Genomic DNA, 57,671 nt, shown 5'->3' on the forward strand with positions numbered 1-57,671 from the left:
GGTTCGGCATGCTCCGGCGCCTCTGCCGGTTCGGCATGCTCCGGCGCCTCCGGTGCCTCTGCCGGTTCGGCAATCACTGGTACGTCCGGTGCGTGTGCCAACTCCGGTGCGGTTGAAGATGACGCCGGCGCCGGCGGGACCTCAGCCGAAGATACGGGCGCGCTGGACGGAGTGGGCGTCGATGCGGGAACAACCGACGATGTGGCCGTGGAGGAAGCCGACGGATCAGCGGCGGGGGCGGCCGGCGACACAGTGGACGTCGCATCGGTCGGCGCAACGGTGGCGGTGGCGGCCACTGCTGCACCGGTGCCACCAGCGGCAACGACGGATGCTACAACAACGGCTTTTCCTGTGGTGCCCAGCGCACCCAGCCAGGGGATGATTCCTGCCATGACAGGGGAGTCCTTTCAATACAGAACATGAGACCGGCTGACCTCATGGACAGCCGAGCGCAACGGTACTTGACAGATGGGGGATCCTGCTCGCCAGTTCCTGGAAACTACGTCAATCCTTGGCGTTTCCTGCGCCGTCCACGCGGAGACAAAAACTCGCTAAGGCATGCCGGCACAATGCCATTGGTGCCAGGCCTGGCTGTGCCGTGGCCGGCACTTGGTCAGTTTCCTTCGGGTGTGAAGAGTCTGCCGAGTTCTTCGTTGACTTTGACCGGGTCGAAGTGTGCGGGATCGAAAGTTTCCTCTCCGCCGGATCGTTGCGCGGTTCCTTGGGCCCATTCGTGCAGGCCCTGGAGGTGCTCGCGGTCTGATTCATCGACGGCATCAGGGTTGGCCAGAGTGGCGATGAGGTCTTCATAGCCGCCGATTCCACCGGAGTCCTCCAGGGGGCAGCGTCGTTTACCGCGGATCACCCGGGCATGGGCGTCGTCACCGGTTTTCCTGACGGTTTCGATCCAGTCGATGCGGTGGAGCCAGCTATCGCCGAAGTCGTATGCGTAGAACAGCGGGGTTGAGCCTTCGTTGAGGACTTTCCCGAGCTGGACGGTCTCTTCAGGCAGGTACCAGCCCTCCTCGTCTTCTGCCCTGACGTAGGCAGGCGCCCAAGACCTGGCCTGTGTCCGTCCGCGGCCCGGGGTGTTCGGGTTGCGGTCGGTAAAGGAATGCAGGTGGGAGTTTTCCCAGCCAATGATCACCTGCAGAACGTCGTGGAATTCGTCCAGGTAAAGGCTGGAATCGACTTCGAATAGCCGCCAGATCTTTGGTTTACTCCCGACGAGGTGGACTCTGGCGCGCAGAAGCTTGCCTTTGGTTCTTGGCGTGGATCTCTCATTCGTGGCCATAGGGGGTCCTTTCCATCACAGAGCAGCGGCCTGGGCCAAGCGGTTGTCACCGGGGGTACGGTGTTCGGGTTCGGCAGAGATCTGGCCCAGGTTCAGGTGGGTGTTCATGTCCAGGGTGAAGCGTCCGTAGGGGTTGATATGGGTCCAGAACAACGGTGTGAGGCCCCTGCGGTCTTCCGGTTCGAGCAGTCCGGTGAACTCCTTGACCTCGAGCACGGTTTGCAGCAGCAGGGTGTTGACCAGGACCAGGGAGGATTGGAGCAGGTGCAGGGCGAGCATGGACACTTCGGTCGTTTCACGGTCAGGGCCCGTGAGGTCACGGTTTTTACCGTAGAAGACGACGTCGTTTCCGCTGTTCCAGTTCTCCACTACCTGCAAACCGGAATTGATTTCGCGTCGCAGGTCTTCGCTGGCGAGGTAGTCGGCGGCGAAGATCGTCCGCACGGCCCGGCCCAGTTCCTCCAGGGCCTGGTACGTGGGGTGTTTGGGCCCGCCCCGGGTGAAACGGCGCAGGATCGTCTCCGACTCTGCCGTGCCGAGTTTGAGGGCCGTGGCGTATTTGACCATCTGATCGTATTGCTGGGCGATGATCTCCCAATTGATCGGCCTGGACAACACGTCATTGATCTCGGCGTAGGCTTCTTCATTGCTGGCCCGGTAGAGGCGGATCGAGCCGATGTTCTTCAACCTCGGCAACAGCTTGAACCCCAGGAGTTCGGTGAACGCGAACCCCACGATCGAGGCCCCGTGGGTATCGACGTAGTTTGCTTCGATCTCGGCGTCGGTGTCGTGGCGCAGAACGCCTTCGATCATCGCCGCGACCTCGGAGGAGGAACAGTTCTTCAGCTGGGAATAGATGCAGGTCGATTTCTTTTCCACGTGCCAGTAGATCATCACGCCGGGACCACCGTAGCGGTTGTGCCATTCGGTCATCAGGTTTGATTCCCAGGAGCCGAACTTTTTCGAATCCGACGCACAGGCGTTCCCTTCACCCCACCAGTGAGGGTTCCTGGCCTCGAACGTGGCGTTGACGACCTTCACGATCGCCTGGCGCAGATTGTCCTTCGTGATGAATGTCCGGCGTACGTGGCGTAGCTCCCGCTCGCTCTCTCCGTGACCGCCGGCATCAGTGACCGCTTTGATGCCCATGTTCGTCCCAAGCCCGAACAGGCACAACAGCAAACGCCTGCGCAGGGTCTCACGGTCAAGGACCTCACGGGAGGCCACGGAAACAAACTCCCCGGTAAACCCGGTCAGGAAGTCCGCTTCCTTGAGGACTTCTAGCAAGTCCAGGGTGCCCCACCGGGCCAGGACCTCGGCCTTGAGTTTGCCCAGATTCACCGGCTCGTCGAGTTTTTCCAGCTTGGGGACCTTTATCCACGGCGCCCCACGGCGTCTGGTGATCTTCACTCCACCGGTGGTATCGGCCGGCAGCCCCTTATCCAGGTGCTCCAGTGACCTCCTCATTCTGGACTGAAGATCAAGAATGAACCTGGCCGGGTCCAACGGTTTCTGCAGGGCCTCGTAGTGGAGCTCACGGGAAGCGTCGAAGTCCTGGGGAAGGTCCTCTTCCGGGTCCCGCCATTTCCCCGCCCCGTCAACGAAAACCTCGCGGCGGCGCAAAGCGTCCCGTAAGGACACGAGCAGGCACAGCTCGTACGGGATCCGCTCGATCCTGCCCTTCTCGTCCCGGACAGCGCCCTCCCAGGACCTGGGCACCACACCCGCAACCGGGACTACCTCTCCGGGCGCGAAGAACTGGCTCTTACTTCCAGCATCCGCGTACCGTTCCAGCAACGCGATGGCATCCATGATGGGCCGGAACGCCGTGTTATGGCACCGGAACCGCAGCACGGACAGCAGCGCCGGTAACATCCGCCGGTAATGATTCGAGTACGAACCCCGCAACACGGTCCTCACCTTGCCCTGGAACACGCTCTCGTTGGCTTTTGCCTCCTGGACCAGTTGCCGCAGGGTTTTCTCACTCACCACCGGGAACACGGCCTCCCGGACCGTCTCATCCGGGCAGGCGACTGCCCTCTCGGCCAGTTTGAACAGCAAAGCCGTCTTGCCGCGCACCCTTTGCAGATCCTCGGTCAGTTCCTTCTCGACCTTCCTCACCGCGCCGGTATTGATCTTCAACACCAGCACGAGCAGCAAATCGACCAGGCTGTCAGCTATCTCTGCCGTCCGTTGATGACACAACGCCGCCAACAGCGTCAACCGCACCGGCGCCGGCGCGTCCTGGAAATCCGATGGATACATCCGTGCCGCCCGCGCCCGCCAGGCACTCACGACCTTCTCCGACACCCCGGCAAACAAGCCAGCCGGTAAATCAAGAGCCTGGGCTGCTGAAAGCTTCTCCACCTCCGCCAGCAACGACTCCAAACCAGCCGGGCCCGGATCAGCCTTCAACACCGACAACAGGGAACCGGCTGCACCATCAGCGACCAAGGCCTTCAGCCCAGCCGCACCGTCCGGGCCTAGAACCTTGCCCACATGAGCACACAGGCGCTGCTCAAACAACGCCCGGCCAGCACCAACAATCCTGCCCGCACGTCCCGGCGGCTCAATCCGCTCCTGACGACACCGGGACAGCGAAGCCTCCACAAGCGCAGACTCTCGAACCTCAGACGGGCACACCCTCTCCGCCAACCACCCAGCCAGCCGGGCCTCATCAGCGGTCGTGAACTCACGGAAACCAAAATGGGACCGGATCTCGGCCCGGTGGTACTTGATTGAGCGCCCGCCCCAGTAGGGAGCCAGCGCATCGGGAGGAACAGAAATCTGCGCCGCAATATAGTCCACCGCTCCCAGTGGAAGGTCAGAAGGCCCACCCGGGAACCTGGCATGTTGCTGAAAAAACTTCAGCAACACAGCAAACCCTGCCCGAGTCGCTCCTGACTTCCGCGCCATCAACGCCACATCTTCATCAACCAGCGTCCACGAATCAAGAAGCTCGCTCGTCAGCTCAAGGCCCATACCAGAACTCAACCCATCAACGCCACATCTTCATCAACCAGCGTCCACGAATCAAGAAGCTCGCTCGTCAGCTCAAGGCCCATACCAGAACTCAACCACACCTAGATTGCCCCTGAAGACACCTTCAGGACTACCGGGCCTGCGTGGCACGTGAGCGGCCCAAAGCCCAATACGCGCCTTCACTCAGCCACTGGTGCACCAAAGCCCGGTTAATCCGGGCAGGATCAGCCGAGAATTCAAAGCTCAAAGTCATGCACCCAATCCAATCACAGCGCCGGTGACCATCAACGAAGCGGGTGGCGGCTCAGAAGACCCGGCCACCCGCCGTCGTACTCCAATTTCTACTTCCGCTTCCGGAAATGCCCCTCGATACGCTGACCGTCGCGCAGGTGCGGACGAACCCAGGTCTGCCCCGGCTGGCTGTCCGGCGTTGTAGAGGCTCGATCAGGCCGATTCTTGTTCGTCGCGCGAAGTCCATCCATCTTTTGACGGGCAGGTCCTTCAAAAGCGTTCGCCATAAAGTCCAGCGCGTCCGCTTCCACGCCAGCTTTGAGTCCTGCATCACGCCAACCATCCAGAGCCTTGTCGATGCGTCGAAGGCGCGCTACCGCTGCATCCTGAGTAAGTCTGAATTGGGAAGCAGCGTCTAGAAGATTGCGGACGTCTCTATCGTCTGCGAAGTCTTCCTGCGTTAGGGGCGTATCTGATCGCCCCCGTGGCTCCGGGTTCACGTCGAACGATGGCGATAGCCGCCAACCGTTGCCTGTGTGCAAAAGCCCAAAGTTGCGCATGTGGTCATCAATATTGTTTGCCATGGCATTGAACGCCGCTCGCGAAAAAAGTTCGGGCAGGTCCTCCGACGGACTGCTGGATATCTTGCCCAGGCGCCGAGCCAGCGAAGCGTAATCTGGATGCTCCAACTCGGCGAGCCTGAATGCAGTCCGGAAGCTCATGTATGGAATGCGGGTCTGATCAAGACGGCGGTCAAAGCGTTCAGTAATAAACACAGAGCGGCCAGGGCCGAGCCCGATTCTTTGCGACGGGGCCACGTCAATTCCGGCAGCTTTCTGAAGCTCAATAGCGGCGAGCTCCCACGCGGAGGCATCTGTCACGTCCGCCACCCTCGGAAATTTGGCCAACAGTAAATGGCCATCCTCGGCCCGAACCCAGGCTTTAGGATGGGCGCCACCGGGGGAGGAGCCAACACCGATTAGTTCAGAAACTCCCGCGTCGATGACCCCGGTTTCCTCAAACCGTTGCGCGGCAGCAACAAGGTCCGGAAGGTCCTGAATGCCGGCATTCTTCTCAGACGCTGCTACGAATTCGCCGTCGAGCTGGAAACGAATGGCGCCTTGGCGCGTGTCATCGCTAACAGCCAAAACAAGGTCTGCTTCGCTCAGAGGAGCGGGCCGGCGCTTTTCTTGTATGGCGTCGCGGCGGAACTTTGCCTCGATCAGTTTTCGGCCCCAGCGATCAGGCGCGGCATCGTCAAAAGCCAGGAATGTGGACCGATGCGGTGCTGGGGTTTGTGGGCCACGGACAAGCGGCAAGTCAGGGGAGATGGCAAAGCTCTTTGTATCTGCTAGCCAAGCGTCGCTGTACGTGAAGGTCATGGAAGGCTGCTGAAAGCCCGGCCGTTTCTCCATAACAATTAATCCCACGGGGCTTTGGTCAATCCATACAAGCAGGCTCACTGAGTCACCTTCTTCACGCGCTGACGGGTGGTATTCGCCGCTCGCATCCGGCCCAGATCTGTTTCCAGGGGGTCAAACATTCGCGTCAACTTCTCATCGAGGCCCAGAACATTCACGATCGATAGGAAGCTACCGAACCGAACGCCTAACTCACCGTGTTCGATGCGAACCAAGACTTGAACGGAGACGTCTGCGCGCTCGGCAACTAGTTCCTGACTGAGGCCAAGAACCATACGCCACTGCCGAATCCGTTCGCCGATCAAGGCTGCGGAATCTTCAACTTCTGGGTCACGTGCCATGGGTATAACTTTACTCTTACAACGGATTACGGGCAATAACCAGTTATATGAGTGAAGTTATGAATCTTGCAGGTCTCAGAAACGGGTGACCGGATCACCAGACCCGGCCACCCGCCATCGCGCTCTAGCCCCACCCAACTGCCAGTCAGATTGCCTTACCGGGGTTCAGCGTGAGGCGCGGATCGATGGCTCGCTTAATCGCGTGCTGCAGCTCGTGGCTACGGGCGGAAAGTTCCAAAGCCGCCCAGTCGCGCTTAATGGTTCCCACGCCACGCTCACCGCTGACCGTCCCGCCCAAGGACAGTGCCACCTTCACCAGTTCAGTGGCAACTTCCACGAGTTCCGGCGGCGGGTGAGTGTCGTCGTCGTTCACTACATCCGCGGTAATCAACGGGTGCAGCGTGCCATCACCGGCGTGCGCAATGGCGCAAATGTTCACCCCAAACCGGGCCTCTAACGCCGGAAACGCCGCATAGATCTGCGGGATTGCGGACTTGGGAACCGCAATATCCTCGTCGATATACCACTTGCCCTCAGGCAGTCCGCGGCCGGATCGGTGCAGCTGCCAAAAGAACGCGTCATCGGCTTCCGACTCCGCAGTGACCCGCCCACCAACCTCTGTCAACGCCTGTGTGAGGTCCTCGGTTTGCTCGCTAATCCCGTACCCGTCAAGCTCAATCAGAATCAGCGAAGCACCACGGTCGCGGAGATTCGAACCCGAGAACGCATCGATATTCTCGAGGCTCGGAGTGTCAAAAAACTCAATAGCCGCGGGCCGAACGGGGGAGAGCGTAATCGCTGCGAGCCCCTGCGCGCCGGCCGCCGTGCTATCAAAAAAGGCTGTCACAGTCGTCCGCGCCACCGGGATGGGATGGACCCGCACCGTCGCGGCGACCACAATCCCCAAAATCCCCTCCGAACCCACAAACAAACTCGTCAGATCCAGGCCGGTCACCCCTTTAATGGAGCGGTGCCCCACGCTGATGAGACTGCCGTCCGGAAGTACGACGTCGAGCGCCAAGACAGATTGCCGGGTCACCCCATACTTTGCGCACCTCACTCCGCTCGCGTTAGTGGCGATGTTCCCGCCGATTGCGGAGATCCGCGAACTTGCCGGGTCCGGTGCGTAAAACAGGCCGTACGGTTCCAGATGCTCGTTGAGCTCAGTGTTGATCACGCCGGGTTCAACCACCGCAATCTCATCCAGCTCAGAGACCTCGATGATCCGGTTCAACTTTTCAGTGGAGATCACCACTTGTGTTGCTTCGGCGTTGGCTCCACCGGACAGCCCGCTTCCGGCGCCGCGCGGCACCACCGTCAGGCCAAGCTCGGCCGCGAGCCCCACGGAAAGCTGCACCTGCGCAGCAGTGGCGGGGAAAACTACGGTGGGTCCAGCGGCACCCTCGCCCGCGGCAATATGGGGAGTGCCGGCGTCGTACCCGTAGTGAACCGTGGCCGCGCCAGACTCAAGGATTTCCAGCTCCGGCTCAGCCCGGCGCAATTGCTGGGCGAACTGGGCGGCTAGAGTGGCGGCTTCGCTGGTTTTTTGTGGTGGCAAACTGATCTCTCCCGGCCTGGACATAGTCTTCAAAAACTAGCCGGGTTACGTCTCCACCCGCCATCAAAAAGACGCATGAATCAACATAGCGACGCCTGCGTTCACAATCCGACACGCGGCTTCACTTTCACCCCGCTGCTGCCGGCCCTCCTGCTGCTTCCCCCACCCAACTGACTGGCAGTTGTGGTTGTTAGACGCGCCCGAAAACAACCACAAATGACAGTCAGTTGGGTAAGTTTGGGGGAGGAAACTTAGAAGGAGATCCCATGGCGCACGTCATCGATTTTGTGAATGTATCCACCGCAGGCCTCGAGTCCTCCCCGGTGGTTGACGCCCTCGCAGGGCTGCGCGCCAACGAGGCCCGCTACTACTCCAACAAGTACAAACACGTCTTCACCACCAGCACGGCAGAGGAACTCCCCGAAGTTGCCGAGCGGGTAGCCCACATTTTGAAGGCCGAGCGGGACCTGGTTATCGGCTCGAAGCCGCTTGAAGTGAGCGAATTCGAGGTAGACGGGCTGCGGATGTCTTACGTTTTCTACGAATCCGGCCTGTCCATCAACGTCATGTACAGCGTTGATCCGGCCGGCAAACGCGCCGTCGGCTTCAAGCTCTCTGACGGCATGGAGATTCCTGAGGAACTCGAGCCCAAGTTCAAGTTCGCTCGCCAGAAGTCCAAGCTGGCCGGGACTATTCGCGGTTCCTACTTTGTGATCAAGGGCGAGTACTAGGCGTCGTGTTGCCGGGAGAGCCGCGGGGATTCGCCGGAGTTTCGTCAGGGTCGGCCGTGAGAGGGCCTGCAAAGTAATATTTCGTCACTTTAAGGCGTAACTTTGGCAGAAAGGTTCGTAACATAAGAGCAAGCAAGGGTTATACCTTGACATTTGCTCGCAAAGGACTTTCTGTGCAACTGCAGTCACTTCCAGTTTTGGACTTCTCCCGGCTCAACGCCGGCGAACAAGAAGCAGCAGCGTTCCGCGAAGAACTCCGTGAAGTTCTCCACGAAGTCGGCTTCCTCTACCTCACCGGCCACGGTATCGAGCAAGAACTCACAGAGTCCATTTTGGATCTGTCTCGCCGATTCTTTGAGCTCAGCGAGGACCAGAAGCTTGCCATCGAGAACGTCAACAGTCCGCAATTCCGTGGTTACACACGGATGGGCGGGGAACTAACCGACGGCAAAACTGACTTCCGCGAACAAATCGACATCGGTGTTGAGCGTTCCGCAGTCCCGGCCGACCCGGACACCGCTAACTATTGGCGGCTCGAAGGTCCCAACCTGTGGGTCCAGGAACTTCCCGAGATGCAAGCAGTGGTGGGCGAGTGGACGCAGCGTCTGAGCGAGATTTCCATGACGCTTTTGCGGGCCATCGCCGAATCACTCGGCGCCGAGCCTGACGCCTTTGACGCAGCCTTCGGCGAGAAAGCTTTCCCGTTGCTGAAGATCGTCCGCTACCCGGGCGAATCAAATCCGGAACCGAAGCAGGGTGTAGGCCAGCACCGCGACGGCGGAGTCATCACGCTGCTGTTGGTGGAACCTGAAAAGGGCGGCCTGCAAGTTGAATACAAAGGCCAGTGGATTGACGCCCCGCAAGTACCTGGCGCATTTGTAGTCAACATTGGCGAGATGCTTGAGCTCGCCACCAACGGCTACCTCAAGGCAACGCTGCACCGGGTTATTTCACCGCTCAAGGGCACTGACCGGATCTCGCTGCCGTTCTTCTACAACCCCGCGCTGGATTCAACGATGCCGCAATTAGCCGTGGCACCAGAGTTTCAGGAGAAGGCCCGCGGACTCAGCGTTGACCCGCTCAACAATCCCATTTTGGAAACCTACGGGGACAACGCCCTGCGCTACCGGCTGCGGGCACACCCCAACGTAGTTGAGGCCCAGCATCCGGACTTGCTGGCTGGCTAGCTTTATTCGAAGTGTTCTATTCAAACGGTGAGGGGTCACCCATACCGCGGCGAACCACCTCGGGGGAGCCGGAAGAGAAATCGATGACAGTGGTGGGCTCGGCGCCACAATCGCCGGCGTCCACCACGCCGTCGAGCACGTGATCCAAAACTTCCTTGATTTCCCAGCCCTGAATCATCGGCTCTGGCTCGTCCGGCAACAGCAAGGTGCTGGACAGCAGCGGTTCGCCGAGCTCGGCCAATAAGGCCTGCACCACGGCGTTGTCTGGGATGCGCACACCAACGGTTTTCTTTTTGGCATGCATCATCCGGCGCGGCACCTCTTTGGTGGCCGGCAGAATAAAGGTGTAACCGCCGGGCGTGACTGCTTTGATGGCGCGGAAAACGTCATTGCCCATCATCACAAACTGACCCAACTGGGCGAAGTCTTTACACACCAGTGTGAAGTGGTGCTTGTCGTCCAGTTGGCGGATGGTTTTGATCCGGTCCAAGGCGTCCTTGTTCCCCAACTGGGCACCGAGCGCGTAGCAAGAGTCCGTGGGGTACGCCACCAGCCCGCCGTCGCGCAGAATATCTCCGACTTGCGAGATCAATCGCGGCTGCGGGTCATCGGGGTGAACATCGAAGTATCTGGCCATAAATAGAGCCTACGCCCGCAAAAGCGCATTGTGTCGCTGAACTGGGCCAATGCCTGCCTGCACCACAACAGCGCCGTGCGGAACGCGACAATCGGTTGAGTGCAGCTCCACAGCCTTGTACCCTTATTGAGGCTCCGGGACGGCGCCGTTGCCTAGCACCAGAGTTAACAGTGCAAGGCGATGATGGAAAACACTTGGTGAACTATGATTTGCTGGGGCGTCTCGAGTTTGGGGACGGCATTACCAAACACTTTTCCTGCAGATTGGGCACCGGGTGGACATCACCGTCATGGTCGGAATGGTCATTATTTTGGCCCTCTTTTTCGACTTCACCAACGGCTTTCATGACACGGCCAACGCCATGGCCACACCCATCGCCACAGGCGCGATCAAGCCGAAACCGCCGTCGCACTGGCCGCAAGCCTGAACCTGGTTGGCGCGTTCCTCTCCACGGAAGTTGCCAAAACCATTTCCGGCGGACTGATCCGCGAAGGCTCCGAAGGCATTCACATCACCCCGGAGATCATTTTTGCGGGTCTTTTGGGCGCAATCTTGTGGAACATGTTTACTTGGCTCAAGGGACTGCCCTCCAGCTCTTCGCATGCCTTGTTCGGTGGTTTGATCGGTGCCGCCCTTGCCGGTATTGGCTTGCACTCCGTCAACTTTGACACCGTAATGCTGAAGGTCATTCTCCCAGCAGTATTCGCTCCGATCGTGGCCGGTAGTGTTGCCTATCTTTGCACCCGCGTAGCCTACGCAATCACGTCCCGTCACGATCCCGAAACAGGGGACAAGCTGACCCAAAAGCGCGGCGGATTCCGCACCGGTCAGATCTTTACCTCGAGCCTTGTGGCCTTGGCGCACGGTACTAACGATGCACAAAAAACCATGGGTATCATCACCCTGGTTCTGATCGCAGCTGGCACACAATCCGCAGGCTCCGGTCCGCAGTTCTGGGTTATTTGTGCTTGTGCCTTGGCTATTGCCATTGGCACCTATTCCGGTGGATGGCGGATCATTCGCACCATGGGAACGGGTCTCACAGAAGTTAAGCCTGCTCAGGGCTTCGCCGCTGAAGCCAGCACCGCCTCTGCCATCTTGGCGTCTTCGCACTTGGGTTTTGCCCTCTCAACGACTCAGGTGGCCTCAGGCTCTGTGATCGGTTCAGGACTGGGCCGCAAAGGCACTTCGGTGCGGTGGGGCACTGCAGGACGGATCGCCGTCGGCTGGTTGTTTACGCTCCCGGCAGCCGGCATTGTTGGCGCCCTCGCTGCCTACCTTGTTGCGATTGGCCCGGTTGGTGTGTTGATCGCCGCTGTTGCCGGCGTTGGAGCAATTGCCTACATGTTCTGGTACTCACGCAAAGACCACGTCAACCACCAAAACACTGTAGAGGTGGAAGAAGCTGGCGAGGTAGTGCGATTCCGGAAAAAGCGCAGAAGCAAGCCCAGCTCGGCTATCACCTCAGCAAAGAAGCCAGCGGGTCCGCCCCAGACGCGAGGGACGTCCAACACTGACGCAACGTCCAACACTGACGCAACGTCCAAGGAGACCGGCAAATGAAGTGGCTAGAACTCGTTATGGTGGCCGGTGCCACGCTGGTTTCGGCGATGACTGTTGTTGTCCTCTACTCACTGGGGGTGCGCCTCACCGCGATCTCAACCGGCAGTGGGACCGTGCCCGCAGGCCGTCAGCGCCTCGCCAAATTCTTCTCGATCGTTTGCTTCGCGGTATGCGGTTTGGCAGTTCTTTTTGGCATTTACCTGATAGTTCCGTACTTCTCTAAGTAGAGTCAGCTCTATGGCTGACTTTGTGTACTACTTAGCGACGTCCCTCGACGGATTTATTGCCACCGACGATGACTCCCTGGACTGGTTGATGCAGTTCGATTCACCCGAACTGAACCAAAGCATTTCCACCTTTATGGCATCAGTGGGGTCCATCGTTATGGGCGCCAGCACCTTCCAGTGGCTTCGCGAGCACGACGACGGCACGTGGCCGTACGCTGGCACGCCCTGTTGGGTTTTCACACACCATGAGTTCTCCGCACCGCCCGGAGCGGACGTCACTTTTGTGCGGGGCCCGGTGGCCGAATTTGTTCCGGACCTCGCTGCCGAGGCCGGGGACAAAAACGTTTGGCTTATGGGCGGTGGGGACATCGTGGCCCAATTCGCCCAAGCAGGCGCCCTGAATAAAATCATCCAGACAGTAGTGCCCGTAGCCCTAGGTTCCGGACGTCGTATGCTTCCCTTGGTCACTCCGACGCCGGTCTTGGCGCTGGATTCGAGCCGCACAGTGGGCGGGGGAGCCGTAGAGATGTGCTTCAGCTTTCCGGACACCCCCGCAGAGTCTTAGCTGGTTTTTGGGTTAGGCCTTACCAAGTTGGTGATTCGGCACGTCGAGAGGCGGCGTCCCTGCTCGTCCGTCATCACAATTTCATGGGTGGTCAAAGTCCGGCCCAAGTGAACGGCCGTGCATGTGCCCGTGACAGTTCCGGCAGCAATGGAGCGGTGGTGGGTACCGTTGATTTCGATTCCTACTGCGTGGGCGTTAGGTCCAGCGTGAATGCCGGCAGCGAAGGAGCCCAGGGTTTCGGCCAGCACCATGTGGGCGCCACCATGTAGGATCCCCACAACCTGGGTGTTCCCTTCAACCGGCATGGTTGCCACCGCTCGCTCAGCCGAGAGCTCGCTAAAAACTATTCCCATCTTCGCCACCAGCGCGCCAACGCCGTGTCCGCTCAGCCAATCATGCATATGCGCCGGCACTCCGGCGGCTTCAAGCTGGTCTGAGAACTTATTGCGCGTGAAATTGTCCGTCATGGGAACTAGGCTGGCACTTGTGAGTGAAACAACCAAAACGGTCCCGTCCCCGTCCGCCCCTGAAGCCTCAGCAACCCAGGCACCAGTAGTCCCCACCGACGAGGGGCGTAAGCGGTTACTTGTGTTGGATGGACACTCCATGGCCTTCCGGGCGTTCTATGCGCTCCCGGCTGAAAACTTTGCAACCTCCACGGGGCAGCACACCAACGCCGTGCATGGATTCACCTCCATGCTCATCAACCTCATCAAAGAACAGAAACCCACACACGTAGCCGTGGCCTTTGACGTTTCTGACGACACCACGTTCCGCAAAGCCGAGTATGACGGCTACAAGGGTGGACGCAACGCTACCCCTCCCGAGTTCTACGGGCAGATCGATCTGATCGACAAAGTGATGGGTGCGTGGGGCGTAAAAACCATCAAAATGCCCGGTTATGAAGCTGACGACATTCTGGCCACCCTCGCTGCTGAAGCCGGCAACGAAGGCTGGGAAGTTCTTCTAGTCTCAGGTGACCGGGACTCCTTCCAGCTGATTACCGACAACGTTTTTGTGCTTTACCCCAAACAGGGTGTGTCCAACATTCCTCGGATGGACGCTGCAGCTATTCAGGAAAAGTACTTTGTTTCACCGCAGCAGTACTCTGACCTCGCAGCGCTGGTGGGTGAGACGGCGGACAACCTGCCTGGTGTCCCAGGCGTTGGTCCCAAAACAGCAGCTAAATGGATCAACCTTTATGGTGGGCTAGAAGGCATCCTCGAAAACATCGACAAGATCGGTGGAAAAGTCGGGGATTCCCTGCGGGCCCATGTTGACGATGTCAAGCGCAACCGGCGGCTCAACCGTTTGCTCACGGACCTTAAGCTGCCCGTAAGCCTCGATGAGCTTGAAGAGCCGCGGCCAGACCAAGACGCCGTTGAAGAACTCTTCGACACCCTCGAATTCAAAACGCTGCGCACACGCCTCTTCGCCCTGTATGGTGAGGACGCAAAAACCACGTCCGTGCCGGATTTCGAAACCCCCGAATATGTCACTCTGGACACCGCTGATGGCCTTTCCCAGTTCATCGCTGATGGTGGCTCCGAGCGTATTGCCCTTGCCGTAGCTATGGTGCCGCTGAACCTTGGGCTCGACGCTGAAGCCGTGGCTTTGCTGCACTCTCAGGGTGCAGCGTTCCTAAACCTCAGTGATTTGGATGCTTCCACTGAGTCCGTTCTTGCGGCATGGTTGGGCGACACTCAGGCGCCAAAGATTGTGCATGAATTCAAAGAGTCCCTCAAAGCTCTCCATGAGCGCGGGTTGCCGCTGGCCGGGGTAGTTGATGACACCTCAATTTCTGGCTACCTCATCCAACCCGACCGGCGTAATTATGATCTCGCCGAGCTCGCTACACACCACTTGAAGATCCAGCTCGCAACCGCGGCAGCTCCTAGCGGCCAACTTGAGCTCAACCTGGGTGAGGACCGCGGAGCTGCAGCCGCCGCGCTTGTCCAGCGTGCCGCCGTCGTACAGAAACTCAGCGCCTTTTTTGAAGGCGAACTCCGCGACCGGAAGGCGCAGGAGCTCCTCACTACGCTTGAATTGCCCGTGGCGCAGGTGCTGGCGGAGATGGAGATCGCCGGCATTGCTGTCTCGCAGGAGCGGATGAATGACCAGCTAGCTGATCTGGCTAAAGTCGTTGAGCACGCTCAGGAGCAAGCGTTTGCGGCCATTGGGCACGAGGTGAACCTGGGCTCGCCCAAGCAACTGCAAACCGTGCTCTTTGAAGAGCTCGAGTTGCCCAAAACCAAAAAGATTAAATCCGGTTACACCACCGATGCTGCTTCTTTGAAGAATCTTCTGGAAAAGACCGGGCACGAATTTTTGGTCCAATTGATGGCACACCGTGAGTCCTCCAAGCTGCGGCAAATGGTGGAGACGCTCAAGAAGTCTGTTGCTGCTGACGGAAGAATTCACACCACCTACGCGCAGAACGTTGCAGCGACGGGCCGTATCTCGTCCAACAATCCCAACCTTCAAAACATCCCGGTTCGCAGTGAAGAAGGCCGGCGTGTGCGGGGCATTTTTGTGGTCAGCGACGGCTACGAATGCTTGCTCTCCGCGGACTACTCACAAATCGAGATGCGGATTATGGCGCACCTGTCCGGGGACGCGGGACTGATTCAGGCGTACAAAGAAGGTGAAGATCTTCACCGCTACGTTGGTTCCCACATCTTCAAGGTAGAACCGGCTGAGGTCACTAGCGCTATGCGTTCAAAGGTCAAGGCGATGTCCTACGGCCTGGCATACGGGCTTACGTCCTTTGGCTTATCCAAACAACTGGAAATCTCAGTTGATGAAGCCCGGACGCTGATGAAGGAGTACTTCGACCGCTTTGGGGCGGTGCGCGATTACCTGCGTACCGTGGTGGAACAGGCTCGTATTGATGGGTACACCTCAACGATTGAGGGCCGCCGCCGCTACCTACCGGATCTGACCAGCACTGACCGTCAGTTGCGTGAAATTGCCGAACGCGTGGCTCTCAACTCGCCCATCCAAGGCTCGGCCGCGGACATCATCAAGCGCGCCATGCTCGGTGTGGCAGGGGAGCTACAGTCGCAAGGCCTCAAGTCCCGAATGTTGTTGCAGGTCCATGACGAACTTGTGCTTGAAGTGGCGCCGGGGGAGTTGGCCGCAGTGGAGAAGCTCGTGACTGAGCAGATGGGTGCCGCCGCGGATCTATCTGTGCCTCTTGAAGTGCAGATCGGGATTGGTTCAAGCTGGCACGACGCCGGACACTAACCCCTTCACCACCAACACCCGGGCACCAAAAGTTGAATCGGAGCGGCGCGTGAGCGAGCCTAAGTACGATCTCAAGAAAGCCTACCGGGAGCTGTACGCCCCCAAACCGGACAGCTTTAGTGTGGTCACCGTTCCGGAGTTCAGCTATTTGGCGGTGGAAGGGGTGGGGGACCCCAACACCTCAGCCGAGTATGCCGCTGCTGTGACGGCTCTATTTTCGGTTGCCTACATGGTGAAGTTTGCTAGCAAAGCGGCCGGACAGAATTACGTGGTGGGTCCGCTTGAGGGATTGTGGAGCGCCGAGGATCCGGGTGCCTTTGCGCGTCGAGAAAAGGACGCCTGGGTGTGGACCATGATGATCGCGCTGCCGGAGTGGATTACGCAGAGCGACGTCGAAGCCGGGGTGGAAAAGGCTGCCGCGAAGTTCGATTCTGGGACGGGGAAAGCTGAAGCGGACGTTCAAGTGGTTAGCCCGTCATTTGACGGCGTGCGCATGGTGAAGTTCGAAGAGGGCCTCGCCGTGCAGGTCCTCCATGTCGGCAGCTACGACGACGAAGGTCCCATCCTCGAGCGCCTGCATCAGGAGTACATGCCCGCGCATGGCTTCGAGTTTGCCGGCCCGCATCATGAGATCTATTTGAGCGATCCGCGCAGGGTCGCCCCGGAGAAGCTACGGACGGTTCTCCGTCAGCCGGTCCGGCGGAGCTAGACATTTGGTACCACCTGGTGTGCGAGTAGCTAGGCACTGAGACTATCTAGCCTCTCGGTCCTAGGTTTTCTCGGTCTTAGGTTCTCGCGACTTGCTGGGTGTCGCCACATGCTGGGTGTCGCCACAGCGAGACGCTGCTGGCTTCGGTACGCGAACTGGGATGTTCTGGACCCGTTACTAGTACCTCCGTGATGACTCCTTCCCATAGCGCCGACCCGGTGGTCGGAACAGGTCCGGTTGCTCGATGATCTTTCGCGCGGAACCGCCGCAACTCTTTCACCCACTGTCCAGCCGCATGAGGTGGCCATTGTGCAAATGAGTTTGGTGGCCGAGGTGGCATGCGCGCTGACGGTCAGTGAGGCTTCAGCCGGCGGGTTGCTTGAAGAAGCGCGACGCCTAACCAGTATGTTGCCGTTGACGCTGAAATCTCTTGCAACGGGGAAGATTTCGTACCAACATGCTCGAGTGGTGTGCTCAGAGGTCGAGGGGCTCGAACCGGGGGTTGCGTCCGATGTTGAGCGGCACTTTTTCGATCCCGACGCTAAGAACCCCGCCCGCGGGTGTCCCGCAGGGGAACTCGTGCCGGTCCGCTTTCGGGCCAAGGTGAGAAACTGGCGTGAACGCCACCATCCGGACAGCATCACCGCCCGGCATGCGAAGGGCGAAGCTGACCGGCACTTAGAATTCACCCCGGACCGCGACGGAATGGCCTGGCTGTCGGCGTACCTGCCCGCGGATAAGGCGTTGGCGATTTGGAACCGAGCCACCGCGGCCGCCCGAGAGTTGCAGGGGAGTACTCCTGAAAACACGAGGGAGCAAAGAACTCTTTCCCAGTTACGTGTGGATGTTGCCGCGGCCTGGTTGCTCGGAGGTGCCAGCGTCGAGGTTCCTACACCTCAAGCGCAGGTACTGGTCACCGTCCCCGTAATGGCGCTCATGGGTGTCACCGAGGAACCAGCCATCCTCGACGGTTACGGTCCGATTTCACCTGCCATGGCACGGGAACTGGTGGCCGAGGGGTGCGATTCGTTTATGCGAGTGCTTGTTGATCCACGAGACGGCGCACCGTTGGAAATCGGACGGAACAGTTACCGGGTGCCTAAAGCTATGCGGCAATGGCTTCGAATGAGAGACGGGAAATGCCCCTTCCCTGGCTGCCGAAACAATTCTTTGGATAACGAAGCCGACCACATCCATTCATGGGCCAGCGGTGGAACCACCGGCATCAGCAACCTTGGCCAGCCGTGCAAAAAGCATCACCGGCTCAAACACGGAACCACGTGGCGGCCGACGCTGGCCGGCAAGCATGAACCACCCGGCTGGATCTCACCGCACGGTAAGAAATACGAAAGTGAAACCCAAGACTGGGAACCGTCGTGGTTACCTCCATTGGCCACACTCTGAGTTCACCTTGGGTAAAACCGTAGCGGGTGCCTTGGCCCGGTCTGACTTGGCCCGGCTGTCGACAATCCTCATTCGTCAGAGTCACCACCGCTCCCGGCATCCTGCGTTGTCCGCTGCCGTCTTGTTCGCTAGGGTCTAGGAGTGGCCACTGAACAGCAGAAATACACCATCCACCGCCTGCCCACTCCAGCCAAGGACTCGCCCAAATATGGCCGTGCCAAAAACTGGTATCAAGCTGTTTCTTTCGGTTTTCACGAGTCCCGTGTCACTGAGGAGCTCGTTGATGCTTCACTAGCCACTCTTCTGGTAGACCAGATGGTGCTGACGGGTGTCTACCAGAACGGAGAACCCGCAGCTCATTCCCTGCCAGCTGACGTTCCCGTTGCCACATTCGCCACCTTCCGTAAGAGCATCAACGTTGGCTTCGGCCAACTCCAAGACGCGCTGCTCATCACTGATGTCACGGTGCGGCCAACCCACCGCCGGCGTGGATTGCTGCGCGGAATGATGCTGGCCGAGCTTGAGCGAGCCAAAGATGATGGGCTGGCAGTAGCCGCTCTGACCGCTTCAGAAGGCAGCATCTACGGTCGCTTCGGATTTGGTGTGACCAGCTATGAACGCCGCCTGAAAATTGACACTTCTGCTCGCTTTAAACTGCGTCACGAAGCCACCGGCAGCGTAGAAATTGTGGAGCCCAAGGTCCTGCTGGAACTTGCCCCCAGCATTTTTGCCCGAGTTCACCGCGCCACTCCAGGCTCAGTGGACCGTCAAGAGATCTACCGGCTTCGCATCGCCGGTGAACACGGCAGCGACGGCAAGGTTGATCACTCCATTCGAGCAGCCGTTCACTACGGCGCAGATGGTTCACCCGACGGCTACGTGTCCTACAAGTTCATGGGGTGGGAAACCGAACCCGCCACCATGGAAATTGTAGACATCGTAGCCGCAACGGACGCCGCCTACCTGGAACTCTGGCAATTCCTCGCCAGCATTGACCTGGTGGAGCGCGTTGTGTGGAATCAAGCACCTATTGATGACCCGCTCGCATGGGCCTTGACTGATCCTCGCTGCATCAAGAGTGCTGGTTATCTGGACCTTCTTTGGCTACGCATTTTGGACACACAGGCAGCACTGAGCGCCCGCCGCTATGCGGTGGATGATCGCTTGGTTATCAAGGTTGAAGATCCGCTCGAATTTGCCAGTGGACTCTACCTTCTGGACGTGAACGGCAGCGTCCCCACAGTAGAGCTGATCACTGAAGCTGACGCGGAAAACGGGGGTGTTGTGGCGGACCTTGAGCTCGACGCTTCGGCTCTAGCATCGATCTACCTTGGTGGCGTGAACCCGGTGAGCTTGCTCGCTGCAGGCCGTTTGGTAGAGCGCACCGCCGGTGCGGCCATGCGTGCGTCCTTGCTCTTCGCCGTCGAACGCCCCGTGCACTGCCTCACGCACTTCTAATCCGCACCGTGACCGCAGCGCAGGACAGCTGTGCCCACTTTGACCCAGCTTTGCTTTGGCTACTACAATGAACGGGCGTGCACTACGTGTGCGCGAACAATCCAACATTTCAGGATGACCGTTGCAGTGCCATTTCTGCCAATCAGAACTGGCTGGTCTGCCTGACCGACTTTCTATCCACATCGGAGCCCCTACTACATGACCATCACCTCTACCGAGAAGTCCGGTACCCCCGTAGTCGCAATTAACGACATCGGTACCGCTGAAGACTTCCTCGCAGCTGTCGACGCCACCATCAAGTACTTCAACGACGGAGATCTCGTTGAAGGTACCGTTGTTAAGGTTGACCGCGACGAAGTTCTGCTCGACATCGGTTACAAGACCGAAGGTGTCATCCCCTCCCGTGAGCTTTCCATCAAGCACGATGTTGATCCCGGAGACGTTGTTTCCGTTGGCGATCAGGTTGAAGCTTTGGTTCTCACCAAGGAAGACAAAGAAGGCCGTCTGATTCTCTCCAAGAAGCGTGCTCAGTACGAGCGTGCCTGGGGCGACATCGAGAAGGTCAAGGAAGAAGACGGCGTCGTTACCGGTACCGTCATCGAAGTTGTCAAGGGTGGTCTTATCCTCGACATCGGTCTGCGCGGCTTCTTGCCCGCTTCCCTCGTCGAGATGCGCCGTGTGCGCGACCTGGCTCCGTACATCGGTCAGCAGATCGAAGCCAAGATCATCGAACTGGACAAGAACCGCAACAACGTTGTTCTGTCCCGCCGTGCATGGCTCGAGCAGACTCAGTCCGAGGTTCGCTCCACGTTCCTCAACAAGCTGGAAAAGGGCCAGGTTCGTCCCGGCGTTGTTTCCTCCATCGTCAACTTCGGTGCATTCGTGGACCTTGGCGGCGTAGATGGTTTGGTTCACGTTTCCGAGCTGTCTTGGAAGCACATCGACCACCCGTCCGAGGTTGTCGAAGTTGGCCAGGAAGTTACTGTCGAGGTTCTCGAAGTGGATCTGGATCGCGAGCGCGTTTCCTTGTCCCTCAAGGCTACGCAGGAAGATCCGTGGCAGACCTTCGCCCGCACCCACGCCCTCGGCCAGGTTGTTCCGGGTAAGGTCACCAAGCTCGTTCCGTTCGGTGCGTTCGTTCGCGTTGAAGACGGAATCGAAGGCCTCGTGCATATCTCTGAGTTGGCAGTACGCCACGTTGAGTTGGCAGAGCAGGTTGTCTCCGTTGGTGACGAGCTGTTCGTCAAGGTTATCGACATCGACCTCGAGCGTCGCCGCATCTCCCTCTCCCTCAAGCAGGCTAACGAGGGTGTAGACGCTGAGAGCACCGAATTCGATCCTGCTCTGTACGGTATGGCCGCAGAGTACGACGAAGAAGGCAACTACAAGTACCCGGAGGGCTTCGACCCGGAGTCCAACGAGTGGCTTGAAGGCTACGAGACTCAGCGCGCAGCTTGGGAGCAGCAGTACGCTGACGCTCAGACTCGCTGGGAAGCTCACAAGAAGCAGGTTGCTCAGCACGCTGCCGACGACGCAGCAGCTGCAACAGCTGGTGAGTCCGACTCGGGCACCACGAGCTACTCCTCGGAGCCGGCCGCTTCGGAGGCAACCTCCGGTGGTACCTTGGCATCCGACGAGGCTCTCGCAGCACTGCGCGAGAAGCTGACCGGCAACTAATTGCCACCTAGCTTCGGCTAAGAAACGGGCTCCTGCTTCGGCAGGGGCCCGTTTTTCTTTTGTTTTCCGCAACCCATACAGAGAGGCAGCGATGATCCCGGAAAATTGGATGTCTGTAGCTTCGATGACCGAGGCTCCAGAAGCTGCGGCCTCGGCCGGCGCGGAGACGCCCTTATTGGCGTGACCGGAGGACATCGACCCACTCTGTTCCCTCGGGCTCAAGATCGGTGACGCCTGCGGTAAAGGATGCAAGGCGGGCCGTGGCGTCAGCAATGGCCCGGGGATCATCAGCGAGTGCAATCCGCAAGAGGGTCTCGGTGGCACCGTATGCGGTCTCGCCCATCACGTAGCCAGCGGAGCGCAGGTCATTCTGGAGCCTGCCAGCTGCGGCATGCGGAACAGCCATCGAACATATTCGTAGGCGCCGGCGCTGCACGAGGGGAGCGGCATCGAGCGCCGTGGAGACGGACTCGGAATACGCACGCACCAGTCCTCCCGCGCCCAACAATATTCCGCCAAAGTAACGGACGACGACGGCACAAAGGTCGCTGAGGTCGCTCACCCCGGGTTGGGTCTCGCGTTTGATCAATGCTTCAAGCATGGGAATTCCAGCGGTACCGGAGGGTTCGCCATCGTCGTTAGAGCGCTGGATGTCCCGGTCTGGTCCAATCACAAATGCGGAGCAGTGGTGGCGTGCGTCGTGAAATTCTTTGCGTAGCCCGGCCACCAAAGACCTGGCTGAATCTTCGTCGGGAACGCGGCGCAGCACGGTGATAAACCGGGATCGTTTGATTTCGATCTCGTGCCGGAAGCCTGGTCCGCTGGCCAACGTGGTGTACTCGGTGGCTCGGCTCTCTTGTTCTGGCACTGCCTCAGTCTAGTCTGGTGGAGTGCTACGAATCGGATTAACAGGCGGAATTGCCTCGGGTAAGTCAGCTGTCTCCCATCGATTAGCGGAGCTTGGCGCGGTAGTGGTTGACGCCGACGAGTTGGCTCGAATCGCCGTCGAACCGGGTAGTCAGGGGCTGGCAGAAGTGACGGCTGAGTTTGGTACTGGGGTGATAGCCCCAGATGGGTCATTGGACCGGAAGGCACTGGGCGCACTGATTTTTGCTGATGAGGAACGTCGAGAAAAACTCAACGCGATCATCCATCCAAAAGTTCGCGCCTTGGCTGGAGCTGCCATCGCCGCCGCGGCCCCCGAATCTGTGGTGGTTGAAGACATTCCTCTGCTGGTGGAGACCGGTCAGGCCTCACGTTTTGACCTGGTGATAGTGGTGGACGCTCCTGAGGAGACTCGAATTCAGCGCATGATCGAGCACCGGGGGATGAGTAGGGAAGAAGCGGAGTCCCGTATTGCCGCCCAAGCTAGTAGGGAAGAACGTCTTGCCGTTGCTGATGTTGTGGTGGAGAACTCAGGGACGCTTCAGGACCTTATCAACAACGTTGATGCGATCTGGCAGAACACCATCCAACCGAGAATCTGAGTTGCATGCTCTACGAACAGTGGCCGGGGTTACGCAACAACTGCGAAACCCCGGCCACTCTTTGTTCAACTGCTAGGTCAGTTACTTCACTGCCTTGAGGGCATCAACTACGCCGTAGCCGTAGTAACTGTTCAACTCGGTAGTGCCGTCGCAGGTGGCTCCGCTGTTGTTCTGAGCTGCTGAGCAAGGCGTTTTGGTGGCGTCGGCGCGGAGCTTAGCAACCATCTGCGCCGGGGTCAGCTCGGGGTGAGCTGATTTCATCAAGGCCAGCACACCGGCAACGTGCGGTGAAGCCATCGACGTTCCGCTCTTGAGGCCGTACTTACCGTTGAGTGTGGTGGACAGGATGCGTGATCCTGGAGCTGCAACGTCAATGTGCCCCAGACCGCGGTTGGAGAAGGAGGACAGCTGACCGGCCTGAGTAATTGAAGAAACCGTTACAACACCGGGCAACTGTGTAGGAATGTCCTTGCAGCCGGCGTTGATGGTCCGCTGGATGGGGGCCGGTGCGTCATTAGGGCTAGCTGAATCAGTGGTGTTGGTGTTGAAGTCGACGCCAGAGTTACCGGCCGCGGCAGCACTGACAACGCCCTTGCTGACGGAGTAGTTCACTGCGCGGGACACAGCATCACGGACGGCTGCCTGATCCGGCTGGTCGTCACACCAGAACTCGAATGGGTCAATGTAGTAGCTGTTGTTGGTAACGTCCATACCGCGCTGGCCAGCCCACATAAAGCCACAAATGGCGTATTCGGGGTAGATGTAACCGTCGTCGTTCACAACCTTGACGGAAGCCATACGTACGTTGGGTGCCACGCCTACAATTCCGACGCCGTTACGAACCCCAGCGATAGTCCCGGCAACGTGAGTGCCATGGTCACTTGTGGTGGGGTACCAGCCGCCGGCTGCCTGAGAGGGGCGGCCGCCCTGGGTGCAGTTGACGGAGTCGGCAACTGAGATGTTCGCTGCCAAATCAACATGGGTGGGGTCGATGCCAGAGTCCAAAACACCGACTAATACACTGCGGCTACCATCGGTGATGGCGTGAGCTTTGTCGGCATTGATCTGCGCCATGTCCCATTGCTGAGATTCTTGGGAATCTGCGGGGCCGGCCGGTACCAATGTGGTGGGTTCGTCGCCGTTGACTGGTTTGTTTTTGCCCTTGTTCCAGCCCGATGCGCCTGGGCCCCACGGCAGCTGCACGCCGGTAATTTTGTCACCCACCTCTGCTGTGCGGGTTGCGCCGACTGAGAGAATGCTTGTTTTGCCTACGGTCTTGACGTTCTCACGGAAGGCCGCACGGTCTGACTGTGCAATGACCACACCAATCGCTGGCCAGCTTTGGACCACAACACCGCCAGAGGCTGTAACGGCCAGTTCAACTTTGCGGGTCTGTCCGGGGTTCGCTTGGGCGGCGTTGACCACATAACTCATCACTGTGCCATCGGGTGGGTTGATGGGTACTGGCGTTGAACTTGGTGCTTCAGCGGCTTGGGCTGTGAAACCAGAGCCGGCCACGACTAGTCCTAGGGTGGCGGCTGCGAGTGCCATCCGACGCGCGGGGAAACGCATTTTTGTTAACCTCACGGTGAGGTCCTTTCTCAGGGGGACGTCGGCTGGCGGCCGGCGCGGGCGAGTGCCTGTTTATGTTTCTACTACCCCCTCACAGGCTTTACAAGGGGAACTGAAAGAATTGTTTCAAATATCAGATATGTGATATGGCGCACTTCCTCGAGGTAATTCGTGAGGGCTGGATGAATTCCGAAGGCAACGATGACTGACATTGGGTGTCAGTAGCTAGCTGTAGATTAGAGTCATGAGTCTCGCGCAAAAGATCGATCGTGTTGTAGCTCCTTTTGAAGTGGTCAGCGAGTACAAACCTGCCGGGGATCAACCCACCGCTATCAAGGAACTGACCGAACGCGTCACCAACGGTGAAAAAGACGTCGTCCTGATGGGGGCCACCGGTACTGGTAAAAGCGCCACCACAGCTTGGCTGATTGAGAAACTGCAGCGCCCCACCTTGGTGATGGTGCAAAACAAAACGCTCGCAGCGCAGCTCGCCAACGAATTCAGAGAACTCCTGCCCAACAACGCAGTTGAGTACTTCGTCTCCTACTACGACTATTACCAGCCGGAGGCATACGTCCCTCAAACTGACACCTTCATTGAGAAGGACTCTTCAGTCAATGAGGAAGTGGAGCGCTTGAGGCACTCTGCCACCAACGCGCTTCTGACTCGACGAGACGTTGTGGTGGTGGCAACAGTTTCCTGCATTTACGGTTTGGGAACTCCGGAAGAGTACATCGCAGGAATGGTGACGCTACGGCGCGGTGCCGAGATGAACCGCGATGACCTACTGCGCAAATTCGTCTCCATGCAATATGCGCGCAATGACATCGACTTTCACCGTGGTACGTTTCGGGTCCGCGGAGACACTGTTGAGATTATCCCTATGTATGAAGAGCTTGCTCTTCGGATTGAGTTCTTCGGTGATGAGATCGAAAACATCTACACCCTTCATCCGGTGACGGGAGAAGTGGTGCGGGAAGAAACCGAGATGTATGTTTTCCCGGCCTCCCACTATGTAGCCGGTCCCGAGCGAATGGCTCGTGCCATCAAAGCCATCGAAGACGAACTTGCCGCCCGGCTAGAGGTCCTCGAAGGGCAAAACAAACTAGTGGAGGCGCAGCGTCTACGGATGCGCACCACCTATGACCTCGAGATGATGCAGCAGATGGGTTTCTGCAACGGCATTGAAAACTACTCCCGGCACATTGATGGCCGCGCCGGTGGAACAGCTCCACACTGTTTGATCGACTACTTCCCGGACGACTTTTTGCTGGTAATCGACGAGTCCCACGTAACCGTTCCGCAGATCGGGGCTATGTATGAGGGCGATATGTCCCGCAAGCGCACCCTGGTAGACCATGGTTTCCGTTTGCCTTCAGCCATGGACAACCGTCCGCTGAAGTGGGACGAGTTCCAAGACAGGATTGGCCAGACGGTCTACCTTTCCGCAACGCCCGGCAAATTTGAACTTGGCAAGGCCGACGGCGTGGTGCAGCAAATTATCCGACCCACCGGCCTGATTGACCCAGAAGTTATTGTGAAACCCACCAAGGGTCAAATTGACGACCTCCTGGGCGAGATTCGCGAACGTGTGGAGAAAGATGAGCGTGTCCTCGTCACCACGCTGACCAAACGAATGGCCGAGGACCTCACTGAGTACCTCTTGGGTCACGGAATCAAAGTGCAGTACTTGCATTCAGACGTTGATACGTTGCGCCGGGTAGAGCTCTTGCGTGAACTGCGTATGGGTCTCTTTGATGTGTTGGTGGGCATTAACCTGCTCCGTGAAGGCCTGGACTTGCCGGAAGTATCATTGGTGAGCATCTTGGACGCGGACAAGGAAGGCTTCCTGCGTTCAGCCACCTCACTGATTCAGACCATTGGACGTGCCGCCCGTAACGTCTCGGGTGAAGTTCACATGTATGCGGACCGGATTACCGATTCCATGGCAAAAGCCATTGATGAGACCAACCGTCGCCGTGAAATTCAGGTCAAGTACAACAAAGATCACGGTGTTGACCCGCAGCCGCTGCGCAAAAAAATTGCGGACATTACGGACCAGTTGGCTCGTGAAGATGAAGATACGCGCGAACTACTCGCAGCCACGGCAAAAGGCGGCAAGAAGGGTAAGGGCAAGGGCGCAGCTACTGTTCGCAAGGACGGCTTGGCGGCTGCCCCGGCTGAAGATCTTGTGGCATTGATCGAGCAGATGACGGAACAAATGCACGCTGCCGCTGGCGAATTGCAGTTTGAACTCGCCGCCCGCATTCGTGACGAGGTGGGTGACCTCAAGCGTGAACTGCGCCAGATGCAGTCTGCCGGTCACGCTTAGGCTAAAATAGACAGCACGTAGGGGAGTATCCCAAGCGCTGTGATCGTCAGCACGCGTGGCATCGATGCCACGCCGGGCACAGCGGGTCGACCATTTCGAGTGTTCCACTTGGATTTTTGTTGATCGGAGAGACTTACACCGTTGAGCCGTACCCTGCGAAAGGTTTTTACGTGCCCGAATTACCTCTTTGGTTCGAAGTTGGCTCGTTTGTAGTCCTCGGACTTATCCTCATCATCGACTTACTCTTGGTGGTCAAGCGCCCCCACGAACCGAGCATGAAAGAAGCCGGCCTGTGGGTTGCCTTCTACATTGCCTTGGCCTTGGTCTTCGCCCTGTTAATGTTCATCTTTGCAGGACACGAATACGGCGGGCAGTTTGTTGCCGGCTGGGTCACCGAATACAGCCTCAGTATCGATAATCTGTTTGTGTTTATCATCATCATGGCTAGGTTCTCCGTACCACGGAAGTACCAACAAGAAGTCCTGATGGTGGGCATCATTATCGCTCTGATCCTGCGCGGAATCTTTATTCTTCTTGGCGCCATTGTGATCGAACAATTCAGCTGGATTTTCTTCATCTTCGGAGCGTTCTTACTGTGGACTGCCTACAAGCAGGCAGTTGACAGTGGTGGAGATGAAGAAGAGGGTAGCGAAAACCCGCTCATTGCACGCTTGCGCAAAGTTCTTCCCATGCACAGCGAGTTCGACGGCGGTAAGATCCGCACAGTGGTGGACGGCAAGAAGCTCTTCACCCCGATGCTGATTGTTTTTGTCACCATTGGCCTAACGGATCTGCTGTTCGCTGTGGATTCAATCCCGGCCATCTTTGGCCTGACCCAGAGCCCCTTTATTGTGTTCACTGCAAACCTGTTCGCACTGATGGGCCTGCGTCAGCTGTACTTCTTGCTGGGTGGTTTGATGAACCGTCTGGTTTACCTCAAGCATGCGCTTTCGGTAATCCTGGCGTTTATCGGTTTCAAACTCATTTTCCACGCAATGCATGTCAACGAGTTGCCGTTTATCAACGGTGGCAAGCACATTGAGTGGGCTCCTGAGATCCCCACCTTTGTGTCCTTGGCAGTCATTGTGGGCACCATTGTGATCGCTGTGATTGCGAGCTTGCTCAGCCCCCAGGCGCGCCAGGCAAAGCTTGACGCACGCTTGGAAGCTGACTCTCTCAAGAGTCGTAGCGACTCCGAGTAGACAGCACCGGACTACCCTCTGGCCCGCTCCCTATCCGAAGTATTCAGGTAGGGGAGTGGGCCAGAGTTGTTTTTGCTCTACGGCTGTTCCCGAGTCATGGCTAGGAGCCTACGGAAGATACCTTCGCCGTCGTCGGCAATACCATCGTGGTGGAATTCGTCGGTGACCCACGTTTGCAATCCTTGAACCGCGGACGCAGTTACTAAGGACAAGTTCTTGTCCACGTAGATGTCATCCTCGTAGACGGCTGCAGCCACTGGAACAGTGTTTTTGGCGAGCTGATCCGTGTTGTACAGCGCTGGCCAGTCGTTGACTTGGGCAATAGCCTGAGCCACGTCGGCTAGCGGCACCAGAGCAGGATCCTGTTCGAAGTACCAGGGGTACACCATTTCACCCGTGAAGAGTGGATCTGCGGCGTCCGGACGGAACTGTGGAAACTCATTGAGCACCCGCCACGCGGCCCAATTCGTGGCGCTGCCTTGGCCGTAAATAGACTCGTGCATCAGTGCGTAGAGCGGGTTCGCTGCGCGGCTGACTTGGGCTGACACCTGACTCAAGAAATTGTCAGACAGCCGCACGCCGGCAGCTGTGGCAATGAATGCATCTTCAAGGACGTAGTGGAGCGCGTCCACACGAGTATTTCCGCCCAAGAAGGAGCCAAGCATCTGGAATCGCTCCGGGGTGAGCCGCTCACCGGTAGGCAGGAACTCTTCAACGTTTTCCAAATGCCTTGCAATCTTGGTGGTAAGTTCCCGATCTTCGGGATACCAGCCGAAGTACTCTTTGTTGCGTGCTTCCACGCGAGCGAAGGTTGCCCGGTAGACGTCGTCGGCCGGTCCCGTCAGCGGGGCCAATCCACCGGTCAGTAGCGCGGCTTTAAGCCCTTCCGGTGCGAAGGAAAGGTAACTGAGCGCGCAGAAGCCACCATAGCTTTGACCGTAAATTGTCCAGGGCGCCGAGCCAAGTGTCCTACGGATTAATTCAGCGTCGGCCACGATTGAATCTGCCCGGAAGTGACGCAAGTACGCCACCTGTTCGTCCAGCGCGCCCAGTGCAGCCAACGACTTCGCTTCGATTGGCGAGGACAAACCCGTTCCGCGTTGATCGAGCATCAAAATCCTGAACGACTTTGAGGCTTCCTTAGCCCAACCGCCTAGTGAGTTCCAGCGGTTGCCACGCCCACCTGGGCCACCCTGAAGGTACAGCAGCCAAGGAAGCTCTTGGATGTGAGCCTCACTAATTTTGGCGGAACTGTATTCACGGGCAAAGACCGTAATTGATCCGGCCGCAGGATTACCATGATCGAGTGGCAGCTCAAAGTAGTGTTCGGCGCTGCGCAGGCCACGGAACTCGTGCCTAGCTTTGACGTGGTGCTTTACGTTTGTGCTGGCGCTCATGCTTGGCCACCCACGGCTTGGAGTGCTGAGCCGCTGAGGCGGAACGTGGACCAACCGTCCATCGGGTTGGCCCCAAGGCTGCGGTAGAAATTGATGGACGGTTCGTTCCAGTCCAGAACGCTCCATTCCACGCGAGCGTAGCCACGGTCTACGGCGATGCTCGCGAGGTTCTGCAAAAGCGCTTTTCCGTGACCCTCACCGCGGGCCTCGGGTTGGACGTACAAGTCTTCAAGATAGATACCGTGCACCCCCTCCCACGTGGAGTAATTCAGGAACCAGAGCGCAAATCCGCGGACCTGGCCCTCGGCGTTTTCTGCCACATGCGCAAACGCTGCTGGTGCTTTCCCAAAAAGCACCTTGTGTAATGACTCTTCGGTGTTTTTGACCGCTTCGGGTTCCTTCTCATAAAGGGCGAGGTCATGAATCATTTGCAGGATCAAGGGGACATCTGACGGCTGTGCCGGGCGGATCACACTCATGATTCCGAGCTTACTAGGCAACTCTCACTGCGACGGTCGGGTGGTGCTAGAGCCGGTTCACGTCTACAACCCGAACTACTGCCGAGCCAGCCTCGTTTGAAGCGTCGAGGTCAACCTCTGCCGAAATGCCCCAGTCGTGGTTATCCGCGGGGTCCGCGAAAATCTGCCGTACCTTCCACACCCCAGGTTCCTCGGTGATCATCAGAAGTGCCGGACCTCGTGCATCCGCGCCAGTGCTGATGTCATTGTGCTCTTCAAAGTACGCGTCAAGGACGTCTTCCCAAGCTTCAGCATCCCAACCAGAAGCACCGTCCAACTCACCCAGCGCTGCAGAGTCCTCGTCAGCAAAAAGCTCCACCCTACGGAACATCTCGTTGCGCACCATCACCCGGAACGCTCGAGTGTTGGACGTCAGTGCCGGCGGTGCTGCTGGCGGCGCATCGGAAGCGCCCGGAGCCACACCGGAAGTTAGTTCTTCCCATTCATCCAGAAGGCTTGAATCAACCTGCCGGACCAGCTCGCCCAGCCACACAATCAGATCTTCAAGATCCTCGCGCAAAGCGTCCTGCGGCACCGTCTGGTTCAGAGCCTTGTAGGCGTCGGAAAGATAGCGCAGAACAATGCCCTCTGAACGGGCCAAAGAATAGAACTGAACGAATTCACCGAAGTTCATGGCACGTTCATACATGTCGCGGACTACGGATTTTGGTGCCAACTCAAAGTCACCGATCCACGGTGCCGCGCCACGATACGTCTCAAACGCCTGACCCAATAGTTCGGCGAGCGGCATGGGGTACGTGACCTCTTCAAGCATGGCCATCCGCTGGTCATATTCGATGCCATCAGCTTTCATTGCGGCCACAGCGTCGCCACGAGCCTTTTTCTGCTGAGCTGTGAGAATCTGCCGGGGCTTCTCAAGAGTGGACTCAATCACCGAAACGACGTCTAAGGCATACGACGGCGACTCCGGATCCAAGAGTTCCAAGGCAGCTAGAGCAAAGGGGGAGAGCGGCTGGTTAAGAGCAAAGTTCGCTTGCAAATGCACAGTGAGACGAACCGTTCTGCCGTCTGCTTTTTGCTCTTCGGGTGGAATGCGTTCCACCACGCCGGCTGCCAAAAGCTCACGGTAGATCCCCAGCGCACGCTTCATCAACCGCAATTGAGACGGGCGGGACTCATGGTTCTCGCTCAATAAACGGCGAGTGGCGGCAAAAGGATCACCAGGACGCTCCAACAGGTTCAACAGCATCGAGTGTGTGACCTGAAAACTGGACTGCAAGGGTTCAGGAACTGACTCCACCATCCGGTTAAACGTAGGCTCACCCCACGTGACAAAACCCTCACGTGGTTTCTTTTTCACCACTTGGCGCAGTTTCTTTTGATCGTCGCCAAATTTGGCTGTGGCCTTTGCCATGGCACGGGTATTTTCGATCACATGATCCGGGGCTTGAACCACCACGGTCCCGGCGGTGTCATAGCCAGCCCGGCCCGCACGTCCGGCGATCTGATGGAATTCGCGAGCATTCAGAGTCCGGGTCCGTACGCCGTCGTACTTGCTCAGTGCCGTGAGCAACACCGTGCGAATTGGAACGTTAATGCCCACGCCCAGTGTGTCAGTGCCACAAATAACCTTGAGCAGTCCGGCCTGAGCCAACTGCTCTACCAAGCGCCGGTACTTAGGCAGCATCCCAGCATGGTGCACACCAATGCCATGGCGGACTAGACGATTGAGAGTTTTACCAAAGCCAGCAGCAAAGCGGAACCCCGCAATAAGCTCGGCGATTTTGTCCTTCTCTTCGCGCGAGCACATGTTGATACTCATAAGGCTCTGGGCCCGGTCAATGGCTTCAAGTTGGCTGAAGTGCACCACATAAACCGGTACCTGTTTGGTGGCCAGCAGGTCTTCGAGCGTCTCGTGAATGGGGGAGAGCTCGTAGTAGTAGTGCAAGGGGATGGGACGCTCGGCGGAGCTCACCGTCACCGTCGGCTGGCCAGTGAGTTCAGTAATGGATTCCTCAAAGCGGGACACATCCCCAAGCGTGGCGCTCATAAGTAGGAATTGAGCCTGCGGTAATTCGAGCAACGGCACCTGCCATGCCCAACCACGCTGGGGATCAGAATAGAAGTGAAACTCGTCCATAATCACCACACCCAGTGCGGCAGCAGCCCCTTCGCGCAAGGCGATGTTGGCAAGAATTTCTGCAGTGCAGCAAATGATCGCAGCGTCTTGGTTGACACCGGAATCACCGGTAACCATCCCAACGTTCTCGGCACCGAAGATCTCACACAGTGCAAAGAATTTTTCAGAGACGAGTGCCTTGATAGGAGCGGTGTAGTAACTACGTTGGCCCATAGCCATGGCCCGGAAGTGCGCGCCGATCGCCACGAGTGACTTTCCCGAACCGGTGGGGGTAGCAAGAATAACGTTTGCGCCGCCGGCCAGTTCCATCACGGCTTCGTCTTGGGCCGGATACAGCTCAATGCCACGGGATTCGGTCCACTCCACAAACGCCGTATAAACAGAATCGGAATCGGGCGCGGAGGGGAGTTGTTCGAGAAGTTTCATCCCCTCCAGCTTAGTGCCCGATAGTAGGCTTCAGGTGGGTGGAGGAAATTCCCCGCTAGCGAAGCAGAAGGTCAGGAGTTTTTCATGGTGGAAGTTACCTGGGATCCCACAAAGTACACCCAATTTGGTGACTACCGCGACAGACCTTTTTTCGATTTGGCGGGAAGGGTGATGACTGAATCCCCTGATGTAGTGGTGGACTTAGGTTGCGGACCCGGTAATCTCACCGCAAGTTTGGCACGGCGTTGGCCGAATGCTCGCGTGATTGGTTTGGACAGTTCAACCGCCATGCTGGAGCGGGCCCAAACACACGCTGCAAAGCATTCAAATCTCGAGTTTGTTCAAGGCGATATTGCCACGTGGCAGCCAGCACCGGAGGTCGACGTAGTGATCACAAATGCGGCGTTGCAGTGGGTGCCGGAGCATCAGAAGCTGCTCGTTGAGTGGTTACGGGCCCTTCGGCCGGGTGCATGGTTCGCGCTGCAGGTTCCTGGAAACTTCAACGCCCCATCACACGAGCTAATGCGGGAAGTCGCTGATTCGCCACGCTGGTCTGAACGGCTCGCTGGGGTTTTACGTCACGCAGATGTTGTGTCAGAACCGGCCCAGTACCTCACCATGATGCTAGACGCCGGCCTGCAGGCGGAAGCATGGGAGACAACGTACCAGCAGCTACTTCAGGGCCAAGACCCGGTTCTCGAATGGGTGCGAGGAACAGGCCTTCGTCCGGTGTTGTCCGCACTTGATGAGGCGGATGCCAAAGAATACGAGGCAGAGTACTCGGCTTTGCTGCGCGCTGCGTATCCATCCGGCGCGCACGGCACGATCTACCCGTTCCGCAGAACGTTTGCCGTAGGCCAGAAGACCGCCAACGTAGAACAGTGAGTAAGAATTCACTGCTTTCTCAACAGTTTCGTCACAAATGTGACAAGCGGTGGCAAGAAAGTGTGTTTAGAATGCACAGAGCGTAGCTACGGGGGTACTAGCCGTTTGGTAGCGATTGGCATTTACCTGCAGCGCTGACCAACTAGCTCAGGATAGGAGCCGCCAGGTGTTGATGCGCCTTTTGCTCCAGCGCCTGATCCAACGATGGCCAGCAGTGTCCGGAATCATCCTTCTGCAGACGGTGCAAACGCTTGGGGCGCTCATTTTGCCCACCATCAACGCCCAAATTATCGATCGAGGGATCGTGGGCGGAGACCGTGGGCTAATTCTGCAACTTGGTGCCTTGATGCTTGGCGTCTCTGTAGTCCAAGTGCTCGCGGCGCTGGCTGCAGGTTACCTTGGGGCCAACGTTGCGATGGGAGTAGGGCGTGAATTACGGGGAGAAGTATTTGCTCACGTTCAAAATCTGAGCGTGGCTGACTTCTCCAAGTTTGGCGTGGCCACCTTGATGACCCGTACCGGTCATGACGTCCAACAGATTCAAACTCTGGCCGTCATGATTTTTTCGCTGGTCCTTAGCGCGCCGATTACTGGAATCGGCGGAATCCTGTTGGCTATGCGGCAGGACATGCCGCTCTCGGCCGTCATTCTGGTGATTGTGCCAGCTCTGATCATCATTATGACTCTCGTTGTCAGACGGTTAGTGCCGCTTTACCGCGAAGGCCAAGTGCTCCTGGACGGGGTTAATGCCATGATCCGCGAACAAATTATGGGTACGAGTGTTATCCGAGCCTTTGTTCGGCAGGACTTTGAGATCCAGCGCTTTACAAAGGCCAACGTTGCCCTGACCCGCAATAGCCTCAGCTCAGCGCAATGGATTGCCTTTATGATTCCGGCAATTATGGTGGTGGTAAACCTTGGTTCGGTAGCCGTTATTTGGTTCGGTGCCCAGCGGATTGCCGACGGTCAAATGGAGCTTGGGGCCCTCACAGCGTTTATCAGCTACATCATGCAGATTCTTGTGGCGATTATGTCCGTGATGTTTGTTTTATCCTGGGCGCCACGGGCAGCTGCAAGCGCCGAACGCATCAGCCAAGTACTCAACACCCAACCCAGTATCCTTGACCCGCAGCAGCCCCAATTATTCTCGTCTCGTGGTCCCCAAGACCTAGAGTTTGTCTCCGTTGGCGTCCGCTTCGAAGGAGCCCAAGACCAGGTCCTCAGCAATATCAGTTTCACCGCAAAACCGGGCACCACTACGGCGATCCTAGGCGCCACGGGCAGCGGAAAATCTCTTCTTCTTCAGCTCATTCCTCGGCTACTAGACCCAAGCTCCGGGTGCGTGAAACTGGGAGGACTGCCGCTCCCACAAGTGACCCTAGCCGAGCTTCGAGATCGGATTGCTTATATACCCCAAGCCGCCGTTCTGTTTAACGGGACAATTGCGGAGAACGTTCGGGCTGGAAACACCTCGCTCAGTGATGAGCACGTCTGGGAGGCTCTGTACGCCGCTCAAGCAGCTGAATTTGTTGCCGCCATGCCAGAGCAGCTCGAAGTACGAATAAGCCAGGATGGTGCGAATCTCTCGGGTGGGCAGCGCCAACGAATTGCCTTAGCCCGAGCGTTCGCACATAGGCCCCAAGTGATCCTTTTCGACGACTCATTCTCAGCCTTAGACTCTGCTACCGAAGCCCGCATCCAAGGTTCCATGCGAAGGTATACCGCCAGCGCCGTCGTCGTAAGGGTTGCCCAAAAGGTGAGTAGCGTCCAAAACGCCGAACAGATCTTAGTGCTCGACGACGGTGCCATAGTTGCGCGAGGAACGCACCAAGAGTTGTTACTCAGCAGCGCAGATTATCGCGAGATAGCAGATTCGCAGAACGACGATCTTAGTCTTGCACCAGAGCCTGCCCAGTGACCACGCAATTGCCTCTACGTGCAGCAGCCAGAAAACTATTGCGGCGCCTGCGCCCTCATCGCCGCCTTCTACTGGGCGGAATTGGGGCAACAGTGGTGTTTGTGGTGCTCAACGTTTTGGCTCCCAAATTGCTCGGCGACGCCACTGACCTGCTGATTCCTGCAATCAGTGGGGCGCGCCTAGATGTTCCGCCCTTAGCCCGGCTATTGGCCTTAGTTACCGTTATGTACATAGCGGCCTCCGGCGCCAGCTGGCTACAAGGGTCACTGACTGCTCGCGCAGTTCAAAGGCTGATGTTTCGGCTCCGCCAAGATGTTGAAGCAAAGCTTCATCGCCTGCCGGTGAGCTATTTTCATGGTGAAAGCCGTGGCACGGTGCTGAGCAAAGCCAGCGATGACATGGACAATTTGGCTCAGACCCTCAATCAGACGCTGACTCAGATCATTCAAGCTGTGATCATGCTGGTCACTGTGCTGGCTGTAATGTTGCTCGTCTCACCCGTGCTGGCGCTGGTCACAGTGCTTTCAGTGCCACTGTCTCTAGTGGTTGCTTGGCTTTTGACCCGCCGTTCACAGAAGTACTTTGCCCAGCAATGGAGCCTCACTGCCGAGCTCAACGCACAAGTTGAGGAGGACTATTCAGCGCTGGCAGTATTGCAAAGTCACGGCATGAATAATGACAAGCTCGCAAAATTCAACCAGGCAAACAGCAACTTGGAGCGGGCCTCCGCCCAAGCCCAATTTGTGAGTGGCGCGTTGGCTCCTCTGATGCTTGTGGTGAACAACTTGGCATACATCGCCGTTGTAGTGGTGGGTGCGCTGCAGGCCTCCGTGGGGGGAATCAGCATTGGCGGCATTCAAGCCTTTATCCAGTTCGCAAGACTGTTTAATCAACCCATGGGGCAGATGAGTTCAGTGGCTGGGGTGATCCAGTCCGGGTTGACGTCTGCCAGCCGTATTTTCGAAGTTCTTGAGGCCCAGGAAATCCACCACCACAACACGCTTGAGGCCACGCCCGCACCCGTGCGTGGCCGAGTGCAATTCCACGATGTCAGCTTCGCCTTCCAGCATGATTCGCCATTGATTGAACACGTGAACTTCACAGCTGAGCCCGGTTGGACAGTGGCCATTGTTGGACCCACTGGCGCCGGCAAAACAACGCTTGTGAACCTACTGATGGGCTTTTATGAGCCGGTGAGAGGGCGAATCACGGTGGACGGCATAGACATTGCACGGATGGACCAAGATGACCTGCGTTCACACTTTGGAATGGTCCTTCAAGATGCGTGGCTGTTCGCCGGCAGTATCCGGGACAACGTGCAGTACGGCCGTCTGGACGCGAGCGAAGAAGACATGATTGAGGCCGCGCGCTCAGCTCACGTGGATCACTTCGTTCGGGCCCTGCCGGACGGATATAGCACCCTGCTGGGAGATGGCGGAGAGGGGATCAGCCGTGGGCAGCAGCAGTTGGTCACCATTGCCCGGGCTCACTTGGTGAATCCGGCGGTTCTTATTTTGGATGAGGCCACGAGTTCAGTGGACACCCGTACCGAGGTACAGATCAGGCAGGCAGCGGGTGAGTTGCAACGGCACCGAACCAGCTTCGTTATTGCCCACCGGCTAGCAACAGTTCGCGACGCAAACCTCATTCTGGTCTTGGATCATGGCAAGATCGTGGAGCAGGGAACTCACGCACAGTTGCTGGAAAATTCGCAACTATATGCCTCGCTTTACCAATCGCAGTTTTCCGGGCAGGACAGTCCCAATACCGTCAACAACGTGGAGGAACCTCGTGAGTAACGCAGCAGCTGGTATTCCCGATTTCCCCGGGTTGTGGCGTCCCAATACTCAAAGCAGTGTTCCGCTTTTTGACCAGTTGCGAAGTCACATCCTCGAATTATCCGACGCCGGCTCCTTACCACCTGGCACACGGCTTCCGGCGGTGCGCGCCCTCGCCGCTGAGATTGGCGTAGCGCCACATACTGTTGCGCGGGCGTATAAGGAACTTGAGGAGGCGGGTGTAGTGGAGACCCGCGGCAGACACGGTACAGTGCTGCGGGCAAGGGACGATCGGACAGAACGACTCCGTGCAGGGGCAACACAATTTGCGCTGCTGGCGAAGTCCAACGGCTTGAACTTTGCCGAAGCCGTGCAAATACTAGGAGGCGTATACGGTGACTAGACCGGGCGTGGAAATTCGAACAGGTTTTCGATTAGCATTAGGGCGTGCCTAATGTCTCTTCGGATAAAGCAGCCCAGTCCTTGACCGCCACAGAACTCGCCGCCGACCTGCCGCACCCTGCGGGAAAGCCGGATCTCTCACGGTTGGTTGTCAAGGGGGCGCGGGAACATAACCTGCGCAACGTTGACCTAGATTTGCCCCGTGACGCCATGATTGTCTTCACCGGCTTGTCCGGATCAGGTAAATCCTCCCTCGCGTTCGACACCATCTTCGCTGAGGGGCAGCGACGCTACGTCGAATCGCTTTCGGCCTATGCCCGCCAGTTTTTGGGCCAAGTAGACAAACCGGACGTGGACTTCATTGAAGGTCTTTCACCGGCCGTTTCTATTGACCAGAAATCCACGAGCAAAAACCCTCGTTCCACGGTGGGAACCATTACCGAAATTTATGACTACATGCGGCTTCTCTGGGCGCGTGTAGGTCGCCCACACTGCCCAGTCTGTGGCGAACCGGTTATCAAGCAAACTCCGCAACAGATTGTGGATCAGCTCCTTGAGCTTAAAGAAGGGACACGGTTCCAAGTTTTGGCACCGGTTGTTCGTGCTCGCAAGGGCGAATTTGTGGATCTCTTTAAGGAACTCACGGCCAAGGGGTATTCACGGGCCCGGGTTGATGGTGAATTGATCCAACTGTCCGAGCCACCGAAACTTGGCAAGCAGTTTAAGCACACCATCGAAGTAGTGGTGGACCGTTTGGTGGTAAAAGAAGGCATCAGTCAGCGGCTTACAGATTCGGTTGAAACTGCACTGGGCTTGGCGGAGGGCCGTGTGCTCGCTGAATTTGTTGACTTAGAGGCAGATGATCCTGATCGGGTTCGGGCATTCTCGGAGAACTTGGCGTGCCCCAACGAACATCCTCTGGCGATCGATGAGATCGAGCCGCGCTCCTTCTCCTTTAACAATCCCTTTGGCGCTTGCTCTGAGTGCAGCGGTATCGGCACCAAGCTTGAGGTTGACGAGGAACTGATTATTCCCAACCCCGGTCTATCACTGGCGGATGGCGCGGTGGCTCCTTGGTCGCTCGGGGCTGCCACACAGGAGTACTGGAACCGTCTGCTTGAAGGCTTGGCTGACGAGCTCGGCTTCTCCATGGACATTGCGTGGGAGAAGCTTCCAGCGGAAGTCCGCAAGACCGTGCTGCACGGTAAAGATCACAAAGTAGTTGTTCAATACCGCAACCGCTTTGGCCGTGAACGTAAGTACAGCACCGGGTTTGAAGGCGTAATCGAGTACGTCCACCGCAAACACGGTGAAACGGAATCGGACACAGCACGGGACCGTTACGAAGAGTACATGCGACAGATTCCTTGCCCAGCATGTGGTGGTGCCCGGTTGAACCCGGCATCTTTGTCTGTCCTGATTAACGGAAAGTCGATCGCAGAAGTTGCTGCGATGCCCATGCGTGAGTGCTCGCACTTTTTAGACACTTTGGTCCTGACCGGGCGTGAGGCGCAGATCGCCAACCAAGTACTCAAAGAAATCCAAGCACGGCTGCGTTTTTTGCTGGACGTTGGTTTGGACTACTTGAACCTCGAGCGTCCTTCCGGGACATTGTCTGGAGGCGAAGCACAGCGTATCCGGCTAGCAACCCAAATCGGTTCCGGCTTGGTTGGTGTTTTGTATGTTTTGGATGAGCCGTCTATTGGACTGCACCAGCGGGATAACCGCCGACTGATCGAAACACTCACTCGTTTGCGGGACCTCGGCAACACTTTAATTGTGGTTGAGCACGACGAAGACACCATCCATGAAGCTGACTGGGTTGTTGACATTGGACCCGGCGCTGGCGAACACGGCGGTGTGGTGGTGCACTCGGGCACTTACCAGGATCTGTTGGCCAATACGGGTTCCTTGACCGGTGATTACCTTTCCGGCCGTAAGAGTATTGAAACTCCTAAAAAGCGGCGTAAGTATGACAAAAAGCGTGAGCTCAAGGTCATTGGGGCTCGCGAGAATAACCTGAACAACGTTGACGCGGCCTTCCCCTTGGGATTGTTGACAGCCGTTACTGGTGTCAGCGGCTCGGGTAAGTCCACCTTGGTCAACGAGATTCTCTACAAGGTTCTGGCTAACAAACTCAACGGAGCCCGGCAGGTGGCTGGTCGTCACCGTTCCATTGAAGGCTTGGAGCACTTGGACAAAGTGGTTCACGTTGATCAAAGCCCCATTGGACGCACACCGCGCTCTAACCCGGCAACCTATACGGGTGTTTTTGACAACATTCGTAAGTTGTTCGCTGAAACGAACGAATCTAAAGTGCGCGGGTATTTGCCCGGCCGCTTCTCCTTCAACGTCAAGGGCGGGCGCTGCGAAGCATGTTCGGGCGATGGAACCCTCAAGATCGAAATGAACTTCCTTCCGGATGTTTATGTTCCTTGCGAGGTCTGCCACGGCGCTCGCTACAACCGCGAGACACTTGAAGTCCTTTACAAGGGCAAGTCGATTGCTGATGTGTTGAACATGCCCATCGAAGAAGGTGCTGAGTTCTTCGCCGCATTTACTCCGATTGCCCGGCACCTCAAAACGCTGGTTGATGTGGGCTTGGGTTATGTCCGCTTGGGCCAACCTGCAACCACGCTTTCTGGTGGTGAAGCACAGCGCGTGAAACTTGCGGCTGAACTTCAAAAGCGTTCGAATGGGCGCAGTATTTATGTCTTGGACGAGCCCACCACTGGCCTGCACTTTGAGGATATTCGTAAGTTGCTGCTGGTGTTGCAGGGCCTGGTTGATAAAGGCAACACGGTGATCACCATCGAGCACAATCTTGACGTCATTAAAAGTGCAGACTGGATTGTGGACTTGGGCCCGAACGGTGGCTCCGGCGGTGGCCGGATCATCGCCACCGGAACACCTGAGCAAGTTGCTAAGTCCCAGGAGAGCTTTACGGGGCACTTCTTGGCTGAAGTGCTGTCCTAAAAGTTTCAGCCGATGGTGAGCTCGTGAGAAACTAACCCGGTGACTGAAACAATGGTGCCCGTAATTTTCGATCTTGATGGCACTCTTGTGGACCCCGCCGGAGGTATAACGGGTGGGATCTCCTCAGCGCTAGCGTCATTGGGTTTACCGGTGCCTGATCAGCCTCAGTTGGACGCAATGGTTGGTCCCAAGCTCAGTGACGCCTTGGAGACCATAGCCCTTGTTCCTAAGGATCTTATTAATGAAGTGATTCTCCGGTACCGGGCCAAATATCGCTCCACGGGCATTGCGCAGAGCAAGGTGTATCCCGGCGTCCGTGAACTCTTGGAAGTACTTTCGGCGTCCGGACGGAAAGTTGCTGTGGCCACGCAGAAGCCGCAGACGATGGCACACCTTGTGCTGGAGCATCATGGGATTGACAAATATTTCCTTGCCATTCGGGGCTCCTCAGACGATGAGTCTGCATCCGCAAATTCGGCACCCGGCAAAGCAGAGATCGTGCGTGCTGCCCTTGCAGAGTTAGAATCCTCTGCGGCGGTGATGGTGGGAGACCGCTACCAGGACGTTGCGGGGGCCTCGGCCAACGGGCTGGATTGTATTGGGGTTCGTTGGGGCTTCGCCCCAGAAGGTGAGCTCGAGGAAGCAGGGGTATCGGCCGTGGTTTCCACCGCTGAAGAACTCCGGATGAAAATTGAAGAACTAGACGCCGTTTATCGGGCGACTCTGAGCGAGGTAAGTACTAATGGCGCTATTTGATGCAGTTCGCTGGACCACACGTGGACTGATCGCCACTACATGCCGCCCCACTGTAATTGGACTTGAAAACGTACCCACGGACGGTCCCTTTATTGTGGCCCCCAACCACCTCTCATTCTTTGACAGCGTCATCGTTCAGGCTCTTATGCCCCGTTCCGTAGCTTTTTTTGCCAAGGCGGAGTACTTCACTACTGGTGGCGTCAAGGGCAAAATCATGAAGTCTTTTTTTGAATCCGTTGGTTCCATCCCCGTGGAGCGTGGCGAGCAGGCGGCGAGCGTACAGGCGCTCAAAACGCTGTTGGACATTCTCGACGCCGGTAAAGGTATTGGCATCTACCCGGAGGGAACTCGTTCCCGGGACGGGATTCTCTACCGCGGCCGAACCGGTGTGGGCTGGCTTGCCTTGACCACAGGCGCACCGGTGATTCCGGTAGGACTTATTGGCACCGAAGGCTTGCAGCCGGCCGGCGAGAAAGGCTTTAAGCCTCATCACTTCACCATGAAGGTGGGCGAGCCCCTGTACTTTGACAAGACTGGCCCTGACCATTCGCTACCGGCGCGCCGTAAAGTCACTGACGAGATTATGGATGCCATCGCTGAGCTTTCCGGTCAGGAACGGTCTACCTCGTATAACCAGTCGAAGGTCGTCGACTAGCGGTGGCTGATCCGGCGTCGTATCGTCCCAAGACCGGCGAAATCCCCACCGGTCCGGGCGTTTACCGCTTCCGTGACCCGCAAGGCAGGGTCATCTACGTAGGCAAGGCGAAGTCGCTGCGGTCGCGGTTGAATTCATACTTCGCCAATCCGGCTGGGCTGACCCCAAAGACCTATGCCATGGTTCATGCCGCTTCGAGCGTTGAATGGACAGTGGTTGGCAGCGAGCTCGAGTCACTGCAGCTCGAGTACACCTGGATCAAAGAATTTAAGCCCCGCTTTAACGTGGTTTTCCGGGACGACAAAACTTATCCGTACTTGGCCGTGACCATGGGGGAGAAGTTTCCGCGCGTTCAAGTGATGCGCGGCGAGCGCCGGAAAGGCACCCGCTACTTTGGTCCATACACGGCCGGAGCAATCCGCGAGACCATGGACACCGTACTGCGCGTTTTTCCAGTGCGCAGTTGTAGTGCTGGCGTTCTCAGGCGTGCCGAGGCAAGCGGCCGCCCCTGCTTATTGGGTTACATCGACAAGTGCGCAGCGCCGTGTGTAGGCCGAGTCAGCGAAGCCGAACATCGTCAGCTGGCCGAAGACTTTTGTTCCTTTATGGGCGGTGAAGCCAAACAATTCATCACGCGGCTAGAGAAACAGATGAAAGCCGCAGTAGCCGAACTCGACTACGAATACGCGGCACGCATCCGCGATGACATTGCAGCATTACGCAAGGTCTTTGAACGTAACGCTGTGGTCCTCAACGATGACACCAATGCTGATGTTTTTGCTTTCCACGACGACGAACTTGAAGCCGCCGTTCAGGTCTTCAATATTCGTGGTGGCCGTATTCGTGCCCAACGCGGATGGGTGGTGGAAAAAGTTGAAGATGCCACCCCGGCCCAACTCATCGAGCACCTACTTCAGCAGGTTTACGGCGAGGAAGGCGGCAATCAAGACCGTATCCCTCGCGAAGTGTTGGTTCCCTTGGAACCGAGCAACATGGAAGAACTCACTGGCTGGCTCTCCGGCCTGCGAGGGTCCCGCGTTGAGATTCGTGTCCCGCAGCGTGGAGACAAGGCAGCTTTGATGGGGACGGTCAAGGAAAACGCCGAACAATCGCTGCGGCTACACAAGAGCCGGCGTGCGGGGGATATCACCACCCGCTCCTTGGCCCTGCAAGAGCTCCAAGAGGCTTTAGATTTGCCCGTAGCTCTTTTGCGGATCGAGTGCTACGACATTTCCCACGTCCAGGGCACCAACGTAGTTGCATCGATGGTGGTGGTTGAGGACGGCATCCCCAAGAAGTCCGACTACCGGAAGTTCTCCATCACCGGCGCCGCCGCAGTAGATGACACGGCAGCTATGCATGATGTTCTCACCCGCCGTTTTAAGCACTACCTTGCAGACAAAACTGCGCTTCCGGCTGAATCCCCTGTCTCTGGCGAGATCGACGACGATGCACCGGCCCCGGCTAGATCCAAGTTCGCGTACCCGCCTAACCTTGTGGTGGTGGACGGTGGACAGCCCCAGGTGAATGCGGCGGCCAGAGCCCTCGCGGAACTGGGTATTGACGATGTCTACGTAGTTGGTCTGGCTAAACGTCTAGAGGAAGTCTGGCTGCCAGATTCAGACTTCCCGGTCATTTTGCCCCGCGCTTCACAGGGCCTGTACTTGCTGCAACGCATCCGTGATGAGGCCCACCGCTTTGCTATTACGTTCCATCGTCAAAAGCGTGGCAAGGCCATGACAGCTTCAGTTTTGGATTCAATTCCTGGCCTAGGGGAGACCAAGCGCAAAGCACTTTTGAAGCACTTCGGTTCGGTCAAAATGATTCGTAAGGCCTCTTTTGATGATTTACTCAGTGTTCCCGGAATTGGGCCCTCGCTCGCGAAGGTCATTGACCAGCATTTGCATGCGGAGACCGCAGAGGAACAAGCGCCTGCGGTAAATATGACAACCGGCGAAATCATTGATTCTTAGCTAGGGTAGAGACAATCGGGGATGCGTGTTTGTCCGAGGTCCAGGTTTCATCAAAGCTTTGTTGTACTGTCCCGTTCGGGGACTAAATGAGTCAAGAGGACGGAACTGACGTAATGGCAGAGTCGACTGCAAGTACCGGGGGACAAAAAGACGGGCTGACGCCCGTTAAGCCCGCCGAAGCCGAGCTCCTGGTGATTACCGGTATGTCCGGAGCTGGCCGCAGCACTACCTCCGACGCGCTTGAAGATCATGGCTGGTACGTGGTGGATAACTTGCCGCCACAAATGCTGGGAACTCTCGCCGAGATCGTCTCCCACGCTCCCACCTCTATTCCGCGCTTGGCCGCCGTGGTGGACGTTCGGTCCAAGGGTCTTGACGTCACCATCCGAGATGCCCTGGGAACACTCGCAGCTAGTGGCATTCACTACCGGGTGCTGTTTTTGGATGCGTCAGACGATGTTTTGGTCCGGCGCTTTGAACAGGGGCGCCGGCCACACCCGCTCCAAGGTGGTGGCCGCATTCTCGATGGCATCGCTGCTGAACGTGAACAGCTGCAGGAAATCAAAGCCAACGCAGATTTGGTTTTGGACACCAGCGATCTTAACGTCCACGGCCTAGCTACAGCCGTTACGGAGCTTTTTGCCGAAACTGGCCCCGTAGCTTTACGCCTCAACGTGATGAGTTTCGGTTTTAAATACGGCTTACCAGTAGACGCAAACTATGTTGCGGACGTTCGTTTTATCCCTAACCCCCACTGGGTCCCGCAGCTGCGCCCGCACACCGGTTTGGACCAAGACGTCAGCGACTTTGTCCTTCAAGCGGCTGGAGCATCTGACTTCATTGAGCGCTACGTTCATGCGCTTGAGCCGGTACTAGACGGGTACCGGCGCGAAAACAAGCATTACGCCACCATTGCCGTTGGCTGCACAGGTGGCAAACACCGTTCGGTGGCCGTCGCCGTCGAACTTTCTAAGCGCCTTGCGCAACTTCCGCGCGTCACTGTGACGACGGGGCACCGCGATTTGGGACGCGAATAGTGAGTATGTTTACCGGACCGTTGCCCCTGATCCCGGCGGCAGGCACACTACGGGGCGGTTCACAGGACAAGGGACCAGCGGTGGTGGCATTGGGTGGCGGTCACGGCTTGTCCGCCTCGCTGTCCGCTTTACGTTTGCTGACCTCCCAGCTGACGGCTATCGTCACGGTAGCGGACGACGGCGGGTCCTCCGGCAAGCTGCGAGAGGAACTCGACGTATTGCCTCCCGGCGACCTGCGGATGGCATTGGCCGCATTATGCGACGACACCGACTGGGGCCGGACTTGGCGCGACGTGATGCAACACCGATTCGCAACCAAAAACGGCGTCCCTAGTTCTCTGGACAACCACGCTATGGGCAACTTGCTCATTGTTACCCTCTGGGAACTGCTCGGTGACACAGTTGCTGGCCTCAAATGGGCTGGCGCCCTCCTGGGTGCCCGAGGACAAGTACTGCCGATGGCCAGTGTGCCGCTGACGATCGAGGGCGACATCCTCAGGGCATCCGAGGACGGTACCGAAACCCTCACCACGATCGTTGGTCAGGCCAAGTGCGCTGTTGCTGGCCGCTTGGAAAATGTGCGGCTCGTTCCAGAAGCAGCACCAGCCTGTAACGAGGCGCTCAGCGCTATTGAGCTAGCTGACTGGGTAGTTCTCGGGCCGGGGTCCTGGTACACCTCAGTGTTGCCTCACCTTTTGCTCCCAGAAATGCGCCAAGCTCTTGCTGACACCCCGGCTCGCCGTTGCTTAACCATGAATTTGGCCGTGGACACCAAAGAAACCTCAGGCATGAATGCGACTGATCACTTGCGGGTTATTCAGCGCTATGCACCCGAGCTGAGTTTTGACGTGATTCTGGCCGATCCCAATGCCGTGAGCGACCGCGGAGACTTTGAGGCAGTGGCAGCAATGCTCGGGGCAGAGGTGGTCTTCGGTAAAGTAGGTGGCTCGCACGGGCGGCCTGTGCACGATCCATTGCGATTGGCCGCCGCCTATCACGACATCTTTGGGAACAGTTAGGAATATGCCATGGCATTAACAGCATCCGTCAAGGAAGAACTGTCCCGCCTCGACGTCAAGAAGTCTTCGGTACGTAAGGCTGAAGTTTCGGCAATGCTCCGCTTTGCCGGGGGACTGCATATCATCTCCGGCCGGATTGTTATTGAGGCTGAAGTGGATCTAGCGTCCACCGCCCGGCGTCTACGGGCGGCAATCGCCGAAGTGTACGGTCACCAAAGCGAGATCATTGTGGTTTCCGGCGGTGCCCTGCGCAGAGGCAACCGTTACGTGGTCCGGGTAGTGCGCGACGGCGAAGCTCTTGCCCGCCAGACGGGATTGCTGGATTCGCGAGGCCGCCCCGTCCGTGGCCTGCCATCCGTGGTGGTTAATGGTTCCGCAGCAGACGCTGAAGCAGTGTGGCGGGGTGCGTTTTTGGCGCACGGATCGCTCACAGAACCTGGCCGTTCTTCAGCCCTTGAAGTAACGTGCCCCGGCCCGGAAGCGGCGCTGGCTCTTGTAGGAGCCGCCCGCCGGCTAGACATTGCGGCCAAGGCTCGCGAGGTTCGCGGTGTGGACCGGGTAGTGATCAGGGACGGCGACACCATTGCTGCACTCCTGGTGCGAATGGGCGCACACGATGCACTGATGGTCTGGGAAGAGCGCCGTATGCGCAAGGAAGTTCGCGCAACGGCAAACCGGCTGGCTAATTTTGACGACGCAAACCTTCGGCGCTCGGCTCAGGCAGCGGTGGCGGCAGGTGCCCGCGTGGAACGTGCTCTAGAAATCCTGGGAGACGACGTGCCTGATCACCTGAAATATGCAGGTGCCTTACGGGTGGCTCACAAGCAAGCGAGCTTAGATGAACTAGGCAGACTTGCTGACCCGCCCATGACCAAGGACGCTATCGCAGGCCGGATCCGGCGCCTTTTGGCGATGGCAGACAAGCGCGCCGCTGATATGGGAATCCCGAGCACCGAAGCAAGTGTGACGGCAGACATGCTAGATGAATAACTTTGTGCCTAGGATCAAAGGGTAAGGAAATAACCAAGGCCTACTACTGGTTATGAGAATTAGTTGGTGAAATCGCGTTGAGAATGCGATGGCGATGGCACCACAAAGGTTTCCGCTGGTGAGAGCTGGTGGATGAACAATCCGAGAGTTATCAATAGGACCCGATGGTCCCAGACATTGGAGGATTACGTGACTGAATACGTACTGCCAGAACTCACCTACGATTATGCAGCTTTGGAGCCGAACATCTCGGCTCGCATTATGGAACTGCACCACAGCAAGCACCACCAGGCGTATGTAACTGGCGCAAACAATGCACTGGCACAGTTGGCTGAGGCTCGCGAGAAGAACGACTTCGCGAACATCAACCGCCTTTCCAAGGACCTTGCTTTCCACACCGGTGGTCACATCAACCACTCCGTTTTCTGGAACAACATCTCCCCGGATGGTGGCGACAAGCCTGAGGGTGAGCTCGCAGCTGCCATCGACGATGCTTTCGGCTCCTTCGATGCTTTCCGCACACAGTTCACCGCAGCAGCCCTTGGCCTGCAGGGTTCCGGCTGGGCATTCTTGGCTTACGAGCCAATCGGCGGCAACCTGGTCATCGAGCAGCTCTACGATCAGCAGGGCAATGTTGCCGTTGGCACCACCCCGCTGCTGATGTTGGACATGTGGGAGCACGCCTTCTACTTGGACTACGTCAACGTCAAGGCTGACTACGTCAAGGCATTCTGGAACATCGCCAACTGGGCCGATGTGGCAAAGCGCTTCGACGCTGCACGCAACAACGCAACGGGCCTCATCGTCCTGTAGCACCAAGGGCACCGGTGATTTGGACGAAACGGCAACGTAACATTCGTCACACTAAGAGTCATTGAAGCCCAATTTTTGAAACGCCTGCCCCGGCACTTGCCGGGGCAGGCGTTCTTGAACGTAAGATGGATCACGGAAGACAGCAGGCCTTCAGAATGTGGCTGGCTGAATTCCAGAACGGTAATAATCTCTGCCCAATGGCGTGCGGGATCTGTAAGTCGGACGCCATATTCCGACTCATCTAGGCGTGCTGTATAGCACCGAGGAGATTCAAAAGTGACGACCCGTATTGGTATTAACGGCTTCGGCCGCATCGGCCGCAACTACTTCCGCGCGGCACTGGCGCAGGGCGCTGACATCGAAATCGTGGCGGTGAATGACCTTACCGATCCCGAGACTTTGGCTCACTTGCTCAAGTACGACTCCGTAACCGGTCGCTTGGCTGCCACCGTTGAGGTTAAGGATGGTGCACTTGTTGTAGACGGCAAGACCATCAAGGTCTTGGCAGAGCGCGATCCCGCAAACTTGCCTTGGGGCGAGCTGGGTGTAGACATCGTGGTTGAGTCCACTGGCTTCTTCACCAAGGCTGCTGACGCTCAGAAGCACATCAACGCTGGCGCAAAGAAGGTCCTGATCTCGGCTCCGGCCAGCGATGAGGACATCACCATCGTGATGGGTGTCAATGACGGCTTGTACGACAACGCTGCTCACAACATCATTTCCAACGCTTCTTGCACCACCAACTGCCTGGGCCCGTTGGCCAAGGCACTCAATGACGCATTTGGCATCGAACGTGGTCTGATGACCACAATCCACGCCTACACCGCCGATCAGAACCTCCAGGATGGCCCGCATAAGGACCTGCGCCGTGCACGCGCCGCAGCCATCAACATGGTTCCCACCTCCACTGGTGCGGCCAAGGCTATTGGTCTGGTTCTTCCGGAGCTCAAGGGCAAGCTTGATGGTTTCGCCATTCGCGTTCCCGTCCCCACCGGTTCTGCAACTGACCTGACGGCAACCCTTTCTCGCGAAGTCACGGTCGAGGAAGTAAACGCAGCTCTGAAGGCAGCTTCGGAGACCGCTGAGCTCAAGGGCATCCTGACCTACACCGAGGACCCGATTGTTTCCTCGGACATCGTTACGGACCCGGCTTCCTCGATCTTCGACGCTGGCCTCACCAAGGTCATCGGCAACCAGGTTAAGGTTGTTTCCTGGTACGACAACGAGTGGGGCTACTCCAACCGCCTCGTTGACCTCACGGAGCTCGTAGCATCCAAGCTGGGCTAGGGTAGATTCATGACATTTCACACCCTCAACGAACTCATCGCTGAAGGTGTCCGCGGGCGGTACATTCTGGTCAGAAGTGACCTGAATGTGCCGCTCGACGGCTCTACAGTGACTGACGATGGCCGCATCAAGGCCTCCCTGCCGGTACTGCAGAAGCTCACGGACGCCGGCGCACGTGTTTTGATTACGGCTCACTTGGGCCGCCCCAAGGGCGCCCCTGAGGAGAAGTACTCGCTCAAGCCTGCAGCGGATCGACTGGCCGAGCTGGCAAGCTTCCCAGTTTCTCTAGCTGCTGACACGGTAGGGGAGTCGGCTAAGTCCGGCGCCGCTGCTTTAGCTGACGGTGAAGCGCTAGTTCTCGAGAATGTCCGATTTGATGCACGTGAAACCAGCAAGGACGACGCCGATCGCCTCGCCTTCGCAGGCGAGCTCCGTGCGCTGACCGGTGATAACGGCGCCTTTGTTGATGACGCATTCGGCGCTGTGCACCGCAAGCACGCTAGCGTCTACGACGTCGCAACACTTTTGCCCTCTTACCAGGGTGACTTGGTCAAGACCGAGGTAGATGTTCTGAAGCGTTTGACCCAAGACTCTGAGCGGCCCTACGTCGTTGTTCTGGGCGGTTCAAAGGTGTCAGACAAACTTGCTGTAATCGACAACCTCTTGGGCAAGGCGGACACCTTGCTTATCGGTGGCGGCATGCTCTTTACGTTCTTGGCAGCATCCGGTCACAAGGTTGCTTCTAGCCTGCTCGAAGAAGACCAGATCCCAGTGGTCCAGGAATACCTCAAGCGAGCCGAAGCTGCTGGAAGCCGGTTTGTGGTTCCCACTGACGTGATTGTGGCTTCCGGCTTCGCTGCCGACGCTGACCACGAGACCGTTGCCGCTGACGCCATTGAGTCCAGCTCCTTCGGGGCAAAGGGCATTGGCTTGGACATCGGTCCCCAGTCTGCCGCCGAGTTCGCTCGCCAGATTGGTGAAGCCAAAACGGTGTTCTGGAACGGACCCATGGGTGTGTTCGAGTTTGAAGCATTTGCTGGCGGTACCAAAGCCGTTGCTCAGGCACTGACTGAACTTAGCGCCAAGGGCGGTTTCACCGTTGTTGGTGGTGGCGATTCAGCTGCTGCAGTTCGAACCCTTGGGTTTGAAGACGGCCAGTTCGGACACATCTCTACCGGTGGTGGAGCAAGTCTTGAGTACCTTGAAGGCAAGGAATTGCCAGGGCTGACGGTACTGGACCGCTAGCGGTGGTGTTGGACCGATAAAGCCGGCCCGGTCCACACAGGTTCTAGGCATTGCGCCGGGAAGCACCAGTGCTTTCCGGCGCAGCGCTTGAACCACGTGGCCCAAGCGGCCACTCATATATTTTCCCAGGCTGCTTTGTACAGCTTGATTCGCACAGTTCAATTCCCAGTAATGGAGATGCAGTGACCAAGTCCACCAACGGTAACTTTGACCGTACGCCCCTGATCGCAGGCAACTGGAAGATGAACATGGACCACGTCCAGGGCATCACCTTGTTGCAGAAGTTGGCTTGGACCCTGTCCGACGCCAAGCACGATTACTCCCGTGCAGAAGTTGCTGTGTTCCCGCCGTTCACTGACCTGCGCGGAGTACAGACCCTGGTTCAGGGCGATGAGCTCAAGGTTGTTTACGGTGGCCAAGACCTCTCCCCGGAGGACTCAGGAGCCTACACCGGTGACATCTCCGGTCAGTTCTTGTCAAAGCTCGGTTGCTCCTACGTCCTGGTAGGACACAGTGAGCGACGCACCATTCACGCCGAGGACGATGCCACGTGCAACGCCAAGGTCAAGGCAGCCTTCCGCCATGAAGTAACTCCTGTCCTGTGCGTTGGTGAAGGTTTGGAAATTCGCCAAGCAGGGACTCACGTGGAACACACCTTGGCACAATTGCGTGGTGGCGTTGACGGGCTGACCCCGGAGCAAGCGAGTGAACTCGTTGTGGCTTATGAGCCCGTATGGGCTATCGGCACTGGCGAGGTTGCAGGCCCGGAGGACGCTCAGGAAATGTGCATAGCCCTCCGTGCAGAGTTGGCTACCTTGTTCGGTGAAGACGTTGCCGCCAAGACTCGTCTGCTCTACGGTGGTTCGGTAAAGGCCAATAATGTTGCCGCAATTCTCAGCGGTGAGGATGTTGACGGTGTGTTGGTCGGCGGAGCGAGCCTCGATGCTGCTGAGTTTGCTAACATTGTCAGGTTCGAGAGCCACGTTCAGACCAACTAGGTCTCACGCACGGTTTCCGTTCCCAACTCCTGCTGAAAGGCCGTCGTGGACGTTCTTCAAATCATTCTTCAGATCTTGCTCGGCATCACAAGCTTGCTCTTGACCTTGCTCATCCTGCTTCACAAAGGCCGCGGTGGTGGCTTGTCGGACATGTTCGGTGGCGGTATGTCCTCTGGTCTGAGCTCTTCCGGCGTTGCTGAGAAAAACCTGAACCGCTTTACAGTGGTTTTGGGTGTTACGTGGGGCGTAGTCATCGTAGGGCTCGGTCTGCTGATGCGCTTCAACGGCAACGGTGCCTAAATTTAGACAAAACTAAAAGGGCGGTTGCCGGATAACATCCGGCAACCGCCCTTTTATTTTCACAACATTCTAGTGGTGCGATGGTTCCTTTTTTACAAGAGCAGCAGGCACCTTAGCTGCAGCAGCTTCGTCAATAAGCCACAGAGTCTGAGCATGGCCCCGGGGACCAGCGGCTGGTACTTGGAATGGATTGGCGCCAGCAAGAGCTAAACCAACAGCTCCAGCCTTGTCTTCACCGGCTACAACCATCCACACGTTCTGTGCGTTGTTGATCGCCGGCAAGGTCAACGAAATACGGCCAGCAGGGGGCTTGGGAGAATTCTCCACCCCAACAACAGTCCGCTCGCGTTCGCGAATACCCGCCATCTCAGGGAACAACGAAGCAACGTGGGCGTCAGGCCCCACACCAAGTAACAGCACGTCAAAACGGGGGAGCGTGCCGGGCTCGTCCGGACGGTCATCGGAGTAGTCACGCGCATGCTCGGCAGCAGCGGCCTCGGCCAAACGCCTTGAGTAGTCGGCTGCAGCTTCATCTGCTGTGTCAAAGTCGTCACTTGAGCCAGGTTCAAATACACGAGCCTCATCAACACCGATGTGAGACAGCAAAGCCTCACGAGCTTGGCGAGCGTTACGGTCAGCTGAGTCAGCTGCCACAAAACGCTCGTCGCCCCACCAGAAATTGACCTTTGACCAGTCCACAGCCGGCCTTGCCGACGATTCAGCCACGGCACGCAAGGTGCCGATTCCCACGGTGCCACCAGTGAGGACAACAGTAGCTTCACCGTATTTGTCCTGGACATCAACCAGTTTAGTGATCAGACGTGCAGCGATTGCTGCCATCAGCACTGTGGAATTTGGATGAATACTTACTCTTGGCTCAACGCTCACTCGGTTTGACACTCCTCTGGTTAGTCCGTGGCAATCCCAAAGTGATCACCTCACCGAACACTTCATCCGGGTCCAGGCGTCGCAGTTCTTCTGCCAAACAGTCACGCAGGCTTCGGCGCGGCAGCGAAATACGCTGAACGGCTTGGCCCGGCTGGCTCAGTTCTGCAACGTTGAGACCCGGTCGGAACAACTGTACGTCACCGGCAGGTCGACTCAAACGTACACGCCGAATTCCTGTACCAGCAGGATCAGCCACAATCGTGACCGGTGCATTCAGCGCAAGCGTCAACCATGCAGCCAACAACAATGTGCTGGGCGAATCGCTTGCACCCTCAACGGTAATCGCAGTGATGGGCGATTCTTCAACTTGATCCAGAACCGCTGCAAGCTGAATGCGCCAGTTGGTTAGACGAGTCCAGGCAAGGTCTGTGTCACCTGCACGGTAGGTCTCAGAAATGTTGCTCAAAGCTGCTAACGGCTCGGGCTCATTGGCCGAGTCGGTTATGCGGCGATGGGCAATACGCCCAATGGACGTTGCACCTGCGTTCTTCGGAGCTCCGTGCGGCCACCAGGCCACAATCGGTGCGTCGGGCAGTAACAGGGCCGCAACCAAAGACTCGCTTTCGCGGGACAGACGTCCGTAGCCGCGCAACACAATCACCTCAGAGGCACCAGCGTCACCGCCAACCCGGATCTGAGCATCAAGACGGTCCTCGGCTTCAGCACCAGCGTCAGCCATCACAATGATGCGGCAAGGGTGTTCCCGGCTCGCGTCGTTAGCGGCTTCAATGGCTTCTTCTTCAAGCCCAGACTTTGTAATGACCACAAGAGTCATTACTCGACCCAAAGCGATCACACCGCCTTGCTCGCGCAAGGACATGATCTTCTTTGAGATTTTTGATGTGGTGGTATTTGGTAGATCTACAATCATGGCCTTCTCCAGCTCCGTCCATCGCGAGCCAACAATTCATCAGCAGAGGCAGGTCCCCAGCTGCCGGGTGCGTAAGGCTCAGGCTGAATACCCAAGCTGGCCCAGTAGTCCTCAAACGGGTCCAAAATCTTCCAGGACAATTCCACTTCTTGGTGACGCGGGAACAGCGGCGGCTCACCCAAAAGAACGTCCAGAATCAGACGTTCGTAAGCTTCCGGGCTGGATTCGGTAAAGGAGTGCCCGTAGCCGAAGTCCATGGTGACATCGCGGACTTCCATCTGAGTACCCGGCACCTTGGAACCGAAACGAATCGTGGCACCTTCGTCAGGCTGCACACGAATCACTACGGCATTCTGACCGAAATCGTCTTCACCGTGGTCACGGAACAGCAGGTTAGGCGCACGCTTAAAGACAACGGCGATTTCTGTCACGCGGCGGCCCAAACGCTTGCCAGCACGCAAGTAGAAGGGCACACCGTTCCAACGGCGAGTGTTGATATCCAAACGGATAGCAGCGAAGGTCTCAGTTGTGGAGTCAGCAGGGATACCCTCTTCTTGAAGGTAACCAAGCACTTCTTCCCCGCCCTGCAAGCCACCGGCGAACTGGCCGCGTGCGGAGTGCTGAGACAAGTCCTCAGGCAACTTAACAGCTGCGAGTACCTTTTCCTTTTCTGCGCGAAGGTCTTCGGCGTTAAAGGAGATGGGTTCTTCCATGGCTGTCAGGGCCAAAAGCTGTAGCAAGTGGTTCTGAATGACGTCACGGGCAGCACCCACGCCGTCGTAATATCCGGCCCGGCCACCGGTGCCAATGTCTTCGGCCATGGTGATTTGGACGTGATCAACGTAGTTTGCGTTCCACAACGGCTCAAAAAGCTGGTTGGCAAAACGCAAGGCGAGGATGTTCTGAACGGTTTCCTTGCCCAAGTAGTGGTCAATCCGGAACACCGAGTCCGGCGGGAACACTGACTCAACAATGTCGTTCAAAGCCCGGGCAGATTCAAGATCGTGGCCAAAAGGCTTCTCGATCACAACGCGGCGCCATTTGCCGTCTTCTGCAGCGGCCAGACCATGTGCAGACAACTGCTTGCACACGAGTTCAAAAGCCTTGGGCGGGATGGAGAGATAGAACGCATGGTTACCGCGAGTACCGCGCTGTTCGTCGAGTTCTGCGATGGTGTCCTTGAGGCGTTCAAAAGCCTCGTCGTCATCGAATTCACCCTGGACAAAACGAATACCTTCAGACAACTGTGCCCACACCGTTTCGTCAAAGGGTGTGCGCGAGTGCGCCATCACCGATTCTTTAACTTCGGCGGCAAAATCCTCGTTCTCCCACTGCCTGCGCGCAAAACCAACCAACGCAAAGCTGGGCGGCAACAAACCACGATTGGCAAGATCATAAACAGCCGGCATTAGCTTCTTACGAGCTAGGTCACCGGTAACGCCGAAAAGGACGAGGGACGATGGTCCGGCAATGCGGTTGAGACGACGGTCCCGCGGATCGCGCAATGGATTGCGTGCCGCTGAACCCCCGAACCACTTGCCGTTCTCCGAGAGTGGCATAACGTGTTGGGAGCCTTACTAATTAGGGGAGGGGCCGCCCCACCGGGACGGCCCCTCGAAATTACTTAGATGAATCCAGTGCTGCAACGATGTCCAGCAATTGCTGTACACCGGCGGCACGGTCACGCAAGTGCAAACGCAGCACGGGGCGGCCGTGGTCGGCCAGAACCTGTGCATCGCCAGCAGCCTGTGCGGAGATCAGCTCTCCAAAGGTGAACGGACGCTCCGGAATAGCCAGGTCCTCAGTTGACTCTGCTGTGATTTGAACAAAGACACCGATCGCGGGACCACCCTTGTGGAACTGACCTGTGGAGTGCAAGAAACGCGGGCCCCAGCCAAACGTCACAGGACGTCCGGTGGTGGCTGCGAGCGTATTGCGCACCTCGGACAGCTGAGGGTAGGCAATTCGGTCAAGGTAGGCCTGGACGCTCAAGTAACCATTGGCATCGAGCTGGCCCAAGGTAGCTTCAAGTGCCTGGGCAACCGTGCTGGACTCACCCAACCAGTCACCTCCGCGAACCTCAATGGCCCCATCCACAAAGTTAGCGGCAACTGGCTCAGGCTGTGCATCAAGCAAACCGCGGGCAGCAGCCTTCGCCGCTTCGACATCCGGCTGGTCAAAGGGGTTGATCCCCAAAAGCCGGCCAGCAACAGCAGTAGCGAATTCCCACACCATCATCTGGGTAGGAAGGCCGCCAGCGATGGCGACTTCGTTACCGGTGAGCGTGAGCTCAGAGTCGGAAGCCACCAAGTGAGCTACCAGAACGTCCCCTGCACCAGATGTCAGTTCGGGTGAGGATGCGTCGGCAACAACAGGCAACAGACCTGTGCCGCTCTTACCGGTTGATTCTGCAATCAACTGTTCTGCCCAATCGGCAAAGCCCACAATTCCAGAACCGTTGTCAACGATCACGATCTTGTCGCGCAGTGGGCTTGTGCCACCCAGAGCCGCACCCAATGCCAAACCAACGTTGTCAGCAGAGTCTTGCCGCAAAGCCTGCGCGGCTTCCTCTGCCTCGTCAAGGAACGCTTGAATATCAACGCCGGCAAGGCCCGAGGGAACCAGACCAAAAGCGGTCAGGGCCGAGTATCGGCCACCCACGTTGGGATCGGCGTTGAATACCTTCCGGTACCCAGCCGCCCGCGAAGTCTCATCGAGTGGAGACCCGGGATCGGTGACCACAACAACGCGAGACTTCGCGTCAATGCCAGCCTTGGTGAATTCCTGCTCAAAAATCCTGCGCTGAGAATCGGTTTCTAGCGTTGAACCAGACTTCGATGAGACCACGATTGCGGTGCTCTCAAGCCGGTCGCGGATAGCCGCCTGGACCTGTTCCGGGTCAGTGCTATCAAGAACAGTCAGCTCGACGCCGGCCGTTGCCGTCATTACCTCGGGCGCCAAAGACGAACCACCCATTCCGCACAACACGAAATGGTTGACGCCCTCGGCAGCGAACTCGCTGCGCAATGCCAAAATCTCGGGAACCAGCGCGGCCGAAATGGTAGGCGCTTCAACCCACCCCAGTCGCTTGGCGGATTCTGATTCTGCATCTTGACCCCACAGGGTGGCGTCCTTAGCAAAAATCTTGCTTGCGATCTTTTCCTGAACCAAGGTTGGTACGTGTTGGTTCTGCGCGTCGAGAGCGGCGCCGGCGGCGTCGTAGCTGATTGTGCTCATGATGCTTAAGCGTCCTTCCGTGCGTCTGCTAGGACCGAATCAACGTCGGCCAGCAGTTCCTTCCAGCTGGCCACAAACTTGTCCAAGCCCTCGGTCTCTAGCAAAGCCACAACCTCGTTGTAAGAAATGCCCAACTCTTCAAGAGCATTCAACGTAGCGTTGGCGTCGTCGTAGCCGCGAGTGATCGTGTCGCCAGTGACGGCTGCGTGATCAAAAGTAGCGTCCAAGGTCTTTTCCGGCATGGTGTTTACAACACCTGCTGCAACAAGTTCCGTGACGTACAAGGTGTCCGGGTAAGCCGGATCCTTCACACCGGTGGATGCCCACAGCGGACGCTGTTCGCGTGCGCCAGCGTTGGCCAAAACGCTCCAACGCTCGGTTGCGAAGAGCTCCTGGTAAACCTGGTAAGCCAAGCGAGCATTAGCAACGCCGGCCTTGCCCTTGAGAGCAAGTGCTGCAGGGGTGCCCAGTGCATCGAGACGCTTGTCGATCTCGGTGTCAACGCGAGAAACAAAGAACGAAGCGACCGAGTGAATTTTGCTCAGGTCCTTACCGTTTTCCTTTGCCTGCTCCAAACCAAGCTGGAAAGCGTTGATAACTGCACGGTAGCGCTCGAGCGAGAAGATCAACGTCACGTTCACGCTGATGCCCTCCGCCAAAGTAGCCGTGATGGCTTCGAGGCCTTCGAGGGTTGCCGGAATCTTGATCAGGACGTTTTCCTGACCAACCTTCTCGAACAATTCCTTGGCTTCCTTGATGGTGCCAGCGGTGTCCCACGCCTTGCGCGGATCAACTTCGATGGACACGCGGCCGTCAACACCGTCGGTAGCCGAGTAGATCGGGGCGAAGAGCTCACAAGCCTCGGCGACATCCGCCGTCGTAATTTCGAAAATCGCCTTCTCGACGTCGGCGCCAGCCTTGGCAAGCTCAGTGATCTGAGTTGCGTAGTCTTCGCCCTTGCTGATGGCAGCCTGGAAAATACTCGGGTTGGTGGTCACACCAACGACGTTCTTTTCCTCGATGAGTTTCTTCAAGCTGCCGGAGGTCAGGCGCTGGCGGGAAAGGTCGTCGAGCCAAATTGAAACCCCGGCGTCAGAAAGCTGCTGGGTTGGAGTGCTAGTCATTTTTCTCCTCTTTATCTGCTGTAAATCTCGTGGCGAATTACGCGTTGGCTGCGGCGATGGAGTCTTTAGCGGCGGCAGCAACGGCTTCAGCCGTGATACCAAACTCTTGGAAGAGTCGCTTGTAGTCCGCCGAAGCACCGAAGTGCTCCAGAGAAATGGAACGTCCAGCGTCGCCTACAAATTCCTTCCAGCC

At 57.6% G+C, this 57,671-nt stretch carries 47 protein-coding genes and 2 pseudogenes (1 of these 49 running past the window's edge); 29 read left to right on the forward strand and 20 right to left on the reverse strand.

The window, feature by feature from the left end:
- The 7 genes and pseudogenes from ACQQCD_RS03585 to ACQQCD_RS03615 all read right to left on the reverse strand — a co-directional run.
- Positions 1 to 392 (reverse strand): annotated as a pseudogene (locus ACQQCD_RS03585) (hypothetical protein); the annotation flags it as partial.
- 221 nt (positions 393 to 613) lie between these two features.
- Positions 614 to 1,294, reverse strand: a complete 681-nt coding sequence (locus ACQQCD_RS03590) for a plasmid pRiA4b ORF-3 family protein (RefSeq protein WP_236803071.1) — start codon at positions 1,292 to 1,294, stop codon at positions 614 to 616.
- A gap of 15 nt (positions 1,295 to 1,309) precedes the next feature.
- The gene (locus ACQQCD_RS03595) at positions 1,310 to 4,276 is read right to left on the reverse strand and encodes a Tn3 family transposase (RefSeq protein ID WP_236803072.1); all 2,967 of its coding nucleotides are present in this window, start codon (positions 4,274 to 4,276) and stop codon (positions 1,310 to 1,312) included.
- A gap of 130 nt (positions 4,277 to 4,406) precedes the next feature.
- Complete coding sequence (locus ACQQCD_RS03600; RefSeq protein WP_430267042.1) at positions 4,407 to 4,529, reverse strand: hypothetical protein; 123 nt, start codon at positions 4,527 to 4,529, stop codon at positions 4,407 to 4,409.
- An 88-nt stretch (positions 4,530 to 4,617) separates the two neighbouring features.
- Positions 4,618 to 5,970 carry a type II toxin-antitoxin system HipA family toxin gene (locus tag ACQQCD_RS03605; RefSeq protein WP_430267043.1) on the reverse strand — a complete coding sequence of 451 codons (1,353 nt, stop codon included), beginning with the start codon at positions 5,968 to 5,970 and terminating at the stop codon, positions 4,618 to 4,620.
- Complete coding sequence (locus ACQQCD_RS03610; RefSeq protein ID WP_430267044.1) at positions 5,967 to 6,269, reverse strand: helix-turn-helix domain-containing protein; 303 nt, start codon at positions 6,267 to 6,269, stop codon at positions 5,967 to 5,969. The genes ACQQCD_RS03605 and ACQQCD_RS03610 overlap by 4 nt, the downstream gene beginning before the upstream one ends.
- 145 nt (positions 6,270 to 6,414) lie before the next feature.
- Positions 6,415 to 7,851 carry an FAD-binding oxidoreductase gene (locus ACQQCD_RS03615; RefSeq protein ID WP_430267045.1) on the reverse strand — a complete coding sequence of 479 codons (1,437 nt, stop codon included), beginning with the start codon at positions 7,849 to 7,851 and terminating at the stop codon, positions 6,415 to 6,417.
- 242 nt (positions 7,852 to 8,093) lie between these two features.
- On the opposite strand from ACQQCD_RS03615, the gene ACQQCD_RS03620 reads away from it, so the two are divergent.
- Together ACQQCD_RS03620 and ACQQCD_RS03625 are read left to right on the forward strand one after the other, a co-directional pair.
- The gene (locus tag ACQQCD_RS03620; protein ID WP_430267046.1) at positions 8,094 to 8,558 is read left to right on the forward strand and encodes a phage tail protein; all 465 of its coding nucleotides are present in this window, start codon (positions 8,094 to 8,096) and stop codon (positions 8,556 to 8,558) included.
- Positions 8,559 to 8,731: 173 nt separating this feature from the next.
- On the forward strand, positions 8,732 to 9,745 hold the full coding sequence (locus tag ACQQCD_RS03625) for an isopenicillin N synthase family dioxygenase (protein ID WP_430267047.1): 1,014 nt from the start codon (positions 8,732 to 8,734) through the stop codon (positions 9,743 to 9,745).
- Between the two features lie 16 nt (positions 9,746 to 9,761).
- On the opposite strand, the gene ACQQCD_RS03630 is transcribed toward ACQQCD_RS03625, so the two are convergent.
- Positions 9,762 to 10,382 carry an L-threonylcarbamoyladenylate synthase gene (locus ACQQCD_RS03630; RefSeq protein ID WP_430267048.1) on the reverse strand — a complete coding sequence of 207 codons (621 nt, stop codon included), beginning with the start codon at positions 10,380 to 10,382 and terminating at the stop codon, positions 9,762 to 9,764.
- A 274-nt stretch (positions 10,383 to 10,656) separates the two neighbouring features.
- On the opposite strand from ACQQCD_RS03630, the pseudogene ACQQCD_RS03635 reads away from it, so the two are divergent.
- The 3 genes and pseudogenes from ACQQCD_RS03635 (at position 10,657) to ACQQCD_RS03645 (ending at position 12,737) form a co-directional block, all read left to right on the forward strand.
- Positions 10,657 to 11,945 (forward strand): annotated as a pseudogene (locus ACQQCD_RS03635) (inorganic phosphate transporter).
- Entirely contained in the window at positions 11,942 to 12,172 is a 231-nt protein-coding gene (locus tag ACQQCD_RS03640) for a hypothetical protein (protein WP_430267049.1), read from the forward strand. The pseudogene ACQQCD_RS03635 and the gene ACQQCD_RS03640 overlap by 4 nt, the downstream one beginning before the upstream one ends.
- Positions 12,173 to 12,182: 10 nt before the next feature.
- Entirely contained in the window at positions 12,183 to 12,737 is a 555-nt protein-coding gene (locus ACQQCD_RS03645) for a dihydrofolate reductase family protein (protein WP_430267050.1), read from the forward strand.
- Here the strand turns inward: ACQQCD_RS03645 and ACQQCD_RS03650 are convergent.
- Positions 12,734 to 13,204: a hotdog fold thioesterase gene (locus tag ACQQCD_RS03650; RefSeq protein WP_430267051.1), complete on the reverse strand. Its 471-nt coding sequence runs from the start codon at positions 13,202 to 13,204 to the stop codon at positions 12,734 to 12,736. The two genes, ACQQCD_RS03645 and ACQQCD_RS03650, sit on opposite strands and share 4 nt — an antisense overlap.
- Before the next feature lie 139 nt (positions 13,205 to 13,343).
- Between ACQQCD_RS03650 and polA the strand changes: the two genes are divergently transcribed.
- The 5 genes from polA (at position 13,344) to rpsA (ending at position 21,231) form a co-directional block, all read left to right on the forward strand.
- Entirely contained in the window at positions 13,344 to 15,983 is a 2,640-nt protein-coding gene (gene polA, locus ACQQCD_RS03655) for a DNA polymerase I (protein ID WP_430267278.1), read from the forward strand.
- A 49-nt stretch (positions 15,984 to 16,032) separates the two neighbouring features.
- Positions 16,033 to 16,692: a GyrI-like domain-containing protein gene (locus ACQQCD_RS03660; RefSeq protein WP_430267052.1), complete on the forward strand. Its 660-nt coding sequence runs from the start codon at positions 16,033 to 16,035 to the stop codon at positions 16,690 to 16,692.
- Between the two features lie 315 nt (positions 16,693 to 17,007).
- Entirely contained in the window at positions 17,008 to 18,096 is a 1,089-nt protein-coding gene (locus ACQQCD_RS03665; RefSeq protein WP_430267279.1) for a DUF222 domain-containing protein, read from the forward strand.
- Positions 18,097 to 18,237: 141 nt separating this feature from the next.
- The gene (locus ACQQCD_RS03670) at positions 18,238 to 19,554 is read left to right on the forward strand and encodes a GNAT family N-acetyltransferase (protein ID WP_430267053.1); all 1,317 of its coding nucleotides are present in this window, start codon (positions 18,238 to 18,240) and stop codon (positions 19,552 to 19,554) included.
- A 198-nt stretch (positions 19,555 to 19,752) separates the two neighbouring features.
- On the forward strand, positions 19,753 to 21,231 hold the full coding sequence (gene rpsA / locus ACQQCD_RS03675) for a 30S ribosomal protein S1 (protein ID WP_430267054.1): 1,479 nt from the start codon (positions 19,753 to 19,755) through the stop codon (positions 21,229 to 21,231).
- Positions 21,232 to 21,403: 172 nt separating this feature from the next.
- On the opposite strand, the gene ACQQCD_RS03680 is transcribed toward rpsA, so the two are convergent.
- The gene (locus tag ACQQCD_RS03680; RefSeq protein WP_430267055.1) at positions 21,404 to 22,099 is read right to left on the reverse strand and encodes an IMPACT family protein; all 696 of its coding nucleotides are present in this window, start codon (positions 22,097 to 22,099) and stop codon (positions 21,404 to 21,406) included.
- 22 nt (positions 22,100 to 22,121) lie between these two features.
- Between ACQQCD_RS03680 and coaE the strand changes: the two genes are divergently transcribed.
- Positions 22,122 to 22,718, forward strand: coding sequence for a dephospho-CoA kinase (gene coaE / locus ACQQCD_RS03685; RefSeq protein WP_430267056.1), 597 nt, complete (start codon positions 22,122 to 22,124; stop codon positions 22,716 to 22,718).
- Between the two features lie 81 nt (positions 22,719 to 22,799).
- Here coaE and ACQQCD_RS03690 read toward each other — a convergent pair whose 3' ends face one another.
- Positions 22,800 to 24,305, reverse strand: a complete 1,506-nt coding sequence (locus ACQQCD_RS03690; RefSeq protein ID WP_430267057.1) for a S8 family peptidase — start codon at positions 24,303 to 24,305, stop codon at positions 22,800 to 22,802.
- 229 nt (positions 24,306 to 24,534) lie between these two features.
- Between ACQQCD_RS03690 and uvrB the strand changes: the two genes are divergently transcribed.
- A complete protein-coding gene (gene uvrB / locus ACQQCD_RS03695) occupies positions 24,535 to 26,622 on the forward strand; it encodes an excinuclease ABC subunit UvrB (RefSeq protein ID WP_430267058.1) in 2,088 nt (695 codons plus the stop codon).
- A gap of 170 nt (positions 26,623 to 26,792) precedes the next feature.
- Entirely contained in the window at positions 26,793 to 27,824 is a 1,032-nt protein-coding gene (locus ACQQCD_RS03700) for a TerC family protein (RefSeq protein WP_430267059.1), read from the forward strand.
- A 77-nt stretch (positions 27,825 to 27,901) separates the two neighbouring features.
- Here the strand turns inward: ACQQCD_RS03700 and ACQQCD_RS03705 are convergent, their stop codons facing one another.
- Genes ACQQCD_RS03705 through ACQQCD_RS03715 form a run of 3 tightly spaced genes read right to left on the reverse strand, consistent with a single transcriptional unit; the run spans position 27,902 to position 32,266 of the window.
- Positions 27,902 to 29,221, reverse strand: a complete 1,320-nt coding sequence (locus tag ACQQCD_RS03705) for an alpha/beta fold hydrolase (RefSeq protein WP_430267060.1) — start codon at positions 29,219 to 29,221, stop codon at positions 27,902 to 27,904.
- Positions 29,218 to 29,700: an N-acetyltransferase family protein gene (locus ACQQCD_RS03710; protein ID WP_430267061.1), complete on the reverse strand. Its 483-nt coding sequence runs from the start codon at positions 29,698 to 29,700 to the stop codon at positions 29,218 to 29,220. The genes ACQQCD_RS03705 and ACQQCD_RS03710 overlap by 4 nt, the downstream gene beginning before the upstream one ends.
- 46 nt (positions 29,701 to 29,746) lie before the next feature.
- The gene (locus ACQQCD_RS03715) at positions 29,747 to 32,266 is read right to left on the reverse strand and encodes a DEAD/DEAH box helicase (RefSeq protein ID WP_430267062.1); all 2,520 of its coding nucleotides are present in this window, start codon (positions 32,264 to 32,266) and stop codon (positions 29,747 to 29,749) included.
- Between the two features lie 84 nt (positions 32,267 to 32,350).
- Between ACQQCD_RS03715 and ACQQCD_RS03720 the strand changes: the two genes are divergently transcribed.
- The 16 genes from ACQQCD_RS03720 to secG all read left to right on the forward strand — a co-directional run bounded on the left by ACQQCD_RS03720 (position 32,351) and on the right by secG (position 51,298).
- Positions 32,351 to 33,151: a trans-aconitate 2-methyltransferase gene (locus ACQQCD_RS03720; RefSeq protein WP_430267063.1), complete on the forward strand. Its 801-nt coding sequence runs from the start codon at positions 32,351 to 32,353 to the stop codon at positions 33,149 to 33,151.
- Between the two features lie 172 nt (positions 33,152 to 33,323).
- Positions 33,324 to 35,069 carry an ABC transporter ATP-binding protein gene (locus ACQQCD_RS03725; RefSeq protein ID WP_430267280.1) on the forward strand — a complete coding sequence of 582 codons (1,746 nt, stop codon included), beginning with the start codon at positions 33,324 to 33,326 and terminating at the stop codon, positions 35,067 to 35,069.
- Positions 35,066 to 36,868: an ABC transporter ATP-binding protein gene (locus ACQQCD_RS03730; RefSeq protein ID WP_430267064.1), complete on the forward strand. Its 1,803-nt coding sequence runs from the start codon at positions 35,066 to 35,068 to the stop codon at positions 36,866 to 36,868. Before ACQQCD_RS03725 ends, ACQQCD_RS03730 begins: the two co-directional genes overlap by 4 nt.
- Complete coding sequence (locus tag ACQQCD_RS03735) at positions 36,861 to 37,250, forward strand: GntR family transcriptional regulator (protein WP_430267065.1); 390 nt, start codon at positions 36,861 to 36,863, stop codon at positions 37,248 to 37,250. The genes ACQQCD_RS03730 and ACQQCD_RS03735 overlap by 8 nt, the downstream gene beginning before the upstream one ends.
- Before the next feature lie 80 nt (positions 37,251 to 37,330).
- A complete protein-coding gene (gene uvrA, locus ACQQCD_RS03740) occupies positions 37,331 to 40,225 on the forward strand; it encodes an excinuclease ABC subunit UvrA (RefSeq protein ID WP_430267281.1) in 2,895 nt (964 codons plus the stop codon).
- 39 nt (positions 40,226 to 40,264) lie between these two features.
- Positions 40,265 to 40,981, forward strand: coding sequence for an HAD hydrolase-like protein (locus ACQQCD_RS03745; protein ID WP_430267066.1), 717 nt, complete (start codon positions 40,265 to 40,267; stop codon positions 40,979 to 40,981).
- Entirely contained in the window at positions 40,968 to 41,636 is a 669-nt protein-coding gene (locus ACQQCD_RS03750) for a lysophospholipid acyltransferase family protein (protein ID WP_430267067.1), read from the forward strand. The genes ACQQCD_RS03745 and ACQQCD_RS03750 overlap by 14 nt, the downstream gene beginning before the upstream one ends.
- 2 nt (positions 41,637 to 41,638) lie before the next feature.
- Entirely contained in the window at positions 41,639 to 43,609 is a 1,971-nt protein-coding gene (gene uvrC / locus ACQQCD_RS03755) for an excinuclease ABC subunit UvrC (RefSeq protein WP_430267068.1), read from the forward strand.
- A 113-nt stretch (positions 43,610 to 43,722) separates the two neighbouring features.
- A complete protein-coding gene (rapZ, locus tag ACQQCD_RS03760; RefSeq protein ID WP_430267282.1) occupies positions 43,723 to 44,646 on the forward strand; it encodes an RNase adapter RapZ in 924 nt (307 codons plus the stop codon).
- Positions 44,646 to 45,665, forward strand: coding sequence for a gluconeogenesis factor YvcK family protein (locus tag ACQQCD_RS03765; protein ID WP_430267069.1), 1,020 nt, complete (start codon positions 44,646 to 44,648; stop codon positions 45,663 to 45,665). Before rapZ ends, ACQQCD_RS03765 begins: the two co-directional genes overlap by 1 nt.
- Before the next feature lie 9 nt (positions 45,666 to 45,674).
- Positions 45,675 to 46,655 (forward strand): DNA-binding protein WhiA, encoded by a 981-nt coding sequence (gene whiA, locus ACQQCD_RS03770; protein WP_430267070.1) that lies wholly within the window; start codon positions 45,675 to 45,677, stop codon positions 46,653 to 46,655.
- A 189-nt stretch (positions 46,656 to 46,844) separates the two neighbouring features.
- Positions 46,845 to 47,468: a superoxide dismutase gene (locus ACQQCD_RS03775; protein ID WP_430267071.1), complete on the forward strand. Its 624-nt coding sequence runs from the start codon at positions 46,845 to 46,847 to the stop codon at positions 47,466 to 47,468.
- Between the two features lie 276 nt (positions 47,469 to 47,744).
- Positions 47,745 to 48,755 carry a type I glyceraldehyde-3-phosphate dehydrogenase gene (gap, locus tag ACQQCD_RS03780; RefSeq protein ID WP_430267072.1) on the forward strand — a complete coding sequence of 337 codons (1,011 nt, stop codon included), beginning with the start codon at positions 47,745 to 47,747 and terminating at the stop codon, positions 48,753 to 48,755.
- A gap of 9 nt (positions 48,756 to 48,764) precedes the next feature.
- Positions 48,765 to 50,000, forward strand: a complete 1,236-nt coding sequence (locus tag ACQQCD_RS03785) for a phosphoglycerate kinase (protein WP_430267073.1) — start codon at positions 48,765 to 48,767, stop codon at positions 49,998 to 50,000.
- 182 nt (positions 50,001 to 50,182) lie between these two features.
- Entirely contained in the window at positions 50,183 to 50,998 is an 816-nt protein-coding gene (gene tpiA, locus ACQQCD_RS03790; RefSeq protein ID WP_430267074.1) for a triose-phosphate isomerase, read from the forward strand.
- 45 nt (positions 50,999 to 51,043) lie between these two features.
- Positions 51,044 to 51,298, forward strand: coding sequence for a preprotein translocase subunit SecG (gene secG, locus ACQQCD_RS03795; protein WP_430267075.1), 255 nt, complete (start codon positions 51,044 to 51,046; stop codon positions 51,296 to 51,298).
- 69 nt (positions 51,299 to 51,367) lie between these two features.
- Here secG and pgl read toward each other — a convergent pair whose 3' ends face one another.
- The 6 genes from pgl to tkt all read right to left on the reverse strand — a co-directional run.
- Positions 51,368 to 52,186, reverse strand: coding sequence for a 6-phosphogluconolactonase (gene pgl, locus ACQQCD_RS03800; protein WP_430267076.1), 819 nt, complete (start codon positions 52,184 to 52,186; stop codon positions 51,368 to 51,370).
- On the reverse strand, positions 52,176 to 53,117 hold the full coding sequence (locus ACQQCD_RS03805) for a glucose-6-phosphate dehydrogenase assembly protein OpcA (RefSeq protein ID WP_430267077.1): 942 nt from the start codon (positions 53,115 to 53,117) through the stop codon (positions 52,176 to 52,178). Before ACQQCD_RS03805 ends, pgl begins: the two co-directional genes overlap by 11 nt.
- Positions 53,114 to 54,676, reverse strand: a complete 1,563-nt coding sequence (zwf, locus tag ACQQCD_RS03810) for a glucose-6-phosphate dehydrogenase (protein ID WP_430267078.1) — start codon at positions 54,674 to 54,676, stop codon at positions 53,114 to 53,116. Before zwf ends, ACQQCD_RS03805 begins: the two co-directional genes overlap by 4 nt.
- Positions 54,677 to 54,737: 61 nt before the next feature.
- Positions 54,738 to 56,354, reverse strand: coding sequence for a glucose-6-phosphate isomerase (locus ACQQCD_RS03815; RefSeq protein WP_430267079.1), 1,617 nt, complete (start codon positions 56,352 to 56,354; stop codon positions 54,738 to 54,740).
- A gap of 5 nt (positions 56,355 to 56,359) precedes the next feature.
- A complete protein-coding gene (gene tal, locus ACQQCD_RS03820) occupies positions 56,360 to 57,478 on the reverse strand; it encodes a transaldolase (RefSeq protein ID WP_430267080.1) in 1,119 nt (372 codons plus the stop codon).
- A 37-nt stretch (positions 57,479 to 57,515) separates the two neighbouring features.
- A protein-coding gene (tkt, locus tag ACQQCD_RS03825; protein ID WP_430267081.1) for a transketolase crosses the window boundary here: on the reverse strand, positions 57,516 to 57,671 show its end. Its footprint extends 1,962 nt past the window's final position; the window shows 156 of its 2,118 coding nt (coding positions 1,963–2,118); its start codon lies off the right edge, out of view; its stop codon occupies positions 57,516 to 57,518.

It is taken from the genome of Pseudarthrobacter sp. J1763, from assembly GCF_050490295.1.
Taxonomy (GTDB): domain Bacteria; phylum Actinomycetota; class Actinomycetes; order Actinomycetales; family Micrococcaceae; genus JBNPEO01.

What these genes read in the sequence shown, in the direction of transcription:
- ACQQCD_RS03590 (WP_236803071.1), bottom strand. Translation starts at nt 1,294, where the DNA reads ATGGCCACGAATGAGAGATCCACGCCAAGAACCAAAGGCAAGCTTCTG.
- ACQQCD_RS03595 (WP_236803072.1), bottom strand. Translation starts at nt 4,276, where the DNA reads ATGGGCCTTGAGCTGACGAGCGAGCTTCTTGATTCGTGGACGCTGGTT.
- ACQQCD_RS03600 (WP_430267042.1), bottom strand. Translation starts at nt 4,529, where the DNA reads ATGACTTTGAGCTTTGAATTCTCGGCTGATCCTGCCCGGATTAACCGG.
- ACQQCD_RS03610 (WP_430267044.1), bottom strand. Translation starts at nt 6,269, where the DNA reads ATGGCACGTGACCCAGAAGTTGAAGATTCCGCAGCCTTGATCGGCGAA.
- ACQQCD_RS03615 (WP_430267045.1), bottom strand. Translation starts at nt 7,851, where the DNA reads ATGTCCAGGCCGGGAGAGATCAGTTTGCCACCACAAAAAACCAGCGAA.
- ACQQCD_RS03620 (WP_430267046.1), top strand. Translation starts at nt 8,094, where the DNA reads ATGGCGCACGTCATCGATTTTGTGAATGTATCCACCGCAGGCCTCGAG.
- ACQQCD_RS03630 (WP_430267048.1), bottom strand. Translation starts at nt 10,382, where the DNA reads ATGGCCAGATACTTCGATGTTCACCCCGATGACCCGCAGCCGCGATTG.
- ACQQCD_RS03640 (WP_430267049.1), top strand. Translation starts at nt 11,942, where the DNA reads ATGAAGTGGCTAGAACTCGTTATGGTGGCCGGTGCCACGCTGGTTTCG.
- ACQQCD_RS03645 (WP_430267050.1), top strand. Translation starts at nt 12,183, where the DNA reads ATGGCTGACTTTGTGTACTACTTAGCGACGTCCCTCGACGGATTTATT.
- ACQQCD_RS03650 (WP_430267051.1), bottom strand. Translation starts at nt 13,204, where the DNA reads ATGACGGACAATTTCACGCGCAATAAGTTCTCAGACCAGCTTGAAGCC.
- polA (WP_430267278.1), top strand. Translation starts at nt 13,344, where the DNA reads ATGGCCTTCCGGGCGTTCTATGCGCTCCCGGCTGAAAACTTTGCAACC.
- ACQQCD_RS03665 (WP_430267279.1), top strand. Translation starts at nt 17,008, where the DNA reads ATGAGTTTGGTGGCCGAGGTGGCATGCGCGCTGACGGTCAGTGAGGCT.
- rpsA (WP_430267054.1), top strand. Translation starts at nt 19,753, where the DNA reads ATGACCATCACCTCTACCGAGAAGTCCGGTACCCCCGTAGTCGCAATT.
- uvrB (WP_430267058.1), top strand. Translation starts at nt 24,535, where the DNA reads ATGAGTCTCGCGCAAAAGATCGATCGTGTTGTAGCTCCTTTTGAAGTG.
- ACQQCD_RS03705 (WP_430267060.1), bottom strand. Translation starts at nt 29,221, where the DNA reads ATGAGCGCCAGCACAAACGTAAAGCACCACGTCAAAGCTAGGCACGAG.
- ACQQCD_RS03710 (WP_430267061.1), bottom strand. Translation starts at nt 29,700, where the DNA reads ATGAGTGTGATCCGCCCGGCACAGCCGTCAGATGTCCCCTTGATCCTG.
- ACQQCD_RS03715 (WP_430267062.1), bottom strand. Translation starts at nt 32,266, where the DNA reads ATGAAACTTCTCGAACAACTCCCCTCCGCGCCCGATTCCGATTCTGTT.
- ACQQCD_RS03720 (WP_430267063.1), top strand. Translation starts at nt 32,351, where the DNA reads ATGGTGGAAGTTACCTGGGATCCCACAAAGTACACCCAATTTGGTGAC.
- ACQQCD_RS03725 (WP_430267280.1), top strand. Translation starts at nt 33,324, where the DNA reads ATGCGCCTTTTGCTCCAGCGCCTGATCCAACGATGGCCAGCAGTGTCC.
- ACQQCD_RS03750 (WP_430267067.1), top strand. Translation starts at nt 40,968, where the DNA reads ATGGCGCTATTTGATGCAGTTCGCTGGACCACACGTGGACTGATCGCC.
- rapZ (WP_430267282.1), top strand. Translation starts at nt 43,723, where the DNA reads ATGGCAGAGTCGACTGCAAGTACCGGGGGACAAAAAGACGGGCTGACG.
- whiA (WP_430267070.1), top strand. Translation starts at nt 45,675, where the DNA reads ATGGCATTAACAGCATCCGTCAAGGAAGAACTGTCCCGCCTCGACGTC.
- ACQQCD_RS03785 (WP_430267073.1), top strand. Translation starts at nt 48,765, where the DNA reads ATGACATTTCACACCCTCAACGAACTCATCGCTGAAGGTGTCCGCGGG.
- ACQQCD_RS03805 (WP_430267077.1), bottom strand. Translation starts at nt 53,117, where the DNA reads ATGATTGTAGATCTACCAAATACCACCACATCAAAAATCTCAAAGAAG.
- zwf (WP_430267078.1), bottom strand. Translation starts at nt 54,676, where the DNA reads ATGCCACTCTCGGAGAACGGCAAGTGGTTCGGGGGTTCAGCGGCACGC.
- ACQQCD_RS03815 (WP_430267079.1), bottom strand. Translation starts at nt 56,354, where the DNA reads ATGAGCACAATCAGCTACGACGCCGCCGGCGCCGCTCTCGACGCGCAG.
- tal (WP_430267080.1), bottom strand. Translation starts at nt 57,478, where the DNA reads ATGACTAGCACTCCAACCCAGCAGCTTTCTGACGCCGGGGTTTCAATT.